Source organism: Virgibacillus sp. LDC-1 (genome assembly GCF_030137545.1).
Taxonomy (GTDB): Bacteria; Bacillota; Bacilli; order Bacillales; family Amphibacillaceae; genus LDC-1.
The window spans coordinates 57,672-115,342 of the sequence record NZ_JARUVL010000007.1 but is presented as its reverse complement, the minus strand read 5'-3'; the positions used below and the strand labels follow the sequence as shown (position 1 = coordinate 115,342).

Below are 57,671 nucleotides of genomic sequence, written 5' to 3'. Positions count from 1 at the left end.
AAAGCTAAAGTAATCCGGTAATAGCTCCGGACTTTTCTCCATGATTAATACACCATTGGAGTAGAGCTCCAGACCTTTTTCATATTCCGCAGTATAGTAATCGTACGGGGTGCTTTCAGGAATAAACAAGATTGCATTATAGCGTATATTTCCGTCTACTTTTATATGGATATGCTTTAATGGCTTATCGAAGCCATAGCGCTTTTCCTGGTAAAAATGCGCATAATCCGCATCTGTCAGTTCATCCTTATTCTTTCTCCAAATCGGCACCATGCTGTTAATCGTTTCTTCTTCAACGAAGTCCACATAGTCTTCGCTTCCTTCTTCTTTTGGCTTGCTTTTCGTTACGTCCATTTTAATTGGGTAGCGAATGAAATCAGAGTACTTTTTAATGATTTCCTGAAGTCGATATTCATCTAAATAATCATCATAATTTTCATCTTCGTTGTTTTCCATGATTTTTAAAATAATTTCTGTTCCGACATCCTGCTTTTCATGGGCAGTAATCGTATAGCCGTCTGCTCCCTTTGACTCCCACTTACAGCCTTCTTCACTGCCAAGCGCTCGACTATACACTGTTACAACATCAGCAACCATGAAGGCCGCATAAAATCCAACCCCAAACTGCCCAATTATATCGTGACCGTCTTTGCTTTCATTTTCGTTTTTAAAAGCTAAAGAACCACTTTTGGCGATTACACCTAGATTGCTTTCTAGCTCTTCCTTTGTCATCCCAATACCTGTATCTTTAATTGTTAATGTTCGGTTTTCCTTGTCCGATACAATTTTTATATAGTAATCATCCTTATTAAAGCTTAATGAATCATCTGTCAAAGCCTTATAATAAATTTTATCTATCGCGTCGCTCGCATTCGATATAAGTTCTCTTAAGAACACTTCCTTCTGTGAATAAATCGAATTAATCATCATTTCGAGCAAACGCTTTGATTCTGCTTTAAATTGTTTTTTAGCCAATGTAATATCTCCTTTCTTTAATGAGGGCTCGTTTCCATTTTAGCACTCTCTATCACAGAGTGCTAACCCAATACATTAAATACCATATTCATGAGAAGCTGTCAATCGTTCGACTCTATATCCTTGTTTATTAAATGCAATGGATAAAACAAAAAACGGACAATCGCATTCATTGTCCGTGTGCTGCATATTATTCTTCTTAACTGTCTGTCTTTAGCTTCCGGAATACAAAGAAAAAATATAACGAACCGACCAAGTATAAGCAGGCCGTAATCGAAAAGATATGTGCATAGCCCCAATAAGCGCCATAATGTAATACAATCGTTGTGGAAACTGGCCCCATAAATGCCCACCCGAGCTGGAATACCATTTGATTCACTGAATTAGCAAGTCCCTTCATCGAATCATCAACCTTCGACATCATGAGGGAAGCTTGAATCGGGTTACCTGCATTCATTAATGCCTGACGAAATAAAAAACCGAGCCCTGCTAGCCATAAATTTTGCGTAAAGGCAGTTAAGAGCAGGAATGGCAAGGATGAAAGCTGTAAATAAACAACTGCACGGACTTCCCCAACCCTTTGCACAACGAGCGGACCAATAAACATTGCTACTGCAGTTGCTGCCTGCCCTAGAGAAATAATAACACCGATCATGGAATTAGAGGCCTGAAAGCGATCTGCAAAATATAAGTTTAAATAAGGAATAACGAGCCCACTTCCAAAGCCTATTAATAGCTGTGCTAATGCAAAAAGGGCAATAATTTTAATACCAGCCTTATTTGCTTTGAAAAATAACACCGGAGCAACTTTTACATTCGCATCCTTTTGTTTCACTGGTCTTCTTTCTACCATTTTTGTAATTGGGAAAAAAGCAACTAAATAGAACACACTACCAATAATTAAGGTGATACGTATACTCATTAATTCCGTGGTGACCAATGAAAACAGATCTGTTAATACACCACCAAGTATGCTTCCAATGACATTAGCAGCTGTTATCAATGCTGCATGTAAGCTAAAAAGATGCACCCGTTGCTTCGGATTTGAATTTTCAGCTAGCCACGGAATCGTCGATACTTGAAGAAATGCCGTAAAAATACCAGTTGCAAATCCTGTCGCAAGTAATAACGATGTAGGCTCAACAACACTGCGTAGAATTAAAATAATACCGGATCCAAATATGCCAAATAGCATGACCCGTTTTCTACCTAGGCGATCACTCATAATCCCTGCTGGCACAAGAATAATTGCTGTTGCTAGTGCAGTAAGCGCAATAACTTGCCCATTTACATCCTGATTTAAACCAAGCGCCCGAATATAAAAGTTATAAATAACCATAAACATTCCCATTCCAATTTGGGAAAAGATATTCGCAGCGATTGCTAATTTAATATTTTGATTATACGATTTAAACTGATTTGACCATTCATGAAAAAAGGCCACGCTATTCCCTACCTTTAATATTCAATTACACAATACTTCGTGTCCCTAAGTATATTAGACCCATTCGCTAAAAAAGTAAATAGGTAAGCGACAGCATATTTACAACTTTCTTAAACAACAAAAAACCCTAGCTTATAAAAGCTAGGGCGACATATTAGTAATTAATAAATGGTATCTATGCGATTTTCTTCCTCTAAAAACTTCACAAAATGTTGCATCGCTTGCACTGGTTGCCCTTTTACAAGCGCAACATATTTATCTTTGGAATGTTCAGGGGCAGCATCACTGCTAGTAATCCGCTTGATCATATAGTCTCTGCTTTGCTTATGAATTTCTTTTTTATGATACTTTGCTTCCTTCGACAAAGCAAAGCCTACCGCTCCAAGCACCGCAAATACAACAAGACTTACGACATTTGAGCTTTCTGGCATGAAAAACAATAAAAAGATAAGGTTAACAATAGAAACACTAATTAATGGCAAGGACCACAGCGCATATTTAGAAGCTTTCTTCGCCAATGGAGCAATCGTTTCATTTAACTTTTCAAGCTCCCTTTTTATGAACAACGGCATATCCCCCATAAATAAATTCATACGATCCCTTCCTTTCATTTATATCCTATTTTAAAAAAAGCGAGATCTTTACCATATCGGCAAAGGTCTCGCTGAACAAGTTCATGTTTAATAAAGCCGATGGAGAATCTCCATGTAATGACGACTTTATTTTGGAATGGGCTAGCCACTCCAATGCTACTCCCCTTTGAAGCACTTTTATTTTCATGTTAATTATATCACATATGATGTTTTGTTACAAAAAAGAGCGATCACAAGTTTTGAATAAATAAACGGATAACATCAGCTCCACCAATAAATGTTCCGATCGAGCTTCCAACGTTCGCTAGCACAACAACTAAAAGCACACGCGTAACCTTATTGTTCCAAAAACCCTTTAAGCTAAAAACATCTTCTGATAATGTATCAAAGTCTTTAACACTTGGACGGCGCATATACGCTTGCACAAAGCCGGCAAACCATCCTGCAGCAAGCAGTGGGTTAAGCGATGTTAATGGAGCTGCCAAAAAAGCCGTTAACACAGCGAGTGGATGACCAAAAGCAAGTGCCGTACCAATCGCGGAAAAGGACCCATTCCATAAAATCCAACTTATTGTCTGCTGTAAACCTGCTGTTGGATTTGCGAAAAATGTGTACGCAATAATTGCCAAAATAAAGATTGGAATCGACCAACCAATAATTTTAGGAAGCTTCGATTTAGGCGGAAGCTCTGACAAGCGCTCTAAATCATGTGAATGATGGATTTGCTTTGTAATCCCTGGAACATGCGCAGCACCGAGCACAGCAACAACTTTATTACCTGGCGCTTCTTTTATTTTTTGCGCCAGATACTGATCGCGTTCATCAATTAACGGTGTTTTTAGTCTCGGAAAATGCGTCGTAAACTCCTGAAGCATGGAGTCAATCATATCCTGTGATTTCATTTTTTCCAGCTCTTCTTCAGAAATAGTTTCTCTACTAAAAATACCCGCCACTACCTGTGTTAGGAGCATCGCCTTTCCTTTCCAGCCAAGATTGCCCCAAATACGTGAAAAGGTAATCTGAATATTACGATCCGCGAGCACTAAATCGGCACCAATTTGCTCGGCTGAATCAATGCCTTGAATCATTTCCTGTCCAGGACTAATGCCAAATTGCTTTGCCATTCTTCTTTGAAAGGACGATATCGCTAAATTCATTAATAGCAAGGTTGCTTTCTTATCCTTAATGATTTGAAAAATATCGGTATCCTTCCACCTGTTTCCTTCTCGAATCGATTGATATCTTTGATCATCAAGCTCCACACAAATGGTGTCCGGCCTTTCTTTTTCGATTATTTCCTTTACTTCATCCGCACTATGCTTCGATACGTGTGCAGTTCCTACTAGAATATATTCTTTATCATTTATATGTAGACGTGTAATATGTTGTTCGGACATAAACGACCTTCCTTAATCATCGCAATATCGATGCAAATTATTCATTTTAATATACGTTTCATTTTATTGTATTCATATTATCCATAATAAACTACTCGGCTGTAAAATTGTAGCGATTTTACGATCCCACGCAAAAATCATTTACGTACGGAGTTACTTTCATTGTGACTTTTCCTATGAAAAAGGTAAAATAAGAGTAAGTAATCCATTTAAAGGAGTAATTCATTTGGAGACTGGGACTTTAATATTTTTATTTGCTACCATGCTAATCATTGGTGTGCTTGCCGCTCGATTCTCTTCTCGCTTAGGTTTACCTTCACTCGTATTATTCTTAGTAGCTGGAATGGTTTTAAATAGATTCATATATTTTGACAATGCTTCCTTTGCTCAATTTGTTGGGATTATGGCTTTAATTATCATTTTATTTGATGGTGGAACACAAACCAAATGGGAAAATATGCGTCCTGTTGTCGGTACCGCAGGAATTTTAGCAACACTAGGCGTATTGTTAACAACGGTTATTACTGGAATCGCCGCCACCTATATATTGCAGCTTTCCTTATTAGAAGGATTGTTATTTGGAGCCATCGTTGGATCAACAGATGCTGCTGCTGTTTTTGCTGTGCTTGGGAATAAAAATATTAAGAAAAAGCTCACAGCAACATTAGAAGCTGAATCAGGCTCAAACGATCCAATGGCCGTATTTTTAACGATTGCATTGATTGAAATGATTCAAGTTCCTTCGACATCGGTCTGGGATACCATTGGTTTTTTCTTTCTTCAAATGATACTCGGTCTTGTATTAGGTGTTATATTAGGTAAAACGACAATCTATATTATTAACAATATTAAACTCGATACTGCAGGACTTTATCCTGTATTAGCGATGAGTGCTGCCATCTTCACGTACGCACTTACCGATTATTTAAATGGAAGTGGCTTACTCGCTGTTTATGTCATGGCAATCTTTGTGGGGAATAGCGATTTAATGCATCGCTTTTCGATTTTACGTTTCAATGAAGGCTTTGCATGGATGATGCAAATCGTAATGTTTATTATCTTAGGATTACTCGTTTTTCCGAATCAGTTAATTCATGTTTTCTGGCAAGGAATTATTCTCGCAGCTATTCTCACGTTAATCGCTCGCCCAGCAGCTGTATTTATTTGCATGCTATTTTCTAAATACCATGTGAAGGAAAAGTTATTTATCTCATGGGCTGGATTAAAAGGAGCTGTTCCAATCGTTCTAGCCACCTATCCAATTATTGCAGGGGTTGAAAGCAGTCAGCTAATCTTTAATGCGGTGTTTTTCGTTGTGCTCATTTCCGCTTTAGTGCAAGGAAGCACATTATCATGGCTCGCGGCAAAATTAAAGCTGACAAGTGATCGAAAAGAAAATCGAACCTCTAGCTTTGAATTAATCAACCTTGGAAAAACTGATTCAGAAATAATGGAGGTAACCATTACCGATAGCTCCCCTGCAGTGAATACATCATTAACCGATTTAGAGCTTCCAACTAATACACTTATTATCGGTGTGATTCGGGAAGACAAGCTACTTACCCCGACAGGAAGCACGATTCTTCAAGATGAAGATACGTTATTCGTCCTTGGAAATAAACAAAGCCGTGAAAAAGCCAAGGTAGTATTGTTAGGAAAGCCTCAAAAAAGGCGAAAACAAACATAATAGAGATGACAAGAGCTCCCCTCAAACAGCTTTAACGATTTGTTGGGGGCTTTTTCTGTATTACGATTCAAAATAGTGTATGTTATAATTATGTGAAACTTCAAACAGCTAAGAAATCTACATGATTATCCATTAAACCTTAAAGAAATAAAGAGGTGAATATCCGTTGTTACATGAAATGAATCTCGAAGAAGCCTTTTTTTTCAAGCAATTAGAGCCTATTGGCGAAGACGTCAAACGATTTATTTATACATATGTTGGAAACAAAGGAAAAATGGAAGCGATATTCCAAGAGACAGTACAAGTAGCGTTTAAAAAACTACAGAAACAAGACTTTTCCGCTTCCTTTCGTTCCGTCATTTTTCAAATTGCTTTCAAGCAGTGTAAACAAGCTCAACGGCTCCCTATACAGCAACGAATCCTCTCCAATGAAAAGCAAGCTTCATCCTCCATTCCGTTTCCTCCTGTCTTTACACAACAGCAAAAAGACGTAAAGGAAATATTGGAGCTCTCACCGATGAAACGAGCTATTATTCTCCTGCATTACATATATCGTTTTAATTTAACTGAAGTAAGTAAAATAGTTAACCTAAAGCTGGAAACAGCAGAAAAACAGCTTGCACTTGTGGACGAGAAAGCAATTGCCATGGATCAATTAACGAAAGATGACTTCTATAACTTTCTTGGAAATGAAGCCTATTTTACGAAGGCAGATTTTGATCGCTTCATCGAAAAAAACCGCCAGCAAAAACAAACAACAAGGATAGCCAGATCAAAAGCCCTTGTTGGCATTGGTGCACTTGTTTTACTATTCGTTGCCATGAAACTCATGCTAGAAAACCCTGCTGATAATGCTTCTAAGAAAGAAGAACAACCAGAAGAACAAGAAGAGACGATTGTCGAAGAGCAAGGTGCATACCAAACAGAAAATCAACAAGTGGAATTATTGTTTAGTAAAGTAAACTCTAGAAAACAAGTGGATGATTTTTTCTATTCTACAACTGCTGGACTACGTGAGGCAGAGCAAGCAGGACAAGTTGCGCCTTCTAATCAAACCTATCAACTAGCCGAAAATGTTTCGCTTACCATTGAAAAGACCTGGTCTAATTCGATAGAAACATTGGTTTACTATAGTATTGACGTACCAGAGGAACAGTTTGTATCTAACGAATTCCTAACCATTGATTTTCTCTCAGAAGAAAGCATGAATAGTTCCATTGATTTTTTCTCGCGGTTTGGAGATGAGCTTGGTGTTGTTTTTGAAGGTCGATTATACGGGGTGTTGCGTGGATCGATTTCACAGGAAGAAGCGCCAATGGTAAAACGAGATGAATTAATTGTCACGGATATCTTCATTGATTATTTTGGTAGGAGTATGGAAGCGGCGGATGTCGAATTTCCGATTTTTTTTGATCGGAAACAGCAGCATATTGAAAAAATCGCCATTAATCAATCACTCACTCGTGAAGACGTTACTTTTCATTTAGAGTCGCTTGATTTAGGCTTATCAGAAATAATCGTACATGGAACAATTGAAAAGCCAGCTAATATGACGGTAAATTATATCCATGCTAACTTGCGCAATCTGAATAATAGTCATATTTTCAGTTATGATGTTCGGTATAACTACCGAATGGACAATAATCACGTACAGTTACTCTTCTCTCCACTATTATCGAGAGCTGAGGAAGCGGATGTAGATATCCACACGCTGGATCTTCAAAGTGACGAATCAATGCAATTTTCTGTTGATGTATCGGACTATAACGATATCGTGGCAACGAAGGAACTCCCTTATACTGCTAAAAAGGAAGAAAAGCTATTTGAAGTGAAAAATAAAGCACTCTCCGTTCATTCCTTTGTTTATAAAGAATCTGGTTTAGACGTATCGTTCAAATTCGATACGACCGGAAAGAGTAAAGTGGAGCTTATAGAGCAAATTATGCCTGCTTATCCGTTTCACCAAGAAGAGGATATCCCAATGACCTTACAAACAGCAAACGAAAAAGGAGAGCGGGTCAACCCAAGTCAGGTAGATTCAGTCTATCGCAGCAGTTCATTTGTAGACATTAGCTATGACCGGGCATTTGTCGAAAAAGCAAATACCTTACACTTTTCATTAAGCAATTTATTATTTTCCTATATTAATGAAGTGGAAACTTTTCGCATTGCTATTCCCGAGGAAGCCGCTGCAAAATACCCTAAAATCAATAAGGAATAAAGGATTTGTCAAAGAGGAGCAGGAAAAAACCTGCTCCTCGTTTTAAATGAACCTTTTTAAAGTGGGCGTGTTCATATCAAGTTACTTACTGGATAAAAGCTGGCGATTCATTTTATGTCCATCATACGTGAACTGCACAGACCTGCCTTCTACATGCGTTTCCAGATGAACGACGCGCCCCCACAGCTGATAAATGTATGGCAACACCTTTTCTAAATAACTAAGATCTAGCTCCATTCCCTCGTAGCGATGCTCTAAATAAAGCTCTCCATTCCGCATATAATCCCCATCAACGACGACGATATATGGAAATCCCCCATTCACACGCATGGAAACAAGCTGATCTCGAACATGTGTATAATCCTTATCGGTAATGCGATACATATTCCCTTGCTTCTCAAACAAATACAAATCTTCGCGTGCTACAAGCTCCTTTGTTAAATAATTGCGGATAAAGGAAATATCGGAATCGATCTCACGCACTTCAAATATCTTTTCACGTCCAGATCCTTGCTCAACACCGCGCTCTTGCATCTCTTTTGTTGGTTCATTATAGCGCGCCTCAATATCCTCAAATATTTTTAGCCCTAAATAATACGGATTAATTTGCTTTTTCGATGGCTGCACGACATTCGCATTTAATTTGGCGAATTCAACCACTTCATCAGGGGTTAAATCCATCTCACGCAGGATGCGTTGATGCCAGTAGGAAGCCCAGCCTTCGTTCATGATTTTTGTTTCGAGCTGCGGCCAGAAATAAAGCATTTCTTCACGCATCATCGTTAAAATATCACATTGCCAGTCTTCAAGCTCCTGACTATATTGTTCAATAAATAATAATAAATCCTTTTCTGGTTGTGGAGGAATGTGACGCCGTTTTTGCTTTTTCGGCTTTTGATCGGTTGCTTTTTGATCTAGCTTCCATAAATCGTCATATGGTGTTACCTTCTTCTCCTCCGGCTCCACTTCATCCCATGCTTCACGCTGTAATTGCGGTCTTGTGATGGACGGGTCGATGTGTTCTTGAATGGATAATACGGCGTCTAGAAAGCGTTCTACCTCCTCCTTGCCATGGACTAGTTCATAATGGGCAATTCGCTCTGCCGTCGCTGTCATACTTTCTACCATATCACGCCTCGTATTGGAAAATCGGACATTGTTTTTGAAAAAATCACAATGCGCTAGGACATGCGCAATAATTAACTTATTTTGAATCAACGTGTTTGTATCCAGCAAAAATGCATAGCATGGATTTGAATTAATAACTAACTCATAAATTTGGCTTAATCCAAGGTCATAATGTAGCTTCATCTTATGAAATTGCTTTCCAAAGCTCCAATGTGTGAATCGAGTAGGCATGCCATAAGCGCCAAATGTGTAGATAATTTCCGCAGGACACACTTCGTAGCGCATTGGATAAAAATCTAATCCAAAGCCTGATGCGATTTCTGTTATTTCGCCAATTGCCTGCTCGAGCTCCTTTGTATCTGTCAATGTGATCCCTCCAGAATTCCTTTCTATAGTTTATGAAACAGGACTAGAATGTTGACCTTGATTTCACTAAGAAAAGCGCAAGCGACCGGTTAGCAACGTATAAACTGGAGCACTTCGCAATGAGATAAAGGAAACACGGTAACCTCAAGGAAACCGATGTTGACTTATCGTAGTGAAGAAGTGGGAAGTTTACTAGTTGCTGGGCGCTGGAGCTAGACATGACAGTTTATGCATAAAAAATTAACAAAGCCTATTATTTAACCATTTTTTCTAACTAAGAAAAGCGCAAGCGACCGTTTAGCAACGTATAAAATAGAGATTTTTCGCAATGAGATAAAGACGATTGAAATCAAACAATTTCGGTATGTTTCCTTTTTAAAGGGAGAATCTAATAAGAGGAGGGATGATGATGGAACACCAATTTTTATCGATTGAACAACTAGATCAACAGCTTAAACAATGGAATGGGAAGCATATAAAAATTGAAAAAATCGAACTAACGGATAAGGACGAAATTCATATGAACCTGACAGATATTGCCTATGAAAGCCATACACGTAGATTGGATCAGTATGAAGCAATGCATACACTTATCTTAAATGGAGAAGGTGAAATCGAATCATCACAAGGCTATCAGCCGCTACCAGACGCAAGCTATGAAATCCCACTAGAAGACACATCGTTATATGAGTTTGATGGAGAACAATTTCTCCTTACTACGGATCGAGGTGTTTATCGGATTTCCCTAGAATCATAATAGTAAAGCGACAAGAGTGAGAATTAGAAGATCACTTTTTCTTTATGTGAGGCTTCGTTACCAAAGCGTTCCTAGTCCATTGAGAACGGCAGACTAAAGCCGCTACGTCCTGTACGTCGAAAAACAAACTCGGAAAAGCTTTCTTTTCCGAGTTTGTTGAGGCCGACTTGATTCAAATGCGCTTATTCAGCTCTATACGTGCATCTTTTCTTTTCTAAAAAATGCTTTCATTGCTTCATACACATCGCGCTTTTCTTTTAAAATATGCCGTCTAAATTTCGGGTCGTCAATTTCTTGGAACGTTTTCATTAGGATGGAGTAGCGATTATAAGTGTTTACTTCGCCATAGCCAAACATATTGGCCACCTGTAAGATTTCATGCACTAGCTCTAAGCTTTTCGAGTTATCAGAGGTGAAATTTTCTCCATCTGAAAAATGAAAAGGATAAATATTATAACGGGAAGGCGTATATTTTTCCTCAATTAACTCCAATGCTTTTCTGTAGGCAGAGGAGCATATCGTTCCACCGCTTTCTCCTTTGGCAAAAAAGTCTTTCTCTGAAACAACCTTCGCTTCCGTATGATGGGCAATAAAGACAATTTCCACAGATTGATATTTCGAACGTAAAAAGCGTGTCGTCCAAAAAAAGAAGCTTCTTGCGATATACTTAGCAAACGGCCCCATCGAGGCGCTCGTATCCATCATCGCTAATACAACTGCATTCGATTCTGGATTAATTACATCATTCCAAGTTTTAAAGCGCAAATCATCATTATAAATCGGTGTTATCGATGGGCGTCCTTCTGTTGCATTTCGTTTTAATGCTGTCAAAATGGTTCGTTTTTTATCGACATTTCCCATTAAACCTTTTTTACGAACATCATTAAATTCAACTTTTTCAACCGTCACCTCGGCATTTTCTTTTTCTTGGAGATTAGGTAGCTCTAACGATTTAAACAATTCTTCCTCTAGCTCCGCTAACGATACATCTGCTTCATAATAATCACTGCCTGGCTGGTTTCCCCCTTCTCCTTCACCTGCGCCTCCAGCACCTTTGCTTTCATTGCTCGGCGCTCGTGCGATGACATCTCCTACCTGGCTATCTCCATCTCCCTGTCCTACATGCTTTGATTTATCGTAGTTATACCGAATTTTATATTCATCTAAAGAACGAATCGGGATTTTGATGACATCTCGACCATTTGACAAAATAATACTTTCTTCTGTAATGAGATCTGGAAGATTATTTTTCATCGCGTCCTTCACTTTATCCATATGACGCTGCTGATCCTGAAACCCTTTTCGATGGAGAGACCAGTCTTCCTTGGAAACAACAAAACTTCCATTCTCCTCCTGCATACCATCCCCACCTTCTATATTTTATAAACCAACATCATTTCCGCTTTCCAATATTATATGCCAGTATGAACAAGTTCGTTTGCTTTAAACGATTAGTTCCGATAGCAGCCTAGAAACGAACCGCCATATCCTTTGGATACGGCGGTCAGTTATTTTCATTATCGATTCAGCAAGCTTCCAACATATCGCAACAGCTCATTTGCGGAAACGGAGTTATAACCATATTCATCAATTAATCTTGCAACAACCTCATTAATTTTCTTTAATTGCTGTTCATCCGGTGTTTTAGAAGAAGTCGTTATTTTTACGATATCCTTTAAATCGGCGAAAAGCTTTTTCTGAATCGCTTCTCGCAACCGATCATGAGAATTATAATTAAAGCTTTTTCCTTTTCTTGCAAAAGCCGAAATGGAAATGAGAATTTCTTCTCGAAAGGATCGTTTTGCATTTTCTGAAATACCGATCTGTTCTTCAATAGAACGCATGAGCTTTTCATCTGGTTGCATTTCTTCTCCTGTTAATGGGTCCTTTAGTTTATTTTTATTACAATACGCTTCTACATTATCAAGATAATTATCCATCAACGTCTTTGCAGATTCTTCATAAGAATAGACAAATGCTTTCTGTACTTCTTTTTTCGCTATTTCATCATACTCCTTACGTGCAACGGAAATATAATTCATATACCTTTCTTTATCCTCCGCTGAAATAGAAGGGTGCTGATCAAGTCCATCCTTCAGGGAACGAAGCACATCAAGGGCATTTATAGCTGGAACGTCCTTCCTAATAATCGTTGATGATATCCGATTAATTACATAACGCGGATCAATACCGTGCATCCCTTCATCAGGAAATTCTTTTTTCAGCTCATCTACGTCGATTTGGTTATAGCCTTCTACATGCTCCCCATCATAGAGGCGCATTTTTTTCACAATATCGACGCCGTTTTTCTTCGATTCCTGTAAGCGTGTTAAAATAGTAAAAATAGCTGCAACACGCAATGCATGTGGTGCAATATGCACATGGGCCATATCACTTTGTTGAATCATTTTTTTATAAATTCTTTCTTCCTCACTTACTCGTAGATTATAAGGAATCGGCATTACAATAATGCGCGAATGAAGCGCCTCATTCTTTTTATTAGAAATAAATGCGCGATACTCGGCTTCATTCGTGTGCGCAATAATTAATTCATCTGCTGAGATTAGTGCAAATCTACCTGCTTTGAAATTCCCCTCCTGTGTTAAGGAAAGTAAGTGCCACAGAAACTTCTCATCGCATTTAAGCATTTCCTGGAATTCCATCATTCCACGATTCGCCTTATTCAACTCCCCATCAAATCGATATGCCCGTGGATCAGATTCCGAGCCATAATCTGCGATGGTAGAAAAATCAATACTCCCGGTTAAGTCTGCGATGTCCTGTGATTTTGGGTCAGAAGGACTAAAGGTACCGATTCCGACGCGCTTATCCTCGGACAAAAAAATTCGCTCTACTTCAACATCTTCAATTCTGCCTCCATATTCCTTCTCTAACCGCATTGTATTTAATGGAGACAAGCTGCCTTCAATACGAATTCCATACTCCTGATAAAAATCCGCTCGCAAATGATGTGGAATGAGATGGAGTGGATCTTCATGCATCGGACAGCCTTTGATTGCATAAACAGCACCTTCGTCCGTTCTCGTATATTGTTCTAACCCCCGTTTAAGCATCGTTACAATGGTCGATTTACCTCCACTTACTGGCCCCATCAATAACAGAATCCGCTTCCGAACATCTAGCCGTTTAGCTGCTGGATGAAAATACTCTTCCACTAAGTTTTCAATAGAGGCCTCAAGTCCAAAAATTTCATCCCCAAAGAAATCATATACACGTCTACCGTCCTTCTCCTTCACTCCTGCACTTTTTATCATGTTGTACACACGTGAGTGAGCTGTCTGGGCAACTTCTGGTCGTTGTTTTATGATTTGAAGATACTCCGCAAACGTTCCTTCCCACTTTAGCTGCTGTTCTTCCTCCCGATAGCTCTTCACCTTATTAAGAATATCCATGCTTTTCCCTCCATGTAGTTTGCGGTTTCTTATAATCTATGCTGCGGGCGAAATAATGATTCTTTTCACTCTAAATTCTGTCTATTTTTTTACATAAAATAAGTACTTTTGACTTAATTTACAAAACAATAGTAAACTATCATTGACATTACTCGACAACAACTTACAATAATAATAGGATAATAGTAAGATAAACCGCATTCGAACTAATCTAAATTTACTAGAACTTTACTCACGTATTGGGATTTTTATTAAAACAAAATGGAGATGATACGATGGCAAGTGAAAATGGAAAAAAGCCAAATTGGTTTAAAAATGTTCTGTCTGGTCAAAACCAACCAGATTTGGAAGCACATATTGAAGCGATTGATAAAAGAAGTGTTAGTGAAGAAAATATCGATCCTGCAAATGAAGCAGTAGAAACTGTGGAGACACCAACACAGCCGCAATCTTTCAATTTGCTTTCAAAAGACAAGCAAGATAAAGTATCTCTTGATTTAATAGTATCTTTAGAAAACATGCTGAAGGACCGTCAACTTATTTTATATAAAGTGAACGAGTTACAGGATCAAGTAGGGGCTGCTAATGAAACGATTCAGCGATACATAGAAGACAAAAGAAAGACCGATTTGTTAATACTGAAAAAGAATGAAGAACTCGAAGATGTGGAAGATAAGCTGACAAGAAAGCAAATGAGCTATGATCAGCTTCTTGAAGATTATAAATCATATCAAAGCGCAGCTCGAACCGATTTTGATCAACTTTCAAGCCAACTTGAACAAACAAAAGCAAAATACGATAAATTAAATGAAGAGACGACAAATTCACAGTATGAAAGCATGATAAAAATTAAGCAACTGGAAGAAAACATCCGTAGTCTTGAAGTCGAAAACCAAAATTATCGGGAGCAATACGAGAGAATTAATCAGGAAAAAGCAGAGCTCATGAAAACAATAAACGATTTTACAGAGCGAATGTCTATTTCTTTCTCACCGTTCGCTAAAGCTTCCGATACAACTGATGAGTAATGATTGATAAGAAAGAACCTGAATTACAAGCAGATCAAAAAACGATGACTTTCTTCCATTTTCTAATGCTTGAGCTATTGTCCATTGAAATAACAGCCGAAAAAGCTTACTTACGTGTTTGCATAATTATTGATCAACGAAAAGAATACATGTGGGAGATTGACCTTACGACTGCAGAATATCTGAAGCGTTTGATTAACTCCGATGATCACTATAAATATCGAATTTCTTTACAGTCAAGTAAGCTTGAAAGCAAAAACCAGCATGTAGGTATATTAACGCAAACCTTTCGCGATGAAAGTAAGCGTACCCTTTTTCCATGCTCGGAAGCCTTTGTACAGCAATTACAATATTTGAAGGATATTAAAACCGAAGAAGCACTGCAGGACGCTGCCTTTTTATCGTTACCGAGCCGTGGAGATATTAAATCGGAAATGGAAGAAGTCTTATCCATTCCCCCGCGAAAAGCTCGTAAACACTCTTTAAAAGCGGTCGTCATGTTAATCACGATGGTCATGGTTGTCTTCGGGTTTTCTACCCGCGCATTTTTAAGCAAGGAATTAACGGTGGAGGCACCTAAAGTAAAGGATTCAAATTCAATTGTGAATGAAGCCGTTGTCGATAAAGCACCATTAGCAAGCACTTCTGAAGAAGAGACTGAACCACAGCAAAAAGAAGAAGTTAACACCGCTCATCAACAAAAAGAAACGATCTTGTCAGCAACGATTAAAATTAAACAGGATGTTATTTTTAATGTACCTGATGGCTATGTTGCAATTACATTCGATGATGGACCTTCAAACTATACGAAACAAATCGTCGACACATTAACATCGTATCAAGTCGGTGGGACTTTTTTCTTTACTGGACTTAATGTTTCAAAACACCCGAGTGCTGTGCGCTATGTCCATGATAATGGCTATTCAATTGGCAACCATTCCATGAATCATAAAGATTTTACAACACTGAACAAGCACAAGCAATCCGCTGAATTACTGGATGCCAATAAACTCATTGAAAAAATAACCAATGAGAAAGTTGTTCTATTTCGACCGCCATACGGGGCTAAAAATGAAGAGACAGTAAATCTTGTTAAAGCCAACAATGGAAAAGTAGTTTTATGGAATAATGATCCAGAGGATTGGAGAACAAGACAAGCTGATAAAATTCTTCAAGCTATTCAACAAACAGATGTATCTGGATCGATCATATTGCTCCATGAAACAAAGCCTGTTTTACAAGCATTGCCTGCCATTATCGAATACTTAACAGAACAGAACTTAAAGATAATTAGTTTACGCTAAAAATACAGAATGCTTAAAAAAGATTCCGGAATGTTTATTTTCATTCCAGAATTTTTTTGTTGAAGAAATGCCTTACCTTGGATGATTGGTTTAAAATTATGATTGGTCTCTATGACGAGGTTATTGGGTTCGTTTTGGAGGAAAAGACACGGTATTGCCAATAGAAAATCAATATTTTTAACATAATAGTCTACGAGCTCATCAAAGGAATGATTTAATACATTTACCTTCCCATTTCTAGACTTTCCTCTATTTGCACTAAGAACCGTGACAAATATTGTAATTTTTCATCATTACCATCGTTTTTTATAATGGGTAATCAATAATGCAGCTTATAAGAAAATCTGTTCAACTACCGAGAAGCCAATCATATGTAGACTGAACTGTTTATTTATCCCTAAAAATACTTTCAAAAACTATTCCTAAGCATGCAGCTAAGTTCCTTTTTCTTCCGTGCATACGCATTTCTATCCAGTAAAAAATATAGAATAGCCTTCTGTGAAAGGAGGTCACTAAGTTGGATGCCAAGCGTGCGCAGGAAATTATCGCCACACCAACCTTAATTAATGTCTCGTACTATGGAATTCCTGTATTTCTAAAGGAAGTACAGCAAGACCAATCAACAGTAATGGTTTTTCCGTTGGATGAAATGGATAGTGAACAAATCGTCGATTTAAATGGATTAGATGAACAAGGACCTTAAAAGGATGGTGGAATAACAATGAATAAACAACGAGCAGAGGAAATTGCCGCTTCTCCAGATTTAAAGCATATTACGTATAATGGAAAACGCGTTGTTATTCAGCATGTAGAAGAGCAGACAGCCCGTGTGTATTATTTAGATGATCCAGGCAACGAGTTTGATGTAGCACTCGATAAACTCGAAGAAAAACAGTAGCTCATGCTTGTACAACTTCGGTATCTGCTTCTTCGGTAAACACAATAGAAAAAGCCCTAAGGAAATGATGATCCTTGGGGCTACACTTCACTAAACGCGAGGAAAATGACCATCAGAGGCTCTAAGGCAGGTAATGGATATTATATAGAATGTATCTGCACTAGTGACATTATTGGCTTTTAATATTCTGTTGGAAAGCTTCTATAAAAGAATGGGGCGATTCCTTAACTTGATATGAGAAAACACCTTTACTCGTATGAAGATAAAGCAGCCCATTTTCCCAACCAAATTCGCGATAGGATACATCCCAAACATCGTCTACAGAAAATGCTCTGTGTTCCGTTTCAATGCGGTCTTCATATAAATGAATTACACGGTGCTCTTCCACGTGCTTTTGTTCAACACTATTGACCTCTCGGTGAATTTTGACATAAGGCTGTATGGCAATCAAACTACACATGCGATCTCCTCCAGCTTGTTTTTAATAAGTTAACAACTCAAGCTTCTTCAGATAAAAAAGGAGGTGTCTACTCCTTTTCTTACTATAGTAGTATTTTATCATACCGAACTATCTCTATCCCATCTTCATTCATTACATCGTTTGGTATATGTTTCCATTATGCTACCAACGCTGAACAAAATAAGAAATAACGTTTGATTGGCTAATTCGCTTAAGCGTGACTTAGAATTCCAATGATTCCTTTAAGCGTATTTGTGCAAGAAGGCCAGCAAAAAAAGGTATCATTGCTACAAGTCCAATTGCCCAGCTTACTCCTAACAAATCCGCGATTACACCTGCTGCCAACGCTCCGAATGCATAGCCACTATCACGCCACATTCGATAAACCCCCATCGAAGAAGCTCGCCAAGCTGGTGCCACAATATCACCTATTGCTGCCTGTAACGTTGGATACACCATTGCCGTCCCGACTCCTAACAGAACAGCCCCCATAAACCATAACCAAAATGTATTAACAGTTAGAATAAGGAATAAGGCTATTGCTTGCAGCCACATACCACCAGTAATAAGCCGTTTTCTACCAACCCGATCGCTCCAAATTCCTGTAAACAATTGAAAGAATCCCCAAGCAGCCGGATACACCGCAATAATTGCTCCAACTTGTCCAACCGTTAAACCAACCGTAGAGAAATAAATAGGAAATAGCCCCCACGCCATCCCATCTTTAAAGTTTGTAGCCATCCCCGCAACACTAATGCTAGCTAGCTGTTTGTTTTTCCATGTTGTAAGCTTAAATACTTCCTTAGAAGATAATGTTTTATCTAATGTTGTTGTCTGGTCTTTTTTTATAAAATCGGTTGTATCTCTGACGAACATAGATAAGATAAGCCCAACGACCGCTAGTCCTAATCCGAAATAAAACGGAAAAGGATACAAGGAAATAGATGTTGCGATATACCCAGACACTGCCGCCATAATCGCAACACCGGCATACCCTGCGAACTCGTTTATGCCAACTGCTGTTCCTCTCTGTGCGGTTTTCGATAAATCAATTTTCATATTTACTGTCATTGACCAAGCGAGGCCTTGATTTATACCTAGAAAAAGGTTCGCGATAATAACCGTTGACCAATGGGATGCTCCAAGAATCAGTATTGGTACAAACAACCCGAAAACCCAACCTATCACAAGCACCTGTTTTCTCCCATAATGGTCCGCTATTTTTCCTGCAAAATAATTTACAATTGCTTTTGAAAATCCAAAGCTAATAATAAATGATAAAGAAGCACTTGTAGTAGCTAAACCAAACTTTTCTTCACCAAGCAGTGGAAGAATAGTGCGCTCCATGCCGACCATTGAGCCGACAAAAAAATTAATAACAACTAATAGCATAAAGATTCCTAGGTTTTCTTTTATTCCGATGCGCTGTTTATCCATGCTCACCCATCCCCTTTAACAAAGAAAAAGAACGACCAGCATCGTGGTGCACAGCTGTCGTTCTATTTTGCGTTACCTTCCTAAACGCGTGAAATCAGTGGTTAAACCAGTTCCCCTTGCCACTGCTTCATACCGCCTACCATGTCCTCGACCTGATAGCCAAGTGCTGTCAAAAGTCCACATGCTGCTTTACTTCGATTTCCAGATTGACAGGTTACCACATAAGTCAGCGACGCATCTAATTCATTTTTCCGCAATGCTAACTGTGCTAGCGGGATATGGATTGCGCCTGGAATTTTACCTAAAGCTACTTCTCCAGCTTCTCGAACATCAATAACGTGCACCTGCTCTCCACGCTGTAGCCGACTTGCAACCTCATTCGGCATTATCTTCTTTGTCATCTTCTTTTGCTTCCTCTCTTAAATCCAGGCATTCATGCCGCCTTTCACATTGCTAATCTTTTCAAAGCCTTGCTTTTTCAAGATTTTTGCCGCCTTCATACTGCGCATCCCGCTTTGACAAATCACTACAACCTCTTTACTTTTATCTAAGTTCTTTGTCTGAGCCGATAAATTGGATAATGGGATGTTCTTGAAAGGCTTGCGATGATTCGCACGGTACTCTCCTGGTGTTCGAACATCTACAAATTGAATTTGCTTATCTTTAAATTTATTTTTCGCTTCTTGGCTTGTAATATGTTGTATACCTTTTGTTGGCATGAAACGTGTAGCAATAAAAACTACAGCTGCTATAATAATAATCCATTGAACTATATCCATTCTTCTTCTCCTCTACGTGTACGCACCTTTTTTATCAAGCAAAAATGTCGAGCCAAATTTTAATAGCAGTTCCTAAAATAAGGAGTGCTAAAAAGACTTGTAAAAACTTCGTATTTACTTTTTGACCAAATTTTGCACCTAACGGGGAAGCAATGAGACTGGCTACAATCATGATTGCTGCTGGAACATATAATATTTGCCCAGTTAATACTTTTCCTGCTGTTGATCCAATGGATGAGATAAATGTTATTGCTAGCGATGTAGCGATCGTCATCCTTGTTGGAATTTTTAAAATCACAAGCATAATTGGTACGAGGATAAATGCTCCTGCCGCCCCAACAATACCTGCGCCTATTCCCACGATTAAAGCAAAGAAAGCAGCAACCCACTTATTGAAGGTTACTTGATCAAGTGGAATATCATCCAATCCTTTTTTCGGAATGAACATCATTACAGCGGCAATGGTTGCTAATATTGCGTAGACAAAGTTAATGCCACCACTTGACATAAACTGTGAGCCATAGCCACCAATAAAACTACCCAGTAGGATAGCTGCCCCCATATAGATGATTAGTGTTTTGTTTAAATAGCCACCTTTACGATATGCCCATACTCCACCGATTGTCGCAAATAACACTTGAATCGCACTAATCCCAGATACTTCGTGGGCAGAAAAGGATGCTAATCCAAGCATTGCTGGAATATATAACAGCATTGGATATTTAATGATTGATCCACCAATACCAACCATTCCAGATATAAACGAACCAATAAATCCAATTAGGAAAATGGTGATAATAAATAATAAGCTATATTCCATCTGGGTTTTCCCCCTTCTAATTCCTGCCTGTGAAATGGCCACGATCCGCTCTCTGGCCATTATGCAAATAAGAGAGGCCCCAAAATTTGGGGCTTCACTTTATTTATGCTTTTTTAATCCAAAATTTAAATACATCTGCTTCTTGCTCTTCTTTTAATATTTCATGTCCGCCAGATTTCGCCCATGCAGTTAAATCACTCTTTGAGCCTTTATCTGTTGTATGAATTTCTAACACATCACCAGAGCTAAGGTCCTCCATTGCCTTCTTTGTTCTTACGATTGGCATTGGGCATGCTAAGCCTTTGGCATCTAAAAATTTTGTTGCTTCCATTCTATATCCTCCTCAGATTATACGTTTCGCTTTGTTTTATCTAACAACGCAGGTCCATTAACCCTCTACTGCACAACGGTTTGGTCCAGTTTCCATTTCTTTTTGTTCATCTAAATCCGGGTTAATTTTACCCATGTTCGTTTTACGAATTTCTTGGTATGCATTTGGTTGTGGAGGTAGGTTTTCCGTAACCATTTTACGGAATACATCCTCGTCATCTACCTGCAAGCCAGAATTTTTCGCATACAAATCACCTAAACGAGCAGCGACACGTCCGCCTTCCCCTAGCTCCTCTGGGAAAGAGTAGTGTGCTGGTAGAACAATTAAGTCATCGGAAAGCTCTTTATATTTGCTATAAAGTGTATTACGAAGATCTCCCACCCAATCTTCAGCCAAACCGGCTAAATCAGGACGTCCGATCGATTTCACAAATAAAATATCCCCTGTGATTAAATACGTATCATCAATAATAAAGGATGTGCTTCCAATCGTATGCCCTGGTGAATAGATTGGTTGTACCTTCACTGTTGTTTTCCCTACAGTAATATCATTTCCTTCTTCAACAGGTGTATAGTCAAACGTTACCTCTGTTGCATCCTTTGGTGGTAAATGATACGTCGCACCTGCTTTTTCGGCTAAGCGACGTCCGCCTGAAATATGATCCGCATGTAAATGCGTATCGATTGTATGCTTAATTGTTAGCCCTTTTTTTGCTGCAAAGCTTTCATAGGTATCAATCATTCGAGCCGTATCAATAATCGCTGCTTCTCCATTGGATTCAATAAAGTAAGACAAGCACCCTTTACCAAGGCGAACAAATTGATACAAGCTTCCACCATCTTTTAAATCACCGATTTTAACTGGCTCTAGGTGTTCACTCCACGCTTTCATTCCGCCTTCTAAACTATAAGCATTTTGGAATCCAGCTTCTTCAAGCATATCCGCGATCATTTCAGATGATCCACCTTTTGCACAAACAACAATAATGTCTTTGTCTTTTGGTAGTTTATCTGTAATAGAATCCACGCCATCTAAAAGGTTGAAATACGCTTCATTCAATAATTCAACCTTTCCACCTTCAATTTTCCAGTTATCAAATTCATCCTTGTTCCGAACATCTAAGATAAAGGTTGCTTCTCCGGTTACAATTTTCGTAGCAAGCTCCTTTGTCGACATTATCTTTGCCACTGGTTTCTCCTCCTTTAATTAAAATGATAGTGTGATATTGGCATCCTTTGCATACTCAATAAACGTAGCTGCTCCCCCTACTTCAATGCCATCAATAAATGCATCCTTCTCTAAGTTCATAACGTCCATCGTCATTTGACAAGCAATAATTTTAATACCTAGTTCTTGTGCGATTTCCACTAGCTCAGATATTGATGGTACATTCGCTTGTTTAAATCCTTCTTGAAAGTGTTCCTTTCCTTCAGGAAGTGGTAGATTTTTGTGTGCTTCCTTATGAATGAGGTTCAGTCCTTCAAATGTAAAGAAGATTCCTACCTCTGCATCAGAAGCTGCTGCAGCTGTTGCTACATTAAAAACTTTATATGCATCAAATAATGTTCCGTTAGCTGCAATAATTGCAACCTTTGAATTTGCCATTGATAAATTCCTCCTAATATTCATTACGCAACGTTCGTGGTTTGATTGTGAGGTTTCGAGTTCCCTTCAAACAGTCTTTTTGAAGGAGTGTTTTGCTTTCCATTTGTGACTTTCTATGAAGGGATTAAAACCACATCAAACTTAACCCCTTCTTTCAATTGCTTTAGTTATCCTTTTCTACTGCTCCATCCCAAGTTGACATGCCTGGTACGACATTTGTTACCTTGTTAAACCCTTTAGCTGTTAACTTTTGTGCAGCGAGGTCACTACGATTGCCTGAGCGACAAATAACATGCCACGCTTTATCTTTATCCAACGCTTCAAAGCGCTCTTCTAGTTCCCCTAGAGGTATATTAATAGCCCCCGGAATGTGTCCAAAAGAATACTCTGCTGGTTCTCGTACATCTAAAAGCGCAACTGCTTCACCCGCTTCAATCTTTGTACGAAGGTCCGCTAACTCCATCACATGTGGATGTTTGATTTCTTCCTTTGCTTCTGCTTCACTCGCTTTACGCAAGTAATGCTTTAGCACATCAGCTTCCTCTACTGTTCCTAAATACTGATGTCCTGTACCTTCTGCCCACGCCTTCATATCAGCCGTAGACCCTTTATCAGTTGCTTGCACTTCAATTACCTGGCCTGGCTCAAGGCTGGCGATTGCTTTTTTTGTACGTACAATTGGCATGGGGCACGCCAATCCTTTTGCATCTAATACTTCATTTGCTTTAATCGACATCAATGGAGCCTCCCTTTACTCTACTTCGTCTTCCCATGCAAGCATGCCACCATTCATGTTCGTGACATCATAGCCATGTTGTAGTAAAAAGGCACATGCGTTACTGCTTCGTCCGCCAGAGCGACATACCATATAATGATGCTGATCCTTCTCAATTTCATTTAAACGATCTGGAATTTGTCCTAATGGAATATGGCGTGCTCCTGGAATTTTACCTTGTGCTACTTCTTCATCTTCACGTACATCGATGATGCTAAGCTTTTCTCCTGCTTTTAATTTTGCTGCTAACTCTTCAGCGCTAATTGATTTCATGTTATTTTCCTCCAATTATAATTTTTTATTAGACTTACCTTTTTCCTAGATGGAAATGCTTCATTATACCTATACGGGTATAATTATTTTTAAAAAAATATTATATAAACAAATTGATGTTGCCTTCCTCTGCATCACCAATATATGCAGCAACGCCACCATAATCAATGCCTTCTAGTAATTCTTCCTTTTGAAGCCCTAGCAGATCCATTGTCATTGTACAGGCAATCATCTTTACATCCAGCTCCTGCGCCATTTCCACTAGTTGGGGTAATGTCATCGCTTGATGCTTTTTTATGACGCTTTTAATCATTTTAGGACCCATCCCTAAATAGTTCATGTTTGATAGTCCCATTTTATCAGCGCCTCTAGGCATCATTTTCCCAAACAGCTTCTCCATTAAACCTTTTTTAACAGGTACCATTTCTTCCTTGCGTAATGCATTTAGTCCCCAGAAGGTATGAAAAATTGTTACTTCATGATCATAAGCAGCTGCGCCATTAGCAATAATGTAGGCCGCCATCGCTTTGTCATACTCACCACTAAACAATACGATTGTCGTTTTCTTCTTATTTTCCACCAGCATTCTCCTTTTTTACGTTTCCCACTATACGTATAGGGGTATCATATTTGGATTAAAAAATAGGGTTACGCTTTTCAACTTAACCCATTTTTTATGGTAAATGCATTACGGAAAATTGTCAACCACATCTGATTAACGACTTTTCACAAGTAGATTTACTGCCTCTTTAATTAAGGTTTCAGCATCTTCCCCGTTCGTTTTTTCATCACGGATACATTGCTCAAGATTTTTCGTTACAATCAAGGCAGCGGTTCGATCAATTGCACTTCTAACTGCAGACATTTGGGTGACGACATCGCGGCACTCTTTATCATCCTGCATCATCTTCAATAATCCTCTAACCTGTCCTTCAATCCGCTTCATTCTATTGATGACATCTGCATCATATTTCATCGTAACACCTCGCTTACTTAATCATGAATAAGATGGTAGCCAATAACGCGCATCCCCTTACGACGCAAAATACGGGCACTTAAATTTTTCTCCAGCTTGCTTTCTGATACAAGAAATACCTTTTTATCTGGAATGTCATAGCAATGTCGATTTAAATAGGGAAGTGGGATACATACTGCCTTCTCGATCTTCTGGTTACTAGATACCTGATAGTCTCTTGTATCGACGATAGTAATATCTTCTTTAGAATATGATACATAATTTAAGTCCTTTTTGCCAATCCCAAGGACAGGTATATATCGTTGATACACAATCATGAACACCATTGCTGCAACAATTATCCACCCCATCATTGCTGCTCCCTCCCTATGAATAAATGAGTCACAAGGAATATAATATACCCATTGGGGTATTTTGTCAAGAGGTTAATTTTATTTTTTACATGTTTACTAGAACAGAATAAGCATCCACATTAATCGCTCGCTTCATGTCTTATATTATATACCCTTCTATGTATTTGCATAATCATCTGCTAGATGCACAAATGAGAGTACGCACATACATAATAAGCTGTTGTTAATTGATGCCAGTTTGAAGGAAAACGTACTTCGTTCTATTGATAAGTCAAGCTTCAGCATTTCATTTATAAACGTTTCAGATAAAGCACATAGAACGATTAAGGACGTGAATAGGGGAAATCCCCTATGTCTTTTTTAAAATATGAATGCAATAATTATGTTGTAATAATAATTATTAAAAAGGAGAAAAGATAAAATGGAAAATAATATGCAATCATCAGTGCAACAAATCGCACTACCACGTATTGGCGATCCAGCACCAGCTTTTAAAATTGAAACAACTCACGGCGTTATTTCAAGTGAGGACTATAAAGGAAAATGGTTCATTCTATTTTCTCATCCATCTGACTTTACCCCCGTTTGTACAACAGAGTTTATTGGTTTCCAAAAAATATATCCCGCTTTAAAAGAATTGAATACAGAGCTTGTTGGTTTAAGTATTGATAGTCTTCATTCACATATTGCCTGGGTGAAAAATATTAAAGATAATTTTGACGTTACGATTGAATTTCCAATTATTGCTGACTTAAATAAAGAAGTTGCTGCTAAATACGGCATGCTAATGCCTGAAGGAAAATCAACAGAAGCTTCTCGCGCTGTTTTTGTTATTGATGATAAACAAATCGTTCGTGCTATTATTTATTACCCATTAAGCACAGGACGCAATATGGATGAAATTTTACGTTTGGTAAAAGCATTACAAGCAACAGATGAGCACAATATTGCAACACCAGCAGATTGGGTACCAGGAGACAAAGTAATTGTTAAGCCTCCACGTACACAGGAAGAAGCGGATGAAAGACTAAATAACCCAGATTATGAATGTGCAGATTGGTATTTCTGCAAGAAAAGCCTATAAATAAACCTTTTTAAACACATTAATAGCACAGACCAAGCCATGGTTTGTGCTACTATTTTTTATATTGGAAAAAGCCGATTTTATTAGTTGTGACTTTGATTAAATTCCACTCGAAAAAAGCGTTCTTTCTTTTCCGAGTTAGTTGAGGCCGTGCCCGGGGAAAGCGAACTCACTTTCAAACTGCGATGCTATTGTTTGTTCAAGTTCAAGCCCACTTAGTGCATAAAATGGTTTTTTATGCCGTATTGGATAAGCTCGGCTTTATTTGTTAAGTTTAGCTTTTGCATAATATTTGTTTTATGATTTTCAACGGTTTTCGGACTTATAAACAACTTCTCAGACATCTGCTTGTTCGAATATCCTAAGATCGTTAGCCGAACAATTTCTTGCTCTCGTAATGTTAAAATAGAGCTGGGCTGTGTCCCATCCTCAAACCACTTTTCCAGCTGTTCATCTGGAATGTCAACTCGAAAAAAACGTTTACCGCTATTTACAGTCGTTATGGCTTCATGTAAGTCTCCACCTTGACTATTTTTGAAAATATACCCATGTGCTTTTACTTCAATTGCCTTTTGAATATACACCTCTTCTTCATGCATTGTAAGCAAGATAACCTTGGCACTTTCAACTTCATGAAGTATTTTTTGCGTTGCTGTAAAGCCATCAAGACCACCAGGCATAGAGATGTCCATTAAAATAACATCTGGCTGCGTTTGCGCTGCCATTACAATGGCTTCTTCTCCACTGCTTGCTTCCCCTACAATCTGAATATCAGCGAAGTTTTCTAATAAGAGTACAATCCCTTTTCGAATTAATACATGATCATCGACTACCATAATATTAATCATCGATATCTTCCTTCCACTTTGGAACGGTTATCTTAATTTGTGTTCCCGTATTTTCAGTTGATTCGATCATGAATTTCCCGCCCAACTGATCTACTCTTTCTTCCATATGCTTTAAGCCTAATCCTTCACCGACCTTGTTCGGACGAAACCCAATTCCATTATCCTGAATGTGAAGCTTTAGTCCTTCTTCATTCATATCCAACGCAATAGATACCTTTGATGCGTGCGCATACTTAATAATATTATGCAATGCTTCTTGAATCACACGATATAAATTTATTTCAACAAGTGGATAGCAGCGACCGACCAGATTCGTATTAAATTCGATCTGAAGATCTGGATCATTTTTCATCGTTGTTGTAATTAAAGAACGAATCGTTGCAACAAGTCCAAGGCGATCCAAGCTTTGTGGGCGTAACTTATAGGAGTAGGATTTCACATCTGACATTACCTTTTCCAATTCAGAGCGAACCTCTGTTAAATAAGCATCTAACCGCGCATCATGCACATATGACTCAATGGCCTGCAAGGCAACTGATATCGAGAATAACGATTGTCCAACCCCATCATGCAACTCCTGCGCCAATCGCTTATGTTCATCTTCTTTTGCTTCAATTAATTTTTTTATCATATACTTGGAGGTGCGTGCCTCTTCTTTCTGCTTGCGAATACTTTGATCACGCAGTACGAGTAAATATTCCTTTTGATCAGAATGCTCATCCTGATACATTAAGGCAGTGCTCATTTCTACATCAAGACTTTCTCCATGGTAGGTCGGCATTTCCGATAAAAAATACGGAACCTCATCATTTTCAATTAAGTAGCATCGCTTCTCATTCGGCTCTATTTTTCTGCTTTGGCAATAAGAGCAGTAAGGAACAGCACTCCCAATTTGCCAGCCGGTAAGTCTCTCGGCAGCAGGGTTCATAAGTAATATTTCACGTGATTGATTCATGATAATAATACCATCTTGTAGACTTTCAAAAATTTGCTTTAAATAGCGATCACGCCAAAAAAATGCTTTATCCATATAAACAAGTCACTCCTTTTTATCCATGACTTTCTCGTTTCATCTGTTCATAAGCTGTCCTTATCCTAACTATAAGAAAAATAATGCAAAAAGCAAAGCTGAATCCCTTTGATTTCAGCTTTGCTTTCTTATCTATATGTTTAGACGATTTCCTTTACCCAGCTCTCATAGCCTCCAGCAAGGTTAAGTGGTTCTTTTACATCATTTGCTAACAAAATACTGATGCCGATTGCTGACCGAACTCCTGATCCACATTGTACGACGATCTGCTTGTCTGTCTTTATTTCCGCTAACCGTTGTTGTAATGTGCCAAGCATAATATGCTGTGCACCGTCGATATGCCCGTCATTCCATTCAGTGAGATTTCGGATATCTAACACATGCACATCCTCTTTATCCATTCTTTCCTTTAATTGTTTTACCGTAATTGATTGATAGGTTTCCAACTCCGCTTCCTCGTTTAGAATTGCTTTTGCATCCCCATATCCTCTTAAATTATCAATTCCAATCGAGCGAAGTGCGATAAGCATTTCATCTAAGTCGGCTTCATCCGTCAACACATAAAACGGCTTTTCATAATCAACGAGCCAGCCCATCCAGTTCGTAAATGACTTGTTAAAGGGTACATTAATTGTTCCTTTCATATGTCCTTCAGCAAATTCTTCCGCAGGTCTTGTATCAATTACTTGTAAACCATCTGCAATAAATTGCTTTACTTCAGTAGCAGTGGTTAGCTTTGTTAATGCTGGGATCTGTTCAATTAATTGAATTCCTACTTTATTGACATGCTTCATAACAGCAAAATACGTTGGTGGCTCAGGCTGTCCATCAAGTAATGCATCGACAAATGATGAACGATCATTAAATTGCATTGCCCAGTTAAATCGCTTTTCATAGCCAATCGTTGTAGATGGCACTGCACCAAGTGCTTTTCCACATGCACTACCAGCTCCATGTGCTGGCCAAACCTGTAAATAATCAGGAAGCTTTTTAAAGCGTTCTACCGAATCATACATTGCAAAAGCTCCTGCTTCTGAGGTTCCTTTAATACCAGCTGCTTTTTCTAATAAATCTGGACGACCAATATCACCAACGAAAACAAAGTCACCAGTAAAGATTCCCATTGGTTCATCCGCTACGCCACCTTTGTCGGTAAGCATAAATGAAATACTTTCAGGCGTATGGCCAGGGGTATGCAATACATCAAAAACAAGGTTCCCAATATTAAATGAATCGCCATCCTTTAAAAGCTGATACTTTATCCCTTCCAGATTTTGATACTTCCAATCCGTATCACCTTCATCTGAAATATAAAGTGTGGCATCAAATTTATTCGCTAATTCTCTTGATCCAGAAACAAAATCAGCATGGATGTGCGTTTCTAGCGCGCCAACAATCGTTAAACCTTCTTCTTCAGCGGTTTCGATATATGGTGCAATATTTCGCATTGGATCAACAATTACCGCTTCCCCTTTTGCTTGACACCCTACCATGTAAGAAGCGTGTGCTAGCTTCTCATCATAAAAATAACGTAATAACATGTGTTTCATCCCCTCTGTACTTGTTTAATATTTTTATAGAACAACACATCACGTGTTGTGATACAAAATAATTTTCAGCTTTGCCCTCAAAACAGCCTACATCTTCCCTTTTAACATCCCGCTCCAATACATGATTGGTAGAAAATACTTTTTAAGGATATACATACTTAATCGTTCTTTCCCTTGATCAAACGGCAGGGTTTCCGTAGGTTGTTTATTATAATCAAACTCTGCCAGAATCAGCTTATTGTAGCCAGTTACTACTGGACAAGAAGAATAGCCCTGGTATGTTGCTTCCAATGATTTTTCCTTCATCAGCGCTAAAATATTGTTAGCAACTAATGGTGCCTGCTTTCGAATTGCAGCACCTGTTTTTGCGGTTGGGAGATTACTATTATCTCCAAGCGCAAATATATTTTCATAACGAACATGTTGTAATGTATGCTTTTGCACGTCTACCCAGCCATTTTCATCGGCAAGAGCACTGTTTTTTATAAAAGCGGGCGCTTGCATTGGTGGGGTGACATGAAGCATGTCATAAGCAATAACTTCCTGCTCTTTCGTATCTAAATGTTCGAATACGGCTTTTTTCTCTTCACCACGAATTTCGATTAAATTCCTTTTAAATCTTGTATCAATTTGCTTTCTTTCCACGACTTTTTCAAGTGCAATACGATATTTATCAACGTCGAAAATAGCTGGGTTTGCAGATGCAAATACAACCTCTGCATCCTTCTTTATACCCGTCCTCGCAAAATAATCTTCTGCTAAATACATGATTTTTTGTGGTGCTCCACCACATTTTATTGGCGTTGCAGGATGTGTGAACAATGCTGTTCCACCTTGAAAGGAACGAATTACTTCCCACGTATAGTCCGCATACGCATAATCATAATTAGTTGTTACACCGTTTTTACCGATTGCTTCTCTTAACCCTTTAACGCCATCCCAATTTAGCTCAATCCCTGCTGCTACTACTAAATAATCATAGGAAATTTCTTGATGGTTGGCTATTTGCAGCTTATTCTCCATTGGCAAGAAGCCGATCACGCGATCCTGTATCCAAGAAGCCCCCTCTGGAATAACAGACCCCATATCGCGTTTCGTTGCTTCTTTTTTTGCTGCACCCGCACCGACCAACGTCCACAACGGTTGATAGTAATGATGATCAGCAGGATCGATGATGGCAATTTCATCGTATAAGGTCTTTGATTTTCTAAGCATTCTGGAGGCTACTGAAATCCCGGCAGACCCACCGCCAACAATGACGACACGAAAATGAAATTTTTTCATGATCCTTCTCCCCCTTTGTAAAAAGTGGTTAACACTATTACAACCTTTATAATATAAGAAAGAGTGTCCACAATGAATAGGGGAATTCCCCTAACCTTTTTCATCTAGCTAGATGCCCTTCTACTTAAACATTCTGAACATAGATCAAAGCTTGTCCGAATATAATGAGAACAATGACGCTGAAAAAAAGGAGTCCGAGCAATGAGTATTTTTATCAGCTCTATATTTTTAGGTTTATCGATTTCTGCACCGATGGGGCCGATTAATGCCTTGCAATGGGAGAAAGGAATTCGGCAAGGATTTATTCATTCTTGGCTCATCGGTATTGGCGCGATGACAGCAGATGCCTTGTTCATGCTCTTGATTTTCCTTGGCATCATGCAAGTGGCTGAAATCCCCTTAATCAAGCTGTTTTTATGGTTATTCGGATTTTTCGTACTCTGCTACACAGGCATAGAAAGCATCGTCAATGCAAACACGTTTGACAATGAACAAAGGTCGGTCATAGAAGAGAAAAAGAGAAAGTCATTCCGGATTGGTTTTCTCATCGCATTATCCAATCCATTAAATATATTATTTTGGCTCGGAATATATGGATCACTACTTGTACAAGCCCCCACGAAAGCAAATCATTTTCTTTTTACTGCAACAATTGGTATTTTTGTCGGCATTATTGTTTGGGATGTTGTGATGGCTTGGCTAGCCACAGTTCTAGGAAAAAAAGCAAATCCATTTTTTCTTCGCATAACTACGATTGCGTCTGGCATCGTACTTATCGGGTTTGGTGCTTACTTTGGTGTACAAGCTTACCTTTTCATTGTTTCATAGACAGACACCTATTTCTCTTCCTCCTAATACGATAGTGGTATAGCAATAGGAGGGATTATATAAGATGCTTTTTGAAAAGAATGACTTAGAGAACTCTAGGGATTGGCTGAAGAAGTGGCAGCAAGCTGCCTTTGAGGATTTTGCTAACATGATGACCTCTACAAAAACCCCTTACCCTTGTGTTCCTGGAGTATATGGATTTAAAAAGAATATGCTACGATATGGTTTTTTGGAGACGCCAACGAAGGAAACTGCTAGTAAGCAGCTCGCTCAAATACTAACGGAATATGGAGACATATCACGCCAAACAGGTCCTTTTGCTTCCCTTGTCGTCTTCATTAACACAGAGGAAGAAAGATCGGTAGAAGCATTTGAAACGATGTTTTGGACGTTATTACAGAAAGTACACCAGCTAGATGAAAAGAGTTGGCCGGAACATATTCCAACAGAACCACACGATAACGAATGGGAATTTTGCTTTCAGGGAGAGGCTTACTTTGTCTTTTGTGCTACTCCAGCACATACAGTGCGAAAAAGCCGTCACTTCCCATACATGCTACTCGCTTTCCAACCAAGATGGGTGTTTGACCAATTAAATGGCGAGACCTCTTTCGGAAGAAAAATGAAAAACATTATTCGAAAACGATTGATAGATTATGATTATATCCCGCCACACGCAGCGTTAAAGTGGTATGGTGAAGCAGACAACTATGAATGGAAGCAGTATTTTTTACGTGATGATAATAGCGCTCCAACAACTTGCCCCTTTCACACCGGAACGAAAACCAACCATTTTTCGATAACGAACTGAATGGTTATTTTTAAAAATGGACATAGTAAAAAAATGAATCATTACTTACTTTCGAGCTTAGAAAAGGAGCAAAATGTTATGCACATCGATCAATTTACACATCCCCCTAACAGGCTATCGAAAAAATGGTGTGTTCGAGGATGAGCCAATTACATCCCTTTTGCTGGAATGAATACGATACATTAAAGACTGTTATTGTTTGCTCCCCGTCTACACTAACTATTCCAGACCAACAAACAGCAAAAGACATACAATGGGAGCAGGCAGTAGATCATCAAAAAGCAACGGAAAACTTCGAACAATTGACAAGCACTTTAACAGAGCTTGGTGTGCGGGTCATTGACTATGCAGTACATTTACCACATCAAACCCAGTCCTTTCACGAACAGTTAGTAAACCGTTATTTTGTCCGCGATCTCGCTTGTGTTTTTGGTGAAACCATTCTTCCTGGGAAAGCAGGAACCTCGATGCGCCAGCCTGAATATGAGCTTTTCCATCCAATACTTGAAACATGGATAGCAGAACCGCACTTTCAAAAGGAAGCAAATAACGGGTGGCGGGCATTAGAATTTGGTGATGTTCTTGTCTTAAATAAAGATGCCATCTTAATTAACACAGGGCTCCGTACAAGCATTGACAGTATCCGAAGCATGAAGGATTTTTTATTCCGAGCAGGCTTTTCTGAAATCGGAGTAGTCGATTTGCCACGACGGGCAGATACATTACACTTAGATATGAATTGCAATGTGACCGGAGAAAATACGATACTAGCGAAAAGCTATATGCGATTCCTCCCCGTGCAAATAATAACCGATCAATCTTCTACTTATACGATGTTTGCTGATTATTTAAAGCGTCATCAGTACGATGTCATATGGACAAGCGCTGTACAAAACACCGTTGCAGATATCAATTTTTTAAACATTGACCCAGAAACGATTCTCGTTAGCTCACAACATACGAAAGAAATTTTCAAAAACGATATAACGCTAACAAAAAAGAAACGGATTGAAATTGATGTTACCGAGCTTGAAAAAGGCGGGGGCGGTATCCGTTGTATGACACTGCCAATTGAACGAAGGAAATAACGCAAAAGGACAACGCCTGTTTGGATGGCTTTGTCCTCTTTTCACGTTTCTTTTATTTTGTTATTCTCTAAAATTTGTTTTTTTCAATATGGCTCTGTTAAAGGGAGATGTTGATATTCGACTCAACGAATCCTTAAAGATTATTTAACTATGAACGACTTGATTATCAGAGGGATTTTAATATAAAATTCGGAATCCTATGATACAATTTGATTAACTAAATTTGCGATTTAACATAATACCTTATTCAACTAACTGGCAGTTTTTTTCAAGAAAAGAAAGGATTCATTGAATAAAGTTAAACAATGAAAAATTTTTATAGAGGTGTTATTTAATGATCAACAATAAGACATACGTTTTCAAAATACCGCTAGAACTTCCACCAACAGAAGAAAATCGTCGGAATGAGTTTGAAATAAAAATATCAAATGCACAAAGAAGAGTATCGGAGTTTGCTAGTGACTATCAATGGAGTAAGTATGTGTCCACTCCATTAATTAAGAAATTTCAAATTTGCAGTACAAAGGAACAATTTGATAAAGAGGTAAAACTAGCTTTTCATTTGGACCCTGAGACCAATCTTCCCAAAACCTATTCTGCTGTTCTTGCAAATGATATTTTGCTTGCCGTGACACCTGAAACGTATGCTGAAAATTATCCAATTGGGCAGGAAGAAAATGCTTATGAAAAATTACTCGCTCATGAACTTGCTCATGCTTTTCACATTCGAATACTAGAAGGGAAAGAAGACGAAATGGGGCCTCGATGGTTCTATGAAGGTTTTGCCCTTTTAGCAGCTAATCAGTTTCAACATGTCACAGAAAAGATGAAGAAAGATGATATGCAAAAAATAATAAATACGGATGAATCTGTTTCGTATGTCTATTACCGTCAAATAATGGATGAGTTGCTTTGTAAAATGGATTTAAAAGATGCAGTAAATTGTGCCAGAGCACAAAGTTTTAAGTTTACTCTCTAGGATAGTAATTAACTGAAGATATAAAGAAGCTAACGGGGGATGAAAATGAATCAAGATAAAGAAACACCAGAAGAACGAAGAGAAAGAATGAGACAAAAGGAATTAGAAAACCCTTCAAGCAGTATACAGGGAAGCAACCTTTCTGATTTAGCGGCGGGTTAGGCTGGGAGGGTACTGGAATACTTATCCTTGTACTCATAGTAGGTTTTATAACCGCATCCATATTTTTAAAGTAGAGGATGAACAAAAAGCATTTTTTATTTATTATTTTATATTATATTTGACTTTTTAAATAAATGAATTTATAGAGCAGTTGAAATGGGTGAGACTCCTTCGGGAACAGCACCAGGGGAACGTAGACTAAAGCCGCTACGTCCTGTGTTTCTTGATCGTTTGAGGCTGTTCCTTGATCGAGTTGAGCTGGTTCTTGATCGTTTGTGGTCGNGTAGACTAAAGCCGCTACGTCCTGTGTTTCTTGATCGTTTGAGGCTGTTCCTTGATCGAGTTGAGCTGGTTCTTGATCGTTTGTGGTCGTTTCTTGATCGTTTGTGGTCGTTTCTTGATCGAGTTCGGGGGAATCTCGCTCGAGTTGGGGAATTATTGATCGCCAGTACGTCCTGTACGTCGAAAAACCCACTCGGAAAAGTGTTCTTTCTTTTCCGAGTGGGTTGAGGCAGTGCCCGAGGCAAAGAAGACACTGCAAAAAGTATTTTGAGCAGATGTCGCGCTTGTGCCTGTGGTGAAAGCGAACCCATCTTCAAATTGCAATACTATTGTTTAGATTTTGAGAGACAAATACGCTTGTTGTTTCTCATGCTCGTTTTCAATTAATGCCAGCTTCCTGCTCGGTACGGGCCTTTTCTAAAAGGAAGCCACCAATTCCATTTCCCGAACAGCTTCATTAAGCTTGGGACTAATAATAAGCGAATGATGGTAGCGTCAATGGCTACCGCTATCGCAATTCCTACACCAATTTGTTTAACAGGCATAACGTCGGTAAAGGCAAATGCCCCTGTCAAAACAATCATAATAAGCGCGGCAGAAGTAATGATTTTACTTGTTGCAGCAAGTCCTTCGACCGTCGCAAAGTCATTGTCCTGCGTATTCGCATACGCCTCCTGTATTCGCGAAATAAGGAACACTTCATAATCCATGCTTAATCCGAATACAAGACTAAAGACAATCACCGGAATAATTAATGCGATCGTTCCTGCAGTCAATCCAAAGTGTCCATATTGGAAAATGTAAACGAGAATACCAAAGGTAGCTGACAACCCTAGCACATTCATGACAATGGCCTTAAAAGGAATTAATATCGATCGAAAAGCAAGCATGAGAACGATAAAGGTCGAAATAATGATAACCGTTAGTACGGGAATAATTTTATCAGCGATTTCATCAAAAATCTCCTGATTAAATTTTGCTTCGCCGCCAACCATTAAATCAAAAGAAGCATACTTTTTATCTAATTCTCGCACCCAGTCCTGCGCTTCATCTGATGCACCAGATACATTCAGCTGAACTGGAATAAGCATTTTCTCATCCTGAATAAACGCTTCTTTTACAGGAGCAAGCTTTTCTTTCATTGGCGATCCCCATGCTTGTTCCCATGCTGCTGGGCTATCCACACCACTTACTTGATAGATTGTTTGCACATCTTTTACGAGCGGATCGTTCGTTAATTTATCTTCTAATTGCTTTATTTGCTCTAAGCCTTCTTTCTCTTCCCACCCTGCCTTGTTATAAGCGACAATGTAGGCAGAAGATTCTCCCCCAAAATCGAAGGTATCCTCCATTTTTTCATAGGCAAGTCGCGAATCATACGATTTTGGCAAAGAGTCGATTTGCGGAATGGTCAAATCCATATTCCGAACAGGAATGAGCGCAATTCCTAAAAGGATTAATGCAACAATCGTAATCATAATCGGACGTTTAATAACGTTCCCCGCAAACGTGCGCCAACGATCAGACCCATTTTGTTTTACTTTTAATAACTGCCATTTATCAATTCGATCTCCCAACGCAATTAACACGGACGGAAGCAAGGTAATCGAGCTTATGACGGCCATAGCGACTACTATCATTCCACCAACAGCAATGTTCTCAAAAATCTCCACCTGAATAAGCAGCATCGCACCAAGGCCAATAAAAACACAAAAGGCTGAAAACAATACCGAACGACCGGCGGTTTGAATCGTAATAGAAACGGCATCCAACGCATTTCCTTTTCTTCGTTCCTCGCGATACCTACTAATAAATAACAAAGCAAAATCAATGCTGAGTGCTAATCCGAGCATCGGAATGATATTTAAGATAAAAATCGACAAATCGATATAGTTCCCTAAAATCGCCAATATCCCGAAGGAGACAACCACCGAACTAACACCGATTAATAGCGGAACCAGTGAAGCAACAACGGTTCCAAATGCAAATAACAATACGATAATGGCTATCGGCAAACCAATAGCTTCAGCTGTCATTAAGTCCTGTTGACTAGCCGTATTTATATCCTTCGTGATTGCAGACTGACCAGTTAAAGTAATCGCATTATCCGCTTTAATGACGTCCCGAATAGCAGTAACCGTTTCAGCCATATCTAGTTCATCATCATTAAAGTGTAACAATGCATACGACAAATCCTTTTTATACATTGTTTGATCCTCTAATGGCGAAATAATCTCTGAGGTGACACCGAGCGCTTCTACTTCCTGAAGACGACTGGATAGCTTTTCATCTGACACGCCATCAAACACAAGAAATAGTGATTCAGCAGGCATATCAAAGGTCTCTGCTGCAATATCCATCACCTTTTCATGCTCGCCATCCATTCGGAAGCCGTCGCCCTCTAACATAGATGGCAGGCGGATTGCCAAAAATGCCATCGCAATGGCAAGCAAAACCCAGAAAAGAATAATATATTTATAGCCCTTTAAAACAATTCGTGCTAGCATTCGCATGATCTTTTTCCCCTTAATATCGAGTAATTTATCTTATTTTAGTTTAACTAAATATATTCAAATTGTCTTGTACGGAGCGAAAAAAAGCTTAACTAGAATAAATAATCTAGCTAAGCGTGTATCTGCCTTTATTTCATTTTTGCTACTTTTTCCTGCAATATTTCTCGATTGCGTTTTTGAAATAATGTATTATGCGAAGAAACCATGCCTGTTTTTGTAGCTTCTGGTTCAATAAATTGCTTTGCTTTATTTACCGCATTCGCTGCATCCTGAAATGCTCCAGCAATGAGATTAAGCTTGCCATCATGCATCAAAATATCGCCAGCTGCGAATAAGCCTGGAACGGAAGATTCACTAGCAGCAGTTCCAGCAATAAAGTATTCATCAATCCGTTCAATCGATAAATCACTTTGATCTAACAAGGAGGTATCACGTTCGTAACCGTGATTAACAATCACTTCATCGATTGGTAAATAGGAGGTTACCCCTGTTTCATGATTGGTCAGCTCGATTTTTTCGATTTTCTTATGATCGTCTCTAGCGATAAGCTTCGTAATTTTCGAATTAAAAAAGCAAACAACTGAGCCTTGCTGTAATTCTGTTCCCTGTGCTTCATGGCAGGAAAAGCTATCGTTACGACACGTTATATATACGTGTTTTGCAATCGGCTCAAGCTCTAGCGCCCAATCAATAGCTGAATTCCCACCACCAGAAATGACAACCGTTTTATCCTTAAAATGCTCCAAGGCTTTGATTGTATAATTTAAATTAGAAACCTCATACCGTTCTGCTCCAGCAATGTTCAGTTTTTTCGGCTGTAGAATGCCACCTCCAACACAAACAATCACTGTTTTTGAATAATGGATATTTCCCGATACTGCCTCCACCATAAATATGCCATTCTCATCTTGCGAAATTGATGAAACGGTTTCATTTAAAACCACTTCAGGGTGAAAGGTTAATCCTTGCTCCACAAGCTGTTCAATCAGCTTCGCACCAGGAGCGGGAGAAAGTCCACCTACATCCCAAATCATTTTTTCTGGATAAACATGGATTTTCCCACCTAATTGTGGCTGGTGTTCAATTATTTTTGTTTTCATTTCTCTTAAACCACTATAAAATGCCGAATACAAGCCTGCTGGTCCTCCACCTATTATTGTCACGTCAAATAACTCCCGCTGACCCATTGCATTGCCTCCTCGACTAACCGTCAATGATTATCATTCTCATTTAACTATACGTTATTTTTTTCTTCATGACAACCACTAATTTTCATGCATAAAAAAGCTTTAACTCCATAATTTACATTAACTCAATTGACAAAATAAACAGAGACATTTATAGTAATTCATGAAGTGAAAATGAGAATCATTATCACTTCATGTTGTGTATTTTTATATGTTGGAGGATTGCTTATGGATCGGTTCTATACAGAGGCTTTACACGTAGGTTATGGGGAAAACAACATCATCCATGACATCAGCATCACCATTCCAGATCAAAAAATAACTGCCATTATCGGCTCTAATGGGTGTGGAAAATCAACTTTGCTTAAAGCAATGACACGCGTTATCCCCCAGCAAGCTGGTACGGTTATTCTAGATGGGAAAAGCATTTTAAAGGAAAATACAAAGGCTTTAGCTCAAAAAATTGCCATGCTTCCCCAAACTCCAGAAAGCACGCAAGGCCTAACTGTTGGCGAGCTTGTATCCTATGGTCGCTTCCCATATCAAAAAGGATTTGGTAGATTAACGAAAAAAGATTATGAGGTGATTAACTGGGCTCTTGATGTAACTGGTACAACTCCATTTAAATATCGGTCTGTTGATGCGTTATCTGGCGGGCAGCGGCAGCGTGCATGGATTGCCATGGCACTTGCTCAAGAAACAGACATCATCTTTTTGGATGAACCTACGACCTATTTAGATATGGCACATCAGCTTGAGGTATTAGAGCTATTACAACAGCTGAACAAAGAAGCCCAACGAACCATCATTATGGTCTTGCATGATTTAAATCAGGCCGCCCGATTCGCAGATTATATTATTGCATTAAAGGATGGCAAAATTGCCAAGGTCGGAACATGTGAAGACGTCATACAGCAGGATGTACTTCAACGTGTATTTCAAATAGATGCGGAAATCGGTCGTGATCCACGAACGAATAAACCAATGTGCATCACCTATAATTTAATAAGGAAGTGACATTTAATGAGAAAAATAGTGTTGTTTATCGCAATCATTACATTAACCTTTATCACTGCATGTAACAGTGCGCAGGAGAATAAAGATACAGATAAGAAAGCTACCGAAGCAGGAGATGCTCAAGAAACGATCGTTTACGAATCCGAGACTGGTCCTATCGAAGTTCCCGCAAACCCAGAGCGTGTCGTTGTTCTATCATCATTTATAGCTGGAAGTGTCATGGCATCCGATGTCAACATTGTGGGAATTGACAGCTGGTCAAACGCCAATCCTCGTTATGAACCGTATTTGCAAGATGCAGAAGAAGTATCAGAAGAAAGCTTAGAACAAATTCTTGAGCTTAACCCGGATTTAATTATCGCTACTCCAGACAGCAAAAACCTTGATAAATTAAAGGAAATTGCTCCTACTGTTACATATACGTATGGAAAAGTCGATTACCTAACCCAATACCTTGAAGTTGGCAAGCTGTTAAATAAAGAAAAGCAAGCAAAAGCATGGATTGCTGATTTTAAGAAGCGCGCACAGGAAGCAGGAGAAAAAATCAAAGCAAAAATTGGTGAAAACACAACGATCTCCGTCATTGAGCTTTTTGATAAACAGCTCTATGTGTATGGAGATAATTGGGGACGTGGCACGGAAATCCTTTATCAGGAAATGGGTTTAAAAATGCCTGAAAAAGTAAAAGAAGATGCTTTAAAGGACGGATACTTCGCGTTATCACCAGAGGTTGTGCCAGAATATGCTGGCGACTATATGGTATTCAGTAAGAACAGTGAGCAGGACAACTCCTTCCAAGAAACAGAGACTTACAAAAACATCCCAGCCGTTAAAAATGGGAGAGTTTTTGAAGTAGATGGTAAAGCGTTTTATTTTAATGATCCAATTACATTAGATTTCCAGCTTGAATTCTTCACGGAGAAATTTCTAGGAGAATAAACCATTCGATAGAGAGGAGAGTTATAACGACTCCCTCTCCATCTTAAATGAAAGATGAGCGATGCACGATGAAAAAGGAACAACGACAACCGATACGATTTACCTATCAAATAATTACAGCGCTCGTTTTATTAATCGGAGCGTTTATATTATCCATGTTATTTGGAGCCGCTGACATGACATGGCGGGATGTATGGCAAGCATTCACTTCTACAGGAACAGGAGAAAAGGTAGCAATCTTACGTGAAATTCGAATGCCACGTGAAGTCGCAGCAATATTTGTCGGAGCGGCTCTATCTGTATCCGGTGCGATTATGCAAGGAATGACTCGAAACCCGTTAGCAGATCCAGGTCTACTTGGGCTTACAGCTGGAGCAAATGCCGCACTAGCCATTACATTAGCATGGCTACCAAATCTAAATTATTTTGGAATTATGATTGCTTGTTTTATCGGTGCCGCACTTGCAGCTGGCCTTGTTTTTGGCATCGCATCGTTAAAAAGAGGAGGCTTTTCTCCTTTTCGGATTGTATTAGCAGGTGCTGCAATATCTGCATTTCTTCTTGCTGTAACTGAAGGAATTGGCATCTATTTTCATCTTTCAAAGGATGTTTCCATGTGGACAGCTGGAGGGCTGATTGGAACGACTTGGGAGCAGCTGCAACTCATTGTACCCTTTATCGTAATTGGTATCGGTCTAGCGCTGCTTTTTTCCAAGCAATTAACGATATTAAGCTTAAGCGAAGAAGTAGCAGTTGGTTTAGGACAAAAAACAACACAAATCAAAATGATATTATTTGTTATTACTACCTTTCTTGCTGGTGCCGCTGTTGCTTTAGTTGGAAACATTGCTTTTGTAGGTTTAATGGTTCCCCATATTGTTCGTGGAATTGTTGGGACCGATTACCGTTATATTATTCCGATTTCAACGATAACAGGAGCTATTTTTATGCTGCTTGCGGATACGATTGGAAGAAACATTAATCCGCCTTATGAAACACCGATCGCAGCAATTATATCGATCATGGGGCTTCCTTTCTTTCTATTTATCATTCATAAAGGAGGCAAAGCATTCTCATGATACATGCTACATTAAGAAAAAAACAACGTATGATCGTTGTTTGCCTTCTCTTACTTATCATTGCTACGAGTGTAATTAGCATTGGACTTGGAGCTTTTCCGCTTTCCTATGATCGCATAATACCGACCATACTTGGAAGTGGGTCATTTAAAGAGGAGTTTGTATTATTCTCCATTCGGTTACCTCGAATGATTATTACATTACTTGCAGGAATGGCACTTGCCTTATCTGGCTCTATTCTGCAAGGTATTACACGCAATGATTTAGCCGACCCTGGCATTATCGGAATAAATGCTGGAGCAGGTGTGGCCATTTCGCTTTTCTTTTTATATTTTCCCATTGAAGCTGGATCCTTTATCTATTGGCTACCACTTGTTGCTTTTTTAGGTGCGATACTAACCGCTACGTTTATTTATATTTTTTCCTATCAAAAGCATGTAGGATTAGCACCGATTCGGTTTGTATTAACTGGGGTCGGACTCTCTTTAGCGCTATCTGGCGTCATGATTATGCTCATTTCTACTACAGAGCGTGAAAAGGTAGCCTTTATTTCTAAGTGGTTAGCAGGAAGTATTTGGGGAACCGATTGGCCATTTATATGGGCATTGCTGCCATGGCTTGTGCTTCTTATTCCATATACATTGTTTAAAGCAAATCGTCTCAATCTGCTTGGATTAAGTGAACCTGTAGCCATTGGCGTTGGTGTTTCGATAGAACGTGAAAGAAGAAGCTTACTAATTGTCGCTGTCGCATTAGCAGCTGCTACGGTCTCGGTTACAGGAGGAATTTCCTTTGTTGGATTAATGGCGCCACATATTGCGAAAGCATTAGTAGGAACGCGAACACAGCAATATCTCCCTGTCGCAATTTTAATCGGGGGCTGGCTATTATTAGTTGCCGATTTAGTCGGACGCAACATTGCGAGTCCAGATGGAATTCCAGCAGGGATTATGATTTCTATTATTGGTGCTCCATACTTCATCTATTTGTTACTTCGCAAATAAATAAGCTCCCACACAATTTACTGTGCTGGGAGCTTTTATAATTGTACTTCAAGACACTTATTTAGTTACATCAATCTTGCCATTATCTGTAGACAGCTGAATTAAATTGTCACCATTTCCAAATACAGCATTCTCACTATATTTGTTAAAAATATTCACCTTTCCATTGGAAACACTTACAGCAAACGTTGCGTTTTCCGGCTCACTTGCTGCCTTGATTTTGATTTTTCCATTATTTGTTTCAAGTGCAATTGGACGGTCTAAATCATCCGTTTCTAAATATATGGAGCCGTTATCCGCCTCTCCAATTAGCTCTCCACTCACTTCATCTAATTGAATTCGACCGTTATTCGTCTTCGCTGCTAACTTTTCTGTCTCCAGCTTATTCAATTCAATTTGACCATTGCTCGTTTCAACTTCCATGTCCTTAACAACTAAGTTGCTTGCTTGTATTTTTCCATTATCCAAATCGGCTGACAATGCCTGATATTCCTTTTCAGGCAAATAGACATGTAATATCATCGAATGAAAATTGAAATCAAAAAACTGGAAAAACTGGCGTTGCTTTGTTTGGATCTTTAAATTCTCTCCATCTAACTCTACCTGCATTGTACGATCGGCGTTCTTTTTTGCCGTTCCAGTCCATGTAATACGGATTTCTTTTTCTTTTGTTGGTGAAATTCGAACGGTCTCATTATCCCCCTCAATCGAAATCCTAGTAACGTTTGTTGCATCAACAAACTTTTCTGTTGCCACCTTTTCTCCAGTATCTCTGCTACCAAATGTGACGATGCTGCCGACTGTTCCAACGATAATAAAAATGATTGCTACTATAACGAGTTTCTTTACATTACGCATCCTTTAAGCCCCCCTTCACAAATCGCACATTAAAGTGTAGATAACGAACAAATCCTTTCATAAAAAACTGTGTCACATACATCATGGCAATGACAACAAGCAGACCTAGACCTGTTAATCCAATGGCAACAAACAGGTTAAACCAATTAAATGATTGTGGATGTAGTAGCGTATCCAATGCGAGAAGCAGAGGCGAGGCGATAAAAGCAAGTCCAGATACCCATCCGCCTACAAGCACACCAACTAAAGCAATAAATGGACCAAGTACGATAACTAAATTAAAAAACCCTAGACCAAGCACTGCCCATACTGCACGAAACATATTTCCAGCGGAAGTCTTCTCATCCACTTGATCGAGATGGTAGGAAGCAAGCAGTTCTTTGGAAATCTGTGCAGGAGAACCAAGAGAAGCTGCAATTTCTTCCTCACTTTTTCCTTCCTGCAAGCCAAATTCAAAATGCTCCTCAAAATCATGAACAATATCAGTTCGATCATTTGCTGGTAAACGTTGTAACGATTCGGTTAATTTATTAATAAACTGTTGTTTATTCATCCGTAACACCCTCCTCAATAATTTGATTAACTCCCTTAGTAAATTCATGCCACTCGTCAATGAGCTGGTATAAATATTTTCTACCGTCTTCTGTGAGACGATAATATTTTCGTGAAGGACCTTCTGTCGATTCCTTTAAATACGTTGTAAAATACTTCTCCTTTGCTAATCTTCTTAATAATGGATACACCGAGCCTTCTGAAATGGCAATTCGATCAGAAATTTTCTGAACAAGCTCATAGCCATACCTATCCTTTTTATCAAGTAAAGCAAGCACACATATTTCGAGCACGCCTTTTTTAAACTGAATATTCATCGCTCTTCAACACCTCTTTCACTACTATATATTACACAGTACCTTAATAAAAATAATACCTCGCTACCTAAACATTACCACACACTACTATTCATTGCAAGGTACTAAATAATATTTTTTTCAACCATGTTATTTTAAAAAAGCTGTTCATGCGGAAATGTTTCTTTTCCAATACATGAACAGCTTATTCCTATTGTTTTAGGCACCGGCTATTTATTCATTTCAGCTAAAAAATCTCCAAGTAAATCTTCAAGCTCTTCTTCCGTATCTTCTTCCTGTGGCTCCATTGCTTTGTCTAATGTAAATGCTTCAACATCCGCATGTTCGCTTCCTTCAGAAAAAGCGGGCTGACTCCTTTTTTCATCGGCTAAAGAATCCTCCCTTTGCCCCAGCTCCTTTTCCTGTAAAAAAAGCGCCTCATCTATATCTAGCGCACGGCTATTTAGCCCCGCTAATAACGCGGTAGCTCGCACTGGATCAGAAAGCAGATGATAAACGATGCTCCCAAGCAATGCCTCGGAATGCTCATGCTTTAACCAATCTCGCTGAGCCTTGGTTAGCTTATTCGGAAGTGGGATTGTAATTGATTCCCGTTCCTTTGCATACGCATTCCCCACACCTTGTAAAACATAATCAGCAATTTTACTAGAGAAATTGCGCCGCTCTGTTTCTTTTAAATGCTGTAAATGCTTTAGCAGATGATCTGGCGTATTGGAGGGAACACGAAAGGAAATCGCCTGACCGCGCTGTATCCTTGTCGAACGATTCGTCATAGCATCACCTTATTTCTTCGCAGTTTCCTTAGCTGCCTTTTTTTCCTGTTTTGTAGCAAAATCCTTGATCAGCTTATAATACGCATTTGCCATCATCCAAATACTTTCCTTTTCATCCTCAAAAAAGTCGATATTATATCCATCAAGATTGTTATTCATTGTTTTTAAATATTCCTTTAATACATTGGATCCACCACCAACAAAGTAGCAAATTTCAGTTTGTGAATTTTTCTGCCATGTATTACGAAGCAAGCGATACTGCCGCTTTGCAAGCTCTAATAGTATACGATCGGTAATATCATGCACACTTGTACGGCTGCCCTTCACCATAATATGGTTTCGGTCCTTTTTTCGCGTAATAATATCAACGACATCTTTTCTACTATCTAACTCTACCCCGTGCTTTGACAATATTTCATCACGTATTGCCTCTAGTGACTCCGATACACCGAGATTATAGCCTTGTGCTTTATCATCATCAACGGTTCGATTCTTAATTACCGCGATATCCGTTGAAAGCCCACCAATATCTTGAATAATAATCCGCTTATCAATTAATTCCTTGTTAATGATTTTCAAGTCATTATCCATCACGAGATTAATAAATGCCGCAAATCCCTCGGGATATACTTTTACATCTTTAAATTGCAGGTTTACTTTCATACCTTGGTATTTGGGAGTCACTAAAAATTCAATCTGGTGCACAGACCCTAATAGCTTTGAACGGTATCCTGCATCCTTACCCTCCTTCGCTTCTCTAAGCGGCAAGCCTGTACCTAGCATGTATGTAGCGTCAATACTATTTTTCTTTTGTGGAAAAATTGCTTTATTTTCTTCTCGCACTGCATCTAACGCTAGAGTCGTAAATAACATCACAAGCGTTTGATCTTCATCCGCCTTACTACTTCCAGGGTCAAGCTCTGTCGCATTACTGCTTTTTGCCGCTAACGAGCCAACGCGGTAAATGGCGGTATTTTCTTTTAATGCCGGAGAATGCACACGAACGTGAATACCCTCCAACGGATTTTTACTATTTAACTCTTCAATCCCGATTACCGGACGGTCTTCGATGTCATGTGCCATAATATTCGGGATGTTAACTTCATAATCCATCTCTCCAAATATCGCCTTTACGGAATCATTTCCAACATCAATTGCTGCTAGTCGTGTATTTGTCATCCATCCATCATTCCTTTACTAATAAATAAGCACGATAAATAACGTATGTGCTTATATTAAGCGTATAGGGCATGTACACCTCATTCAATACACTAGCGCAAAATTAAATATAACTGTAATGCTGTAAACAATCTGTAAACTGTACTTATTTTGTAAACAATTGCGTAAACAATGAACGTTGCCACTCAAAACATCTGCCATTTCAATAAGTAAACGCATTTGTAAACTTGTAAACATTTTTGTGTACTTTTGTCTACAAAACGTAAACAAGCAAACAAAATCGTAAACAAACAAAAAAGATGATGGCATACTTTTCCATCATCCTTTAAATTATTTCTAGTTGTTTCTATCAATCCGATAAATACCCTTTTGATCGCGTAAATGGCATCCATTTTTTTCAAAGATGCGAATCATACCCGTATTATGCTTATCCGTGCTTCCAACATAGTAGGACGCTCCTACTTCTTTTTTTAATAGGTGTAAAGCATGCGTATGTAGCCTCGTACCTAATCCTTGTCCGCGTACCTCTGGAAGAACACCAAAATAAAATAATCGGCCTTCCTCTACTGTATCTGCTTCGATATGTGGGATACTGATTCCGAGCGGTTCCTTAGTTCCCGCGCGTAAAAAATAGTAACAGTAGGAACGCCAATCCCTTCCAAGTTCGCTTTCTAACGACTTCATAACCTCATCCATTGGCTGTTGCTTGTTTTTATTGGCTGACCCTGAACGGCATTTAGCATATAAATCTTGAAACTGAAGATCGCTTATCGCTCCACCTGCTAAAGATTGACACTGAATAGCTTCATCTAAAGGAGGAAGCTTAGCAAGCGAACGTGTATATTCTACAATGCTAGACACCTTGTGAAATCCTTGCTCCACAAGCCAGCCTTCTATTCCTTCATCCATTAGTAATGATAGATAACTAACCCGCTTCGATTCCCAAGCAGTCAGTAGTCTTTCAAGCTGAACTCGATATTCAAGAAGTTCTGTACCCTTCACTTTCACCTGATCGACAAGCCAATAAGCTGGTTCGTTTTTAATAATTTGATATAAATGCATGCTATCCCCCAATTCCATTCAATCAAGATTCTCCTCACATAGCTAGCAGATAAGGTTGATAGAAGTCGAAAACGAAAGCAATCGTAGTCACTTTTTTCTATTGCTATTGTATCATTGACCGTAATCCCTTTCATCTTTGTTCATGTATATAATTCTGCTGAACTGGAGAATATTCTAGTAAGCTATCATGCTAGATTCGGAGGAGTTATATATGGAGTTTGCGTATTTCACATCCGTTAAGCTAATCATGGGATTTTTTATACTTTATTTATCTGTCAGAATACTTGGCGGAAAGCTCATTGATAAAATAACCCCTTTTCATTTTATTTCAGCGGTTGTCTTGGGAGAATTACTCGGAAATGCCGTCTATGAAAAAAGTGTATCTGTATGGCATGTGATTACGACCGTTTTTTTATGGGGGATTTTGCTTTTTATTATGGAATGGATTGCCCAAAAGTCTTTATTCTTACGCACCCTATTTGAAGGAAAACCGAAAATGATAATTAGAGAGGGAAGGATTAATTATCAGCAAATGAAGAAAAGCCGCATGAACCTTAATCAGCTACAAAGTCAGCTGCGCCAAGACGGGATTTTTTCTCTTCGTGAAGTGGCCTATGCATTCATTGAGCCAAACGGTACAATTAGCATTTTGAAAAAAGCATCCTATCAATCGCCTACTGTAGGAGAACTTGATATGCTAACAAAGCCTGCCCACTTACCTATAACGCTCATTCGCGACGGCCAAGTAATGGAAGATAATTTAAATGAAATGAACAAGAACCATGCATGGTTAAAAAATCAGTTGTTCGCTCATGGAATTGCTACGGAACGTGATGTCTTTTTTGCCGAGTGGTTAGAAACAGATGGTCTCTATATCGTTCGCTATACGTAAATACACGAACGAAGGAAACTGCATGGAAACCCTGCGGGAAGAATAGGTACAAACTTAAAGTGCCAGGCTAATTTATTGATACAACAAATTAGTCTGGCATGTTTCTAGTTCAATTATCTTTTTCGGTAAAGCTCGTTTTATTTACATACTGCTTATAATAGAGAAATCCGATGACACCCCAAATAGCCATAAAGACTATGGAAGGTCTACTTAAAAGACCTGGAGAGCCTGGGATGATCAATAAGCCAATAAAACTAATACTTATAAGCACACCAACGAACGACAAATATTTGTCCAGCTTTTGTGCTGCCTTTTGAAACCCAATCCAACAAACATACAAATAAGCAATCGCCGCTAATAAGGATGACATATCAACAATATAAATGATCACTTCTCGGCCGAACCATGGCGCGATTAAGCTCATGATAGTTACAAATATGATGCTCTTATGGTGGACACCTTGCTTATTTTTAACCGTATATTTCGCATGAAGCATCCCATAGGATGAAAGCGCAGAAAGCAATTTACTACTGCTAATCATAAATCCATTAATACCGCCTGAAACAGCCGTTGTTAGCGCAATAATCAAAAGCAAGAACCCAAACATGCCAACATGATGTAAAACCGCCGAACCAAGCGCCCATTCCTGCGCACCTGCTTGTTCTGGTGCATATGCAAGGCCAGTAATTATATTTAACATCGTATAGACGATAATCCCGGAGAAAATAGCAAGCACTGCTACCCTTGTTGCCTGTTCTCGTTTAAACTTTAAATCTGTGACAACCTGTGGAATAACATCAAAGCCAACGAAAATAAAAGGAACAATCGCGAGCACCTTAGCGACCTCCCCAAAGCTAAAGCGGTAATTCACCACATAATTTTCTACGAGTGTAGCTGTCCCTGCTTTCATTCCCATAGCTATAAAGACAATGACTACATTCACAAGCAAGAAAAGCACCATCACATTTTGGACATTCGAGCTTTTTCGAAGTCCCCGAATGTTAATCAGCGCAAATAAAATAATGACGATACTGGCAATCAAAACATCAGACAAATAGACGGGGTAACCCGCTACTTCATAAAGATAAAAAAACTCCACCTTTGATCCGAACAATATTTTCATTACTAATACAAAGGCAGTAGCATTAAGAGGTACGATACTTAAATAACATAAAATCAAGGACCAGCCAACGATGAAGCCGTGCTGTCTTCCCATATTTTTATACGCATAGGAAAATTCCCCACCATCTTCTCCATGGTGCTGCATCATAATGTGATAGCCTTTTTGAATAAAAATTATCGCTACTCCACCGATAAACAGGCCAATTGCGGTATTGATGACACCAGATTGCTGGAGAAACTTCACACCTGGAAGTGTGAAGGATCCCCAACCAATAATGGAGCCTAATACTAAGCTTAATATATCGTAACGACTTAATTTATTATCCATAACGCCCACTTTTATTTGAAGTTATACGCAGTGACAATTTTATCTCGGCCTGTTACTTGATCATTAAAGTATTCGTAGAGACAAATCCCTAAATATGAACCAGATATATTGATTACATTTGTATACCCAAGATGCTGTAAAGCCATTACTGCATTGTAGCTACGTTGACCTGAACGACAATGTACATACACTGGCTGATCATGTGGGATTTCATCTAATCTCTCTCTGAATTCACTCAATGGAATATTGACAGCATTGATTAAATGACCTGCTTCATATTCATGCTTTTCACGTGCATCCATGATAAACGCATTACCTTCAACGAGCTCTCGTACTTTTGATACAGGAACTTGCCTAAATTGTCCATTTAAAATATTCAAGGAAACAAGTGCTGCGAAGTTAACAACATCCTTTGCTGTACCAAACATTGGAGAATAGCAAAGCTCTAATTCCTTCAAATCCTCTAAGGTGCCGCCCATTGTGATCATCGCTGCAATTACATCTACGCGCTTATCTACATTTCCTTTTCCAATTGCTTGAGCACCTAATATTCTTCCTGTTGGGTATTCATAAAGCAATTTAAAATGGATTGGGTTACTATCAGGCATTAGACCAACCTTGTCACCTGGAATCACATAAACAAAATCATAGGAAATACCTGCTTTTTGTGCATCTTTTTCATTTAAACCAGTAGCAGCCGCATTTTGCTCAAACACATGAATACAAGAAGAACCAATCACTCCCGTGTTCCGATGTGGAATGCCATACATATGGTCTGCCGCAGCTCTTGCCTGCCGCTGGGCAGGACCCGCTAATGCAAGCCGTGTTGGTTCATGTGTAAGACGATGAAACACTTCAATCGCATCGCCAACCGCATAAATATGGGGATCACTTGTAAGATAATTATGATCAACCTTAATGCCACCTGTTGTGCCGATTTCAAGCCCCGCTTCTGTTGCCAAGGTTGTTTCAGGCTTTACTCCAATAGCCATGACTACTGCTTCTGCATCGACTTTTCTTCCAGACTGTAGTTCGATATAACCGTCTCCAACCTTTGCTAAACCATTACTTAAAATAAGCTGTACACCTTTATCGATCATTTCTTTATGCAAAATTTGCGCCATATCATAATCAAATGGAGCCATGATTTGATTGTTAAATTCCACTAGAGAAACATTGTAGTCAGCTAAACGTAGGTTTTCCGCGACTTCTACACCGATAAAACCACCACCTATTACCGCCACGTTTTTTACTTCTTTTTGTTGAACAAACGCATTTAGCTTCGCAATATCAACGACATTACGGACGGTAAATACATTCGAACGTTCAATTCCTTCTAATGGAGGTACAATTGGATTTGCCCCTGGAGAAAGCACTAATTCATCATAGCCTTCATCATAAACTTCACCAGAAGTAAGATTTTTTATGGTAATCGTCTTTTCTTCGCGATTCACCTTTAATACTTCACTATTTACTCTAGCTTCGATATTATACTGCTTTTTAAATTGATTCGGATTCATTAAAACGAGATCATCACTGTTTTCAACAATGCCACTTAAATGAAATGGTAGTGCACAGTTTGAAAAAGAAACATGTGGTCCACGCTCAAACATGATCACCTCGGCATGTTCATCTAGTCTTCTTGCTCTTGCTGCAACAGAAGCACCACCAGCAACGCCACCAACAATTAAAATACGTTTACCCATCTCTTCTTCTCCTCTTTTCACATTGATTTGCATCCGTCTTTTTTCTAAGCTGTTTAAACACGATCCGCTTTTCACTTATTTTATCCAGCTACTTTCCTTTTTACTTATCTTAGAACAATCGTTTTGCAACCGCATTACCAACAATCGCACCTAATGCTAGGAAGATAAAGAATATCCAACCAGAAAGCGAGAAGTTCGCAATTGGTGTATAAAGTGCCCCAACATTACATCCGTTTGCTAAGCGTGTTCCTACTCCCATTGTGATTCCGCCAAGCGCAAATAGCAATATTTCTCTTCTGCGAATATGAACGCCTGAACGAAAGACTTTTTTGAATTGACCAGCTGTTAATAAAAAGATAATGGTTCCAAGTAGAATTCCGAAATTCTGTACTGATACCCCATGCTCGAAAAATGGTAATACATACGGATCAGCAGACATATGCGTAAAGGATGCTATGGATTCTGCGGGAACGCCAAATGCCATAAGAAGCTTTCCGAACCAAATTCCATAAGGTGTAGAAGCTCCCCACCCAGCCTTCGTAACACCCATTAACAGAACAAATAGAACACTGATTACAATCGCACCTTGTTTTAATGTCCAAGGCTTCACAAACATACGATTATACGTTGCTGAGCTAAGCAGCTTGTAATCCTTGCTATCAAAATCCACTTGCATATCCTGAACATTCTCTGTTAATACGCCATGGTAGGTGTTTTGTTCTTTCCGTCTTTTTTCATAGCGATATGCAAGGAAAACAACGATTCCACAAAACAATCCAGTTAATAGTAAGGCTCCTAAATATCCGCCTAGACCGTCCCACTTAAACAGGTCCGGCAAGTATACACCGCCTTGTAATTTACTGCCAACCTCCGTAGTAAAGAGGGAATTGTTAATCCAGCTTGCTGTGTGTTGAATCGGAAATGCGATAAATATACCAAAACCGAAAAATAAAAGCGTAATAAATGCTCGAGGCAACCCGGTTACTAAATCGGTTAATACACCAGATGCACAGCATGATGAAAATGCCATACCAAAACCAAAAAGTAATCCTCCAAGCACCAACCCTACGTTAATTGGATTAATCCAAAGGTCATAACTTGTAGGGTCTGCATTAAATAAGAAAGTCGTAACTAATAATGTAGTAAAAAAGAACATAAAAGCCATTGCTCGAAGCAATTTGGTTGAACCAGTCGTATAAGCACGATTAATACTACCTGCAAAGCCTGTATAAGCACGAGATAGCGCATACCCAAATCCTACCCCGACTAAAAGTCTAAAAAATAGCATGTCGGTTTTTAATAATGTACTTCCTAAAATTAAAACAAAAATAATAGCAATAAAACCGAATACATACTCCATGTTCAACTTCCTTAAGCCTTGCCCTTGAATCACAGGTTGTTTTTCCACTTGTGCTTCCATCATGATGACTCCTTTCAAAACCATGTAATTTATTATGTGAAACACTTCACATATTTATATTAAATCCGCCCTCAAAGTTAGGCAATATGTTACGTTAAACATTCACATTAAGTTCAATACTTCACAATCTTTCTGAGATATAATATTTATATAATAAGTAATTAGAAACCTTTCAAAAACCTCTTAAAATAAAGGTTTGTTGGAAATTAGTAGTCATTTATCTTAGTAAAAACTAACAAAAAATTGCTCTAAAAGGGGGATTGTCAAGCTAACTGCTTAGAAAAATATGATTTCCTGACATGATATTTTATATACAGATATGGTTATTTATTCATGTGATTTTAAGTGGTTTTAAGCGAAGAAAATTAAAAAAGCTGTTAAGCAACAACCAAAAATGATCGTTGCTCAACAACTTATTAAAAGTGCACATATACTTATTAGGTACAGTATTTCTTTTTCAATCTCCTCTACTGGCACTCTTACCAGCTAAAGCTAAAGGTTGTTTTTTTATCATAGTATTGGTTTGGCTGTAATGTTATCGATGGAAAACCATTATGATGTAAAGAAACTGGAGATGCTTGAGTTTCCAAACATACACCCATATACTTTCTAGAAACTCCTTCATGTAAAGGATGACCTCCTGCTAAGTTATTTGCAGTATACATCACCATACCTGGTTGGTCTGTCTCCATCTGCATCGTTCGACCACTCGCTTCCTCTGATAGCAGCACCTGCTTCTGTTTAGAGCAATCGAACAGAAAATAATGATCATATCCATTCCCAACTCGTTTATTTTGTTCATTTCCATGAAGAATTCCATCCTGAAGAAGCCTTCCCTGACAAAAGTCAAATGGAGTGCCCTTGACAGGCAATTTGCGGCCTGTAGGTATACTTGCTTTATCTAATTCTAGAATATGATGACTTTTTATAGTTATACGATGGTTCAAAATTGTATCCTTTAGATTTCCACTTAAATTAAAATATGAATGGTTCGTTAATGTGAGTACTGTCAACTTATCACTCACAGCACTGTAATGTACTGATAATTGGTTATAATTATTCAAAGTATATGTAACCCTTACCGTTACATTTCCTGGGTATCCTCCTTCACCGTTCGGACTTACATGCTGAAGTTGAACACCAATTCTATCTTCGCTTTGAAACGTTTGTGCATCCCAGATAACCTGATGAAATCCTACACTAGCACTATGTAGATGGTGGTGTCCTTCATTTTCCTCTAACTGATAGCAATTTGCTCCTAACTGAAAGGAAGCCTCTTGGATTCTTCCTGCAACTCTGCCTATAATTGCTCCAAAATAATTCGAATCATTCTTATAATCTGCCAGGTTCTTATATCCAAGCACAATGTTTTCTAAATTGCCCTGCTTGTCCGGAACGAGTAGCCTCGCAATAATACCTCCATAATTTAAGATGCTTGCCACCATTCCATTTCTATTAACCAAATTAAACTGCTTCCATTTATTTTCTAGGCTGTTAATTGTAATTTTCACCGTAATACCTCCGCTGCCATTCCTGTTGTTGCTTCATTTATCCTCAAAAACTTTCTACACTATCAGAAGTAAGTTATCTCCATAGTAAGAGGCCTTATTTCGTATAAATTTGACTATAATTGAAATACTTTTATCTCCTCATTCATTTCCATTGCCAGCTTCGATAATTCGTTCGCACTATGAGAAACCTCTTCCATTGTGCTCGAAGACTGCTGTACTGAAGCCGTTGCTTGTTCCACACTTGCAGCTGATTCTTCTGAAACTGCTGCAACATCCTCAATCAACTTACTCATTTCTCCACCACGAAGCGCTACTTCATTTAAATTTATTGATATGCTCGAAACCTTTTCAGCTACCTGTGCAAAAGAAGAATTAATTTGTTCAAAATTATTTCCTGTTTCTTGTACTTGTATTATTCCTTCTTTTACTTCCTTATAGCCATCTCCTAATGATTGGACAACATTACGTGTTTCCATTTGGATATTGTTGACGATGCTAGTAATCTCATATATTGAGGCTGTCACTTGTTCTGCTAACTTCTTCACTTCATCTGCAACAACCGCAAAGCCCTTACCGTGCTCTCCTGCCCGCGCAGCTTCTATTGCTGCATTAAGCGAAAGTAGATTAGTTTGATCAGCGATATCCTGAATAACATAAACAAGGGTCGAAATCTTTTCTGATTGTTTATCAAGCCCCTTTATTTTCTCAACAGCCGTAGTCATAATTACATCAATTCGTTCCATTTGCTTGATTGACTGCTGCATCAATAGGCTTCCATCATTAGTTAAGCGTTGAACGGATGTTGTTGAATCAACAATCATTTGACCATCCTTATTTGAACCATATACTCGCTGTAAGAATTTCTTCATACTTTCTGCAAGCTCAGCCGATGCATGTGCCTGCATTTCAATACCTGAAGCCAGTTCCTCCATTGTTGAAGCAATTTGTTTCCCAGCCGCTTTTACTTCCGAAGCAGATTCGTTTAATGCTTCACTTCTAGTAGATACTGTATTTGATGCAGTCGCTACCTTTCGCACAATGTTATATATGTTTTGCTTCATACGATTTGATGTAGTCGCCAAACTACCTATTTCATCCCTTCCTTCATAAGCAATCGCTGCAATTGATAAATCACCATCCGCAATCTGCGCTGTTGTATCAACAACTTTCTTTAATCGCTTGGAAATAAAATGACTAACTATAAAAATACTACTCATTCCAATAACAATCGTTATTATAATTACTATACCGAACGTAACAATACTATGAAGGATACTCCTGCTAGCATGCTGAACCGTGTTATCTTGATGTTTATTTACGATTTCAATTAATTGATATACAAGCGCTATACTAGATTCTTTTATGGAAGAAGCATTCAATCGAAAAGTGCGTGCTGCATCGACATTTCCATTCTCAATAGCTGGCATAATTTCTTCATAAAAAATTTTATCCATTGTATTGCTCTTATCAATTAGTTCTTTAAAAATACGCTGTTCCTCTTCTGTATGTAAGCTAGATTTTAACGCCGTTTCTAATTCTTTTAATGCTGCCTGATTTTGTTTAAAAGAAGAAGCAATATCCTGACTTTGTACGGCTAGATAATCAGCAATATTCCCGTCTTTAATTTGAATCAATAAAGCCATCTCTGAAATTCCCTTTGTTTGTTTACTTTGTGCTTCAATTGCCACAATACTATTCTGTGCACTACTTAATTGAAAATAGATGATTGCTCCAGCAAGTAAGAACAGAAAAATCGTGAACAAGTATACAATTGAGTATTTTGTTCCAATCCGCAAATGCTGCCAACCAAGTTTATTAAAGATATAGTTACAAGTACGTTTCCTTCTTTTTTTCAATTTTCCCCCTCCACATTCGCATCATACTAGTGAAACTTTAATCAGTGAGGATTCGTTCATCTCCCCCTGATTGTTGGTTGAGCATAACCGAACATTTGACGTTCAGTTTGAACCTCACTCAATCTTTGTGTCTTCACATAGAGGTCTTACTACCAGTTGTATGCAAGATGATTGAAGAGATTAATAGGCCCCTCTAATATACGGCTTTACTTCTAATTCATAAAATCTTCTTAATTTTTCTAACTCATCATCCTGATATGCTTTGACTGCAAGAGCTCCCACATTATCCTCTACCTGGTGTTTATTTCGAAAGCCAGGTATGACACTAGTAACTGCCTCCTGTTCAACAATCCATTTCAAAGCCGCTCTCGTCATATTGTCTCTACCTTCCGCTATCCATTCGAGCTTTCTACTTAATTCGACACCACGAGCAAATTCAATTCCTGCAAAGGTTTCTCCAACATTGAATGCAGCTCCATCCTTATTGAAATATCGATGATCATCACTCGCAAATGAAGTCTGTTCTGTAAATTTACCCGTCAATAAGCCACTAGCAAGTGGCACACGTGATAAAATACCAACTTCTTTTTCTAAGGCAAGTGGAAATAGTTTTTTTAACGGCTTTTGCCGGAAAAGATTAAAGATCACTTGTAATGAACTAGCATTCGTATGCTCCAACACATACAATCCTTCTTCAACAGTTTCAACGCTTACACCATAGTAACGAATTTTCCCTTGAGTCTTTAATTTTTCCAACGTGTCAAACACATGACCTGCCCGCAAAATATCCATCGGTGGACAATGAATCTGGTATAAATCAATATATTCTCTTTGTAATCGCTTCAAGCTTTGCTCACAATAATTTGTTACCACTTCCTCCGAATAATTAGTTGGATCATGGATATCTCCTGCTCGACAAAATTTGCTGGCAATGTATATCTCCCCTTCTTTCCCCTTTGTCGCTTTTGCCAATAATTCTTCACTATGTCCATCTCCATATACATCTGCTGTATCAAAAAAATTAACACCTAAGTCGATTGCACGCGCTAAGCCCTCTAAAGCATCATGGTCATTTGTTTTTCCCCATGCACCACCAATTGCCCATGTTCCAAAGCTTAAAGCACTTATTTTCATTGCTGTGTTTCCAAGCTCTTTATAAAACATACTTCCTCGCCCTCCAATTCTTTCAATGTCCAACCTCATCTATTAACAAAAAACGTTAAAAAGGTCATCCGAACCATACATATATGCACAATCTCGGATGACCTTTTTTCTTTTTAAGCCTAACTTCGGTACGGTACTAATTTTTTGTTTAAATCTTTTGTTTGACGATATATATCTTTATATAGTTCAAATAAAGATTGATATACAGCGATATTTTCTTCAATCG

Annotated in this window: 56 protein-coding genes and 1 pseudogene (2 of these 57 cut by a window edge); 18 read left to right on the top strand and 39 right to left on the bottom strand. The window is 38.7% G+C overall.

Going from position 1 to position 57,671, the window contains the following annotated elements; translation table 11 throughout:
• The 4 genes from htpG to QBK89_RS08300 all read right to left on the bottom strand — a co-directional run.
• Positions 1-975, bottom strand: the 5' portion of a protein-coding gene (htpG, locus tag QBK89_RS08315) for a molecular chaperone HtpG (protein WP_284140577.1). Its footprint begins 906 nt before the window's first position; 975 of the gene's 1,881 nt are visible here — the first part of the coding sequence; the start codon lies at positions 973-975; the stop codon falls past the left edge of the window.
• Positions 976-1,174: 199 nt separating this feature from the next.
• Entirely contained in the window at positions 1,175-2,419 is a 1,245-nt protein-coding gene (locus tag QBK89_RS08310; RefSeq protein ID WP_284140576.1) for an MFS transporter, read from the bottom strand.
• A gap of 161 nt (positions 2,420-2,580) precedes the next feature.
• Positions 2,581-3,012, bottom strand: coding sequence for a DUF5392 family protein (locus tag QBK89_RS08305; protein ID WP_284140575.1), 432 nt, complete (start codon positions 3,010-3,012; stop codon positions 2,581-2,583).
• 230 nt (positions 3,013-3,242) lie between these two features.
• Complete coding sequence (locus QBK89_RS08300) at positions 3,243-4,409, bottom strand: TraB/GumN family protein (RefSeq protein ID WP_284140574.1); 1,167 nt, start codon at positions 4,407-4,409, stop codon at positions 3,243-3,245.
• A 226-nt stretch (positions 4,410-4,635) separates the two neighbouring features.
• Here QBK89_RS08300 and QBK89_RS08295 point away from each other — a divergent pair, with 226 nt between their 5' ends.
• Positions 4,636-6,096 carry a potassium/proton antiporter gene (locus QBK89_RS08295; protein WP_284140573.1) on the top strand — a complete coding sequence of 487 codons (1,461 nt, stop codon included), beginning with the start codon at positions 4,636-4,638 and terminating at the stop codon, positions 6,094-6,096.
• 166 nt (positions 6,097-6,262) lie between these two features.
• Entirely contained in the window at positions 6,263-8,317 is a 2,055-nt protein-coding gene (locus QBK89_RS08290) for an RNA polymerase sigma factor (RefSeq protein WP_284140572.1), read from the top strand.
• Positions 8,318-8,398: 81 nt separating this feature from the next.
• Here the strand turns inward: QBK89_RS08290 and QBK89_RS08285 are convergent, their stop codons facing one another.
• Complete coding sequence (locus QBK89_RS08285) at positions 8,399-9,811, bottom strand: SpoVR family protein (protein ID WP_284140571.1); 1,413 nt, start codon at positions 9,809-9,811, stop codon at positions 8,399-8,401.
• Between the two features lie 409 nt (positions 9,812-10,220).
• Between QBK89_RS08285 and ymzB the strand changes: the two genes are divergently transcribed.
• A complete protein-coding gene (gene ymzB, locus QBK89_RS08280; RefSeq protein ID WP_284140570.1) occupies positions 10,221-10,568 on the top strand; it encodes a protein YmzB in 348 nt (115 codons plus the stop codon).
• 192 nt (positions 10,569-10,760) lie between these two features.
• Here ymzB and yhbH read toward each other — a convergent pair whose 3' ends face one another.
• A complete protein-coding gene (gene yhbH / locus QBK89_RS08275; protein ID WP_284140569.1) occupies positions 10,761-11,927 on the bottom strand; it encodes a sporulation protein YhbH in 1,167 nt (388 codons plus the stop codon).
• Between the two features lie 158 nt (positions 11,928-12,085).
• Positions 12,086-13,981, bottom strand: coding sequence for a PrkA family serine protein kinase (locus QBK89_RS08270; RefSeq protein ID WP_284140568.1), 1,896 nt, complete (start codon positions 13,979-13,981; stop codon positions 12,086-12,088).
• A 275-nt stretch (positions 13,982-14,256) separates the two neighbouring features.
• Between QBK89_RS08270 and QBK89_RS08265 the strand changes: the two genes are divergently transcribed.
• The 4 genes from QBK89_RS08265 to QBK89_RS08250 all read left to right on the top strand — a co-directional run bounded on the left by QBK89_RS08265 (position 14,257) and on the right by QBK89_RS08250 (position 17,211).
• Entirely contained in the window at positions 14,257-15,009 is a 753-nt protein-coding gene (locus QBK89_RS08265; RefSeq protein ID WP_284140567.1) for a hypothetical protein, read from the top strand.
• Positions 15,009-16,313, top strand: coding sequence for a polysaccharide deacetylase family protein (locus QBK89_RS08260; RefSeq protein ID WP_284140566.1), 1,305 nt, complete (start codon positions 15,009-15,011; stop codon positions 16,311-16,313). The genes QBK89_RS08265 and QBK89_RS08260 overlap by 1 nt, the downstream gene beginning before the upstream one ends.
• Positions 16,314-16,830: 517 nt before the next feature.
• Complete coding sequence (locus QBK89_RS08255; protein ID WP_284140565.1) at positions 16,831-17,016, top strand: H-type small acid-soluble spore protein; 186 nt, start codon at positions 16,831-16,833, stop codon at positions 17,014-17,016.
• A gap of 18 nt (positions 17,017-17,034) precedes the next feature.
• A complete protein-coding gene (locus QBK89_RS08250; protein WP_284140564.1) occupies positions 17,035-17,211 on the top strand; it encodes an H-type small acid-soluble spore protein in 177 nt (58 codons plus the stop codon).
• A 169-nt stretch (positions 17,212-17,380) separates the two neighbouring features.
• Here the strand turns inward: QBK89_RS08250 and QBK89_RS08245 are convergent, their stop codons facing one another.
• From QBK89_RS08245 to QBK89_RS08185, 13 genes are all read right to left on the bottom strand, one after another.
• Complete coding sequence (locus QBK89_RS08245; protein WP_284140563.1) at positions 17,381-17,671, bottom strand: hypothetical protein; 291 nt, start codon at positions 17,669-17,671, stop codon at positions 17,381-17,383.
• A 222-nt stretch (positions 17,672-17,893) separates the two neighbouring features.
• Positions 17,894-19,108, bottom strand: coding sequence for an MFS transporter (locus tag QBK89_RS08240; protein WP_284140562.1), 1,215 nt, complete (start codon positions 19,106-19,108; stop codon positions 17,894-17,896).
• 101 nt (positions 19,109-19,209) lie between these two features.
• Positions 19,210-19,509 (bottom strand): rhodanese-like domain-containing protein, encoded by a 300-nt coding sequence (locus tag QBK89_RS08235; protein WP_284140561.1) that lies wholly within the window; start codon positions 19,507-19,509, stop codon positions 19,210-19,212.
• An 18-nt stretch (positions 19,510-19,527) separates the two neighbouring features.
• The gene (locus QBK89_RS08230; RefSeq protein WP_284140560.1) at positions 19,528-19,887 is read right to left on the bottom strand and encodes a rhodanese-like domain-containing protein; all 360 of its coding nucleotides are present in this window, start codon (positions 19,885-19,887) and stop codon (positions 19,528-19,530) included.
• A gap of 34 nt (positions 19,888-19,921) precedes the next feature.
• On the bottom strand, positions 19,922-20,707 hold the full coding sequence (locus QBK89_RS08225) for a sulfite exporter TauE/SafE family protein (protein ID WP_284140559.1): 786 nt from the start codon (positions 20,705-20,707) through the stop codon (positions 19,922-19,924).
• Between the two features lie 103 nt (positions 20,708-20,810).
• Complete coding sequence (locus QBK89_RS08220; protein WP_284140558.1) at positions 20,811-21,038, bottom strand: sulfurtransferase TusA family protein; 228 nt, start codon at positions 21,036-21,038, stop codon at positions 20,811-20,813.
• Positions 21,039-21,095: 57 nt separating this feature from the next.
• A complete protein-coding gene (locus QBK89_RS08215) occupies positions 21,096-22,214 on the bottom strand; it encodes an MBL fold metallo-hydrolase (RefSeq protein WP_443089756.1) in 1,119 nt (372 codons plus the stop codon).
• Positions 22,215-22,244: 30 nt separating this feature from the next.
• Positions 22,245-22,643 (bottom strand): DsrE/DsrF/DrsH-like family protein, encoded by a 399-nt coding sequence (locus tag QBK89_RS08210; protein WP_284140556.1) that lies wholly within the window; start codon positions 22,641-22,643, stop codon positions 22,245-22,247.
• Positions 22,644-22,806: 163 nt separating this feature from the next.
• Positions 22,807-23,379, bottom strand: coding sequence for a sulfurtransferase TusA family protein (locus QBK89_RS08205; protein WP_284140555.1), 573 nt, complete (start codon positions 23,377-23,379; stop codon positions 22,807-22,809).
• Positions 23,380-23,394: 15 nt separating this feature from the next.
• Complete coding sequence (locus QBK89_RS08200) at positions 23,395-23,691, bottom strand: rhodanese-like domain-containing protein (protein WP_284140554.1); 297 nt, start codon at positions 23,689-23,691, stop codon at positions 23,395-23,397.
• 100 nt (positions 23,692-23,791) lie between these two features.
• Positions 23,792-24,277 carry a DsrE/DsrF/DrsH-like family protein gene (locus QBK89_RS08195; RefSeq protein ID WP_443089752.1) on the bottom strand — a complete coding sequence of 162 codons (486 nt, stop codon included), beginning with the start codon at positions 24,275-24,277 and terminating at the stop codon, positions 23,792-23,794.
• A 129-nt stretch (positions 24,278-24,406) separates the two neighbouring features.
• Positions 24,407-24,667 (bottom strand): metal-sensitive transcriptional regulator, encoded by a 261-nt coding sequence (locus QBK89_RS08190; protein ID WP_284140553.1) that lies wholly within the window; start codon positions 24,665-24,667, stop codon positions 24,407-24,409.
• Positions 24,668-24,684: 17 nt separating this feature from the next.
• Positions 24,685-25,020 (bottom strand): rhodanese-like domain-containing protein, encoded by a 336-nt coding sequence (locus tag QBK89_RS08185; RefSeq protein WP_284140552.1) that lies wholly within the window; start codon positions 25,018-25,020, stop codon positions 24,685-24,687.
• Positions 25,021-25,441: 421 nt separating this feature from the next.
• Here QBK89_RS08185 and QBK89_RS08180 point away from each other — a divergent pair, with 421 nt between their 5' ends.
• Positions 25,442-26,104, top strand: a complete 663-nt coding sequence (locus tag QBK89_RS08180; RefSeq protein ID WP_284140551.1) for a peroxiredoxin — start codon at positions 25,442-25,444, stop codon at positions 26,102-26,104.
• A 215-nt stretch (positions 26,105-26,319) separates the two neighbouring features.
• Here the strand turns inward: QBK89_RS08180 and QBK89_RS08175 are convergent, their stop codons facing one another.
• From QBK89_RS08175 to QBK89_RS08160, 4 genes are all read right to left on the bottom strand, one after another.
• On the bottom strand, positions 26,320-26,952 hold the full coding sequence (locus QBK89_RS08175) for a response regulator (protein WP_284140550.1): 633 nt from the start codon (positions 26,950-26,952) through the stop codon (positions 26,320-26,322).
• The gene (locus QBK89_RS08170) at positions 26,945-27,982 is read right to left on the bottom strand and encodes a PAS domain-containing sensor histidine kinase (protein ID WP_284140549.1); all 1,038 of its coding nucleotides are present in this window, start codon (positions 27,980-27,982) and stop codon (positions 26,945-26,947) included. Before QBK89_RS08170 ends, QBK89_RS08175 begins: the two co-directional genes overlap by 8 nt.
• Before the next feature lie 140 nt (positions 27,983-28,122).
• Positions 28,123-29,523, bottom strand: coding sequence for an MBL fold metallo-hydrolase (locus QBK89_RS08165; protein WP_284140548.1), 1,401 nt, complete (start codon positions 29,521-29,523; stop codon positions 28,123-28,125).
• A gap of 96 nt (positions 29,524-29,619) precedes the next feature.
• Positions 29,620-30,819 carry an NAD(P)/FAD-dependent oxidoreductase gene (locus tag QBK89_RS08160; RefSeq protein WP_481937828.1) on the bottom strand — a complete coding sequence of 400 codons (1,200 nt, stop codon included), beginning with the start codon at positions 30,817-30,819 and terminating at the stop codon, positions 29,620-29,622.
• A gap of 198 nt (positions 30,820-31,017) precedes the next feature.
• Between QBK89_RS08160 and QBK89_RS08155 the strand changes: the two genes are divergently transcribed.
• The 5 genes and pseudogenes from QBK89_RS08155 to QBK89_RS08135 all read left to right on the top strand — a co-directional run bounded on the left by QBK89_RS08155 (position 31,018) and on the right by QBK89_RS08135 (position 34,758).
• A complete protein-coding gene (locus QBK89_RS08155; RefSeq protein ID WP_284140546.1) occupies positions 31,018-31,644 on the top strand; it encodes a LysE family transporter in 627 nt (208 codons plus the stop codon).
• Positions 31,645-31,708: 64 nt separating this feature from the next.
• Positions 31,709-32,455, top strand: a complete 747-nt coding sequence (locus tag QBK89_RS08150; protein WP_284140545.1) for a YqcI/YcgG family protein — start codon at positions 31,709-31,711, stop codon at positions 32,453-32,455.
• Between the two features lie 140 nt (positions 32,456-32,595).
• Positions 32,596-33,543 (top strand): arginine deiminase family protein, encoded by a 948-nt coding sequence (locus tag QBK89_RS08145; RefSeq protein ID WP_284140544.1) that lies wholly within the window; start codon positions 32,596-32,598, stop codon positions 33,541-33,543.
• Positions 33,544-33,877: 334 nt separating this feature from the next.
• On the top strand, positions 33,878-34,522 hold the full coding sequence (locus QBK89_RS08140; protein ID WP_284140543.1) for a hypothetical protein: 645 nt from the start codon (positions 33,878-33,880) through the stop codon (positions 34,520-34,522).
• 45 nt (positions 34,523-34,567) lie between these two features.
• Positions 34,568-34,758: pseudogene (locus QBK89_RS08135) on the top strand (DUF6366 family protein).
• Between the two features lie 591 nt (positions 34,759-35,349).
• On the opposite strand, the gene QBK89_RS08130 reads toward QBK89_RS08135, so the two are convergent.
• Entirely contained in the window at positions 35,350-37,479 is a 2,130-nt protein-coding gene (locus QBK89_RS08130; RefSeq protein WP_284140542.1) for an MMPL family transporter, read from the bottom strand.
• A gap of 128 nt (positions 37,480-37,607) precedes the next feature.
• On the bottom strand, positions 37,608-38,666 hold the full coding sequence (locus QBK89_RS08125; protein WP_284140541.1) for an NAD(P)/FAD-dependent oxidoreductase: 1,059 nt from the start codon (positions 38,664-38,666) through the stop codon (positions 37,608-37,610).
• Positions 38,667-38,894: 228 nt separating this feature from the next.
• Here QBK89_RS08125 and QBK89_RS08120 point away from each other — a divergent pair, with 228 nt between their 5' ends.
• From QBK89_RS08120 to QBK89_RS08105, 4 genes are all read left to right on the top strand, one after another.
• Positions 38,895-39,683: an ABC transporter ATP-binding protein gene (locus QBK89_RS08120; RefSeq protein WP_284140540.1), complete on the top strand. Its 789-nt coding sequence runs from the start codon at positions 38,895-38,897 to the stop codon at positions 39,681-39,683.
• A 6-nt stretch (positions 39,684-39,689) separates the two neighbouring features.
• The gene (locus QBK89_RS08115; RefSeq protein WP_284140539.1) at positions 39,690-40,622 is read left to right on the top strand and encodes an iron-hydroxamate ABC transporter substrate-binding protein; all 933 of its coding nucleotides are present in this window, start codon (positions 39,690-39,692) and stop codon (positions 40,620-40,622) included.
• A 68-nt stretch (positions 40,623-40,690) separates the two neighbouring features.
• The gene (locus QBK89_RS08110) at positions 40,691-41,701 is read left to right on the top strand and encodes a FecCD family ABC transporter permease (protein ID WP_284140538.1); all 1,011 of its coding nucleotides are present in this window, start codon (positions 40,691-40,693) and stop codon (positions 41,699-41,701) included.
• Entirely contained in the window at positions 41,698-42,705 is a 1,008-nt protein-coding gene (locus tag QBK89_RS08105; RefSeq protein ID WP_284140537.1) for a FecCD family ABC transporter permease, read from the top strand. Before QBK89_RS08110 ends, QBK89_RS08105 begins: the two co-directional genes overlap by 4 nt.
• A 57-nt stretch (positions 42,706-42,762) precedes the next feature.
• On the opposite strand, the gene QBK89_RS08100 is transcribed toward QBK89_RS08105, so the two are convergent.
• The 6 genes from QBK89_RS08100 to QBK89_RS08075 all read right to left on the bottom strand — a co-directional run bounded on the left by QBK89_RS08100 (position 42,763) and on the right by QBK89_RS08075 (position 47,446).
• On the bottom strand, positions 42,763-43,563 hold the full coding sequence (locus QBK89_RS08100; protein WP_284140536.1) for a DUF4097 family beta strand repeat-containing protein: 801 nt from the start codon (positions 43,561-43,563) through the stop codon (positions 42,763-42,765).
• The gene (locus tag QBK89_RS08095; protein WP_284140535.1) at positions 43,556-44,116 is read right to left on the bottom strand and encodes an HAAS signaling domain-containing protein; all 561 of its coding nucleotides are present in this window, start codon (positions 44,114-44,116) and stop codon (positions 43,556-43,558) included. Before QBK89_RS08095 ends, QBK89_RS08100 begins: the two co-directional genes overlap by 8 nt.
• Positions 44,109-44,432, bottom strand: a complete 324-nt coding sequence (locus QBK89_RS08090; RefSeq protein ID WP_284140534.1) for a PadR family transcriptional regulator — start codon at positions 44,430-44,432, stop codon at positions 44,109-44,111. Before QBK89_RS08090 ends, QBK89_RS08095 begins: the two co-directional genes overlap by 8 nt.
• A gap of 209 nt (positions 44,433-44,641) precedes the next feature.
• Positions 44,642-45,205, bottom strand: coding sequence for a hypothetical protein (locus tag QBK89_RS08085; RefSeq protein WP_284140533.1), 564 nt, complete (start codon positions 45,203-45,205; stop codon positions 44,642-44,644).
• A 9-nt stretch (positions 45,206-45,214) separates the two neighbouring features.
• The gene (locus QBK89_RS08080) at positions 45,215-46,384 is read right to left on the bottom strand and encodes a ParM/StbA family protein (protein ID WP_284140532.1); all 1,170 of its coding nucleotides are present in this window, start codon (positions 46,382-46,384) and stop codon (positions 45,215-45,217) included.
• 336 nt (positions 46,385-46,720) lie between these two features.
• Positions 46,721-47,446, bottom strand: coding sequence for a GNAT family N-acetyltransferase (locus tag QBK89_RS08075; protein ID WP_284140531.1), 726 nt, complete (start codon positions 47,444-47,446; stop codon positions 46,721-46,723).
• A 211-nt stretch (positions 47,447-47,657) separates the two neighbouring features.
• On the opposite strand from QBK89_RS08075, the gene QBK89_RS08070 reads away from it, so the two are divergent.
• On the top strand, positions 47,658-48,338 hold the full coding sequence (locus QBK89_RS08070) for a DUF421 domain-containing protein (RefSeq protein WP_284140530.1): 681 nt from the start codon (positions 47,658-47,660) through the stop codon (positions 48,336-48,338).
• Positions 48,339-48,447: 109 nt separating this feature from the next.
• Here QBK89_RS08070 and QBK89_RS08065 read toward each other — a convergent pair whose 3' ends face one another.
• The 7 genes from QBK89_RS08065 to xylB form a co-directional block, all read right to left on the bottom strand.
• Positions 48,448-49,788, bottom strand: a complete 1,341-nt coding sequence (locus tag QBK89_RS08065) for an APC family permease (RefSeq protein ID WP_284140529.1) — start codon at positions 49,786-49,788, stop codon at positions 48,448-48,450.
• 11 nt (positions 49,789-49,799) lie between these two features.
• The gene (locus QBK89_RS08060) at positions 49,800-51,494 is read right to left on the bottom strand and encodes an FAD-dependent oxidoreductase (protein ID WP_284140528.1); all 1,695 of its coding nucleotides are present in this window, start codon (positions 51,492-51,494) and stop codon (positions 49,800-49,802) included.
• Between the two features lie 109 nt (positions 51,495-51,603).
• Positions 51,604-52,917, bottom strand: coding sequence for a YeeE/YedE family protein (locus tag QBK89_RS08055; protein ID WP_284140527.1), 1,314 nt, complete (start codon positions 52,915-52,917; stop codon positions 51,604-51,606).
• 476 nt (positions 52,918-53,393) lie between these two features.
• Positions 53,394-54,425: an aldose epimerase family protein gene (locus QBK89_RS08050; protein ID WP_284140526.1), complete on the bottom strand. Its 1,032-nt coding sequence runs from the start codon at positions 54,423-54,425 to the stop codon at positions 53,394-53,396.
• Positions 54,426-54,538: 113 nt separating this feature from the next.
• Positions 54,539-56,281, bottom strand: coding sequence for a methyl-accepting chemotaxis protein (locus tag QBK89_RS08045; RefSeq protein WP_284140525.1), 1,743 nt, complete (start codon positions 56,279-56,281; stop codon positions 54,539-54,541).
• Between the two features lie 180 nt (positions 56,282-56,461).
• Complete coding sequence (locus tag QBK89_RS08040) at positions 56,462-57,445, bottom strand: aldo/keto reductase (RefSeq protein WP_284140524.1); 984 nt, start codon at positions 57,443-57,445, stop codon at positions 56,462-56,464.
• Positions 57,446-57,564: 119 nt separating this feature from the next.
• Positions 57,565-57,671 carry the 3' end of a xylulokinase gene (gene xylB / locus QBK89_RS08035; protein WP_284140523.1) on the bottom strand. Its footprint extends 1,393 nt past the window's final position, so only the last 107 of its 1,500 coding nucleotides appear in the window; the start codon falls outside the window, past its right edge — the gene reads right to left on this strand; its stop codon occupies positions 57,565-57,567.

Bases quoted from the DNA above. Each gene is read 5' to 3' on its own strand.
- QBK89_RS08075 (WP_284140531.1), bottom strand. From the start codon at position 47,446: ATGCATTTATATCAAATTATTAAAAACGAACCAGCTTATTGGCTTGTC.
- ymzB (WP_284140570.1), top strand. From the start codon at position 10,221: ATGGAACACCAATTTTTATCGATTGAACAACTAGATCAACAGCTTAAA.
- QBK89_RS08270 (WP_284140568.1), bottom strand. From the start codon at position 13,981: ATGGATATTCTTAATAAGGTGAAGAGCTATCGGGAGGAAGAACAGCAG.
- QBK89_RS08230 (WP_284140560.1), bottom strand. From the start codon at position 19,887: ATGGATATAGTTCAATGGATTATTATTATAGCAGCTGTAGTTTTTATT.
- QBK89_RS08125 (WP_284140541.1), bottom strand. From the start codon at position 38,666: ATGGGTCAGCGGGAGTTATTTGACGTGACAATAATAGGTGGAGGACCA.
- QBK89_RS08200 (WP_284140554.1), bottom strand. From the start codon at position 23,691: ATGAAATCAATTAGCGCTGAAGAGTTAGCAGCAAAATTAAAAGCAGGA.
- QBK89_RS08150 (WP_284140545.1), top strand. From the start codon at position 31,709: ATGCTTTTTGAAAAGAATGACTTAGAGAACTCTAGGGATTGGCTGAAG.
- QBK89_RS08165 (WP_284140548.1), bottom strand. From the start codon at position 29,523: ATGTTATTACGTTATTTTTATGATGAGAAGCTAGCACACGCTTCTTAC.
- QBK89_RS08225 (WP_284140559.1), bottom strand. From the start codon at position 20,707: ATGGAATATAGCTTATTATTTATTATCACCATTTTCCTAATTGGATTT.
- QBK89_RS08060 (WP_284140528.1), bottom strand. From the start codon at position 51,494: ATGGGTAAACGTATTTTAATTGTTGGTGGCGTTGCTGGTGGTGCTTCT.
- QBK89_RS08085 (WP_284140533.1), bottom strand. From the start codon at position 45,205: ATGACGAATCGTTCGACAAGGATACAGCGCGGTCAGGCGATTTCCTTT.
- QBK89_RS08305 (WP_284140575.1), bottom strand. From the start codon at position 3,012: ATGAATTTATTTATGGGGGATATGCCGTTGTTCATAAAAAGGGAGCTT.
- QBK89_RS08065 (WP_284140529.1), bottom strand. From the start codon at position 49,788: ATGGATAATAAATTAAGTCGTTACGATATATTAAGCTTAGTATTAGGC.
- QBK89_RS08055 (WP_284140527.1), bottom strand. From the start codon at position 52,917: ATGATGGAAGCACAAGTGGAAAAACAACCTGTGATTCAAGGGCAAGGC.
- QBK89_RS08105 (WP_284140537.1), top strand. From the start codon at position 41,698: ATGATACATGCTACATTAAGAAAAAAACAACGTATGATCGTTGTTTGC.
- QBK89_RS08300 (WP_284140574.1), bottom strand. From the start codon at position 4,409: ATGTCCGAACAACATATTACACGTCTACATATAAATGATAAAGAATAT.
- QBK89_RS08180 (WP_284140551.1), top strand. From the start codon at position 25,442: ATGGAAAATAATATGCAATCATCAGTGCAACAAATCGCACTACCACGT.
- QBK89_RS08245 (WP_284140563.1), bottom strand. From the start codon at position 17,671: ATGTGTAGTTTGATTGCCATACAGCCTTATGTCAAAATTCACCGAGAG.
- QBK89_RS08040 (WP_284140524.1), bottom strand. From the start codon at position 57,445: ATGTTTTATAAAGAGCTTGGAAACACAGCAATGAAAATAAGTGCTTTA.
- QBK89_RS08250 (WP_284140564.1), top strand. From the start codon at position 17,035: ATGAATAAACAACGAGCAGAGGAAATTGCCGCTTCTCCAGATTTAAAG.
- QBK89_RS08145 (WP_284140544.1), top strand. From the start codon at position 32,596: ATGAGCCAATTACATCCCTTTTGCTGGAATGAATACGATACATTAAAG.
- QBK89_RS08260 (WP_284140566.1), top strand. From the start codon at position 15,009: ATGATTGATAAGAAAGAACCTGAATTACAAGCAGATCAAAAAACGATG.
- QBK89_RS08070 (WP_284140530.1), top strand. From the start codon at position 47,658: ATGGAGTTTGCGTATTTCACATCCGTTAAGCTAATCATGGGATTTTTT.
- QBK89_RS08220 (WP_284140558.1), bottom strand. From the start codon at position 21,038: ATGGAAGCAACAAAATTTTTAGATGCCAAAGGCTTAGCATGCCCAATG.
- yhbH (WP_284140569.1), bottom strand. From the start codon at position 11,927: ATGCAGGAGGAGAATGGAAGTTTTGTTGTTTCCAAGGAAGACTGGTCT.
- QBK89_RS08170 (WP_284140549.1), bottom strand. From the start codon at position 27,982: ATGGATAAAGCATTTTTTTGGCGTGATCGCTATTTAAAGCAAATTTTT.
- QBK89_RS08140 (WP_284140543.1), top strand. From the start codon at position 33,878: ATGATCAACAATAAGACATACGTTTTCAAAATACCGCTAGAACTTCCA.
- QBK89_RS08205 (WP_284140555.1), bottom strand. From the start codon at position 23,379: ATGTCGATTAAAGCAAATGAAGTATTAGATGCAAAAGGATTGGCGTGC.
- QBK89_RS08185 (WP_284140552.1), bottom strand. From the start codon at position 25,020: ATGATGGGGTGGATAATTGTTGCAGCAATGGTGTTCATGATTGTGTAT.
- QBK89_RS08195 (WP_443089752.1), bottom strand. From the start codon at position 24,277: ATGCTGGTGGAAAATAAGAAGAAAACGACAATCGTATTGTTTAGTGGT.
- QBK89_RS08100 (WP_284140536.1), bottom strand. From the start codon at position 43,563: ATGCGTAATGTAAAGAAACTCGTTATAGTAGCAATCATTTTTATTATC.
- QBK89_RS08265 (WP_284140567.1), top strand. From the start codon at position 14,257: ATGGCAAGTGAAAATGGAAAAAAGCCAAATTGGTTTAAAAATGTTCTG.
- QBK89_RS08175 (WP_284140550.1), bottom strand. From the start codon at position 26,952: ATGATTAATATTATGGTAGTCGATGATCATGTATTAATTCGAAAAGGG.
- QBK89_RS08095 (WP_284140535.1), bottom strand. From the start codon at position 44,116: ATGAATAAACAACAGTTTATTAATAAATTAACCGAATCGTTACAACGT.
- QBK89_RS08190 (WP_284140553.1), bottom strand. From the start codon at position 24,667: ATGAAATATGATGCAGATGTCATCAATAGAATGAAGCGGATTGAAGGA.
- QBK89_RS08080 (WP_284140532.1), bottom strand. From the start codon at position 46,384: ATGACAAATACACGACTAGCAGCAATTGATGTTGGAAATGATTCCGTA.
- QBK89_RS08110 (WP_284140538.1), top strand. From the start codon at position 40,691: ATGAAAAAGGAACAACGACAACCGATACGATTTACCTATCAAATAATT.
- QBK89_RS08120 (WP_284140540.1), top strand. From the start codon at position 38,895: ATGGATCGGTTCTATACAGAGGCTTTACACGTAGGTTATGGGGAAAAC.
- QBK89_RS08130 (WP_284140542.1), bottom strand. From the start codon at position 37,479: ATGCGAATGCTAGCACGAATTGTTTTAAAGGGCTATAAATATATTATT.
- QBK89_RS08240 (WP_284140562.1), bottom strand. From the start codon at position 19,108: ATGGATAAACAGCGCATCGGAATAAAAGAAAACCTAGGAATCTTTATG.
- QBK89_RS08115 (WP_284140539.1), top strand. From the start codon at position 39,690: ATGAGAAAAATAGTGTTGTTTATCGCAATCATTACATTAACCTTTATC.
- QBK89_RS08215 (WP_443089756.1), bottom strand. From the start codon at position 22,214: ATGTCGACAAAGGAGCTTGCTACGAAAATTGTAACCGGAGAAGCAACC.
- QBK89_RS08235 (WP_284140561.1), bottom strand. From the start codon at position 19,509: ATGACAAAGAAGATAATGCCGAATGAGGTTGCAAGTCGGCTACAGCGT.
- QBK89_RS08210 (WP_284140556.1), bottom strand. From the start codon at position 22,643: ATGGCAAATTCAAAGGTTGCAATTATTGCAGCTAACGGAACATTATTT.
- QBK89_RS08155 (WP_284140546.1), top strand. From the start codon at position 31,018: ATGAGTATTTTTATCAGCTCTATATTTTTAGGTTTATCGATTTCTGCA.
- QBK89_RS08090 (WP_284140534.1), bottom strand. From the start codon at position 44,432: ATGAATATTCAGTTTAAAAAAGGCGTGCTCGAAATATGTGTGCTTGCT.